54 protein-coding genes (2 of these 54 only partly in view) are annotated in these 55,450 nt (G+C 71.7%); 31 read left to right on the forward strand and 23 right to left on the reverse strand.

Annotated features, from left to right (window positions below; translation table 11 throughout):
• Nucleotides 1-411: the end of an NAD(P)H-binding protein gene (locus ACWEPL_RS08745; RefSeq protein WP_452435624.1), read on the forward strand. It extends 432 nt beyond the left edge of the window; only the last 411 of its 843 coding nucleotides appear in the window; its start codon lies off the left edge, out of view; the stop codon is at nt 409-411.
• 9 nt (nt 412-420) lie between these two features.
• Here ACWEPL_RS08745 and ACWEPL_RS08750 read toward each other — a convergent pair whose 3' ends face one another.
• Complete coding sequence (locus tag ACWEPL_RS08750; protein WP_452435625.1) at nt 421-1,761, reverse strand: serine hydrolase; 1,341 nt, start codon at nt 1,759-1,761, stop codon at nt 421-423.
• Nucleotides 1,762-1,895: 134 nt separating this feature from the next.
• On the opposite strand from ACWEPL_RS08750, the gene ACWEPL_RS08755 reads away from it, so the two are divergent.
• Genes ACWEPL_RS08755 through ACWEPL_RS08765 form a run of 3 tightly spaced genes read left to right on the forward strand, consistent with a single transcriptional unit; the run spans nt 1,896 to nt 5,180 of the window.
• A complete protein-coding gene (locus ACWEPL_RS08755) occupies nt 1,896-3,647 on the forward strand; it encodes a sensor histidine kinase (protein ID WP_452435626.1) in 1,752 nt (583 codons plus the stop codon).
• Nucleotides 3,640-4,314, forward strand: coding sequence for a response regulator transcription factor (locus ACWEPL_RS08760; protein WP_363968002.1), 675 nt, complete (start codon nt 3,640-3,642; stop codon nt 4,312-4,314). The genes ACWEPL_RS08755 and ACWEPL_RS08760 overlap by 8 nt, the downstream gene beginning before the upstream one ends.
• Nucleotides 4,315-4,352: 38 nt before the next feature.
• The gene (locus tag ACWEPL_RS08765; protein ID WP_452435627.1) at nt 4,353-5,180 is read left to right on the forward strand and encodes an alpha/beta fold hydrolase; all 828 of its coding nucleotides are present in this window, start codon (nt 4,353-4,355) and stop codon (nt 5,178-5,180) included.
• 60 nt (nt 5,181-5,240) lie between these two features.
• On the opposite strand, the gene ACWEPL_RS08770 is transcribed toward ACWEPL_RS08765, so the two are convergent.
• Both ACWEPL_RS08770 and ACWEPL_RS08775 read right to left on the reverse strand, forming a co-directional pair.
• Nucleotides 5,241-6,425, reverse strand: a complete 1,185-nt coding sequence (locus ACWEPL_RS08770; RefSeq protein ID WP_452435628.1) for an NAD(P)/FAD-dependent oxidoreductase — start codon at nt 6,423-6,425, stop codon at nt 5,241-5,243.
• Nucleotides 6,422-6,622: a ferredoxin gene (locus ACWEPL_RS08775; protein WP_363967996.1), complete on the reverse strand. Its 201-nt coding sequence runs from the start codon at nt 6,620-6,622 to the stop codon at nt 6,422-6,424. The genes ACWEPL_RS08770 and ACWEPL_RS08775 overlap by 4 nt, the downstream gene beginning before the upstream one ends.
• Before the next feature lie 193 nt (nt 6,623-6,815).
• Between ACWEPL_RS08775 and ACWEPL_RS08780 the strand changes: the two genes are divergently transcribed.
• The 5 genes from ACWEPL_RS08780 (at nt 6,816) to ACWEPL_RS08800 (ending at nt 13,176) form a co-directional block, all read left to right on the forward strand.
• The gene (locus tag ACWEPL_RS08780; protein WP_452435629.1) at nt 6,816-7,466 is read left to right on the forward strand and encodes a TetR/AcrR family transcriptional regulator; all 651 of its coding nucleotides are present in this window, start codon (nt 6,816-6,818) and stop codon (nt 7,464-7,466) included.
• Nucleotides 7,467-7,576: 110 nt separating this feature from the next.
• Complete coding sequence (locus tag ACWEPL_RS08785; RefSeq protein WP_452435630.1) at nt 7,577-7,822, forward strand: hypothetical protein; 246 nt, start codon at nt 7,577-7,579, stop codon at nt 7,820-7,822.
• Between the two features lie 557 nt (nt 7,823-8,379).
• Nucleotides 8,380-9,525 (forward strand): epoxide hydrolase family protein, encoded by a 1,146-nt coding sequence (locus ACWEPL_RS08790; RefSeq protein WP_452435631.1) that lies wholly within the window; start codon nt 8,380-8,382, stop codon nt 9,523-9,525.
• A gap of 376 nt (nt 9,526-9,901) precedes the next feature.
• A complete protein-coding gene (locus tag ACWEPL_RS08795; RefSeq protein ID WP_452435632.1) occupies nt 9,902-11,557 on the forward strand; it encodes a sulfatase-like hydrolase/transferase in 1,656 nt (551 codons plus the stop codon).
• A 47-nt stretch (nt 11,558-11,604) separates the two neighbouring features.
• Complete coding sequence (locus tag ACWEPL_RS08800; RefSeq protein ID WP_452435633.1) at nt 11,605-13,176, forward strand: arylsulfatase; 1,572 nt, start codon at nt 11,605-11,607, stop codon at nt 13,174-13,176.
• A gap of 12 nt (nt 13,177-13,188) precedes the next feature.
• Here the strand turns inward: ACWEPL_RS08800 and ACWEPL_RS08805 are convergent, their stop codons facing one another.
• Nucleotides 13,189-14,142: an AraC family transcriptional regulator gene (locus tag ACWEPL_RS08805; protein ID WP_363967982.1), complete on the reverse strand. Its 954-nt coding sequence runs from the start codon at nt 14,140-14,142 to the stop codon at nt 13,189-13,191.
• 245 nt (nt 14,143-14,387) lie between these two features.
• Between ACWEPL_RS08805 and ACWEPL_RS08810 the strand changes: the two genes are divergently transcribed.
• Nucleotides 14,388-15,032 (forward strand): TetR/AcrR family transcriptional regulator, encoded by a 645-nt coding sequence (locus ACWEPL_RS08810; protein WP_452435634.1) that lies wholly within the window; start codon nt 14,388-14,390, stop codon nt 15,030-15,032.
• Here the strand turns inward: ACWEPL_RS08810 and ACWEPL_RS08815 are convergent.
• The 8 genes from ACWEPL_RS08815 to paaA are packed head-to-tail and all read right to left on the reverse strand — an operon-like array spanning nt 15,020 to nt 21,394.
• A complete protein-coding gene (locus tag ACWEPL_RS08815) occupies nt 15,020-15,841 on the reverse strand; it encodes a 3-hydroxyacyl-CoA dehydrogenase family protein (RefSeq protein WP_452435635.1) in 822 nt (273 codons plus the stop codon). The genes ACWEPL_RS08810 and ACWEPL_RS08815 overlap by 13 nt on opposite strands.
• Nucleotides 15,838-16,569, reverse strand: a complete 732-nt coding sequence (locus ACWEPL_RS08820; RefSeq protein WP_452435636.1) for an enoyl-CoA hydratase/isomerase family protein — start codon at nt 16,567-16,569, stop codon at nt 15,838-15,840. Before ACWEPL_RS08820 ends, ACWEPL_RS08815 begins: the two co-directional genes overlap by 4 nt.
• Complete coding sequence (locus ACWEPL_RS08825) at nt 16,566-17,744, reverse strand: thiolase family protein (RefSeq protein ID WP_452435637.1); 1,179 nt, start codon at nt 17,742-17,744, stop codon at nt 16,566-16,568. Before ACWEPL_RS08825 ends, ACWEPL_RS08820 begins: the two co-directional genes overlap by 4 nt.
• Before the next feature lie 11 nt (nt 17,745-17,755).
• Nucleotides 17,756-18,811, reverse strand: coding sequence for a 1,2-phenylacetyl-CoA epoxidase subunit PaaE (gene paaE, locus ACWEPL_RS08830; RefSeq protein ID WP_452435638.1), 1,056 nt, complete (start codon nt 18,809-18,811; stop codon nt 17,756-17,758).
• 1 nt (nt 18,812) lies between these two features.
• Entirely contained in the window at nt 18,813-19,313 is a 501-nt protein-coding gene (paaD, locus tag ACWEPL_RS08835) for a 1,2-phenylacetyl-CoA epoxidase subunit PaaD (protein WP_452435639.1), read from the reverse strand.
• Nucleotides 19,310-20,146: a 1,2-phenylacetyl-CoA epoxidase subunit PaaC gene (gene paaC / locus ACWEPL_RS08840; RefSeq protein WP_452435640.1), complete on the reverse strand. Its 837-nt coding sequence runs from the start codon at nt 20,144-20,146 to the stop codon at nt 19,310-19,312. Before paaC ends, paaD begins: the two co-directional genes overlap by 4 nt.
• Nucleotides 20,147-20,159: 13 nt before the next feature.
• Nucleotides 20,160-20,453, reverse strand: a complete 294-nt coding sequence (paaB, locus tag ACWEPL_RS08845) for a 1,2-phenylacetyl-CoA epoxidase subunit PaaB (RefSeq protein WP_192783751.1) — start codon at nt 20,451-20,453, stop codon at nt 20,160-20,162.
• A complete protein-coding gene (gene paaA / locus ACWEPL_RS08850; protein ID WP_363967967.1) occupies nt 20,450-21,394 on the reverse strand; it encodes a 1,2-phenylacetyl-CoA epoxidase subunit PaaA in 945 nt (314 codons plus the stop codon). The genes paaB and paaA overlap by 4 nt, the downstream gene beginning before the upstream one ends.
• 108 nt (nt 21,395-21,502) lie before the next feature.
• On the opposite strand from paaA, the gene paaZ reads away from it, so the two are divergent.
• Complete coding sequence (gene paaZ, locus ACWEPL_RS08855; protein ID WP_452435641.1) at nt 21,503-23,554, forward strand: phenylacetic acid degradation bifunctional protein PaaZ; 2,052 nt, start codon at nt 21,503-21,505, stop codon at nt 23,552-23,554.
• 1 nt (nt 23,555) lies between these two features.
• Nucleotides 23,556-24,359 (forward strand): enoyl-CoA hydratase/isomerase family protein, encoded by an 804-nt coding sequence (locus tag ACWEPL_RS08860; RefSeq protein WP_350741979.1) that lies wholly within the window; start codon nt 23,556-23,558, stop codon nt 24,357-24,359.
• Between the two features lie 15 nt (nt 24,360-24,374).
• On the opposite strand, the gene ACWEPL_RS08865 is transcribed toward ACWEPL_RS08860, so the two are convergent.
• Both ACWEPL_RS08865 and ACWEPL_RS08870 read right to left on the reverse strand, forming a co-directional pair.
• Nucleotides 24,375-25,793: an aldehyde dehydrogenase family protein gene (locus tag ACWEPL_RS08865; RefSeq protein ID WP_452435642.1), complete on the reverse strand. Its 1,419-nt coding sequence runs from the start codon at nt 25,791-25,793 to the stop codon at nt 24,375-24,377.
• A gap of 8 nt (nt 25,794-25,801) precedes the next feature.
• The gene (locus tag ACWEPL_RS08870) at nt 25,802-27,367 is read right to left on the reverse strand and encodes a GMC family oxidoreductase (RefSeq protein ID WP_452435643.1); all 1,566 of its coding nucleotides are present in this window, start codon (nt 27,365-27,367) and stop codon (nt 25,802-25,804) included.
• A gap of 122 nt (nt 27,368-27,489) precedes the next feature.
• Between ACWEPL_RS08870 and ACWEPL_RS08875 the strand changes: the two genes are divergently transcribed.
• Nucleotides 27,490-27,951, forward strand: coding sequence for a GbsR/MarR family transcriptional regulator (locus tag ACWEPL_RS08875; RefSeq protein WP_452435644.1), 462 nt, complete (start codon nt 27,490-27,492; stop codon nt 27,949-27,951).
• A gap of 4 nt (nt 27,952-27,955) precedes the next feature.
• On the opposite strand, the gene ACWEPL_RS08880 is transcribed toward ACWEPL_RS08875, so the two are convergent.
• Nucleotides 27,956-28,447 carry an Lrp/AsnC family transcriptional regulator gene (locus tag ACWEPL_RS08880; RefSeq protein ID WP_452435645.1) on the reverse strand — a complete coding sequence of 164 codons (492 nt, stop codon included), beginning with the start codon at nt 28,445-28,447 and terminating at the stop codon, nt 27,956-27,958.
• A gap of 119 nt (nt 28,448-28,566) precedes the next feature.
• Between ACWEPL_RS08880 and pdhA the strand changes: the two genes are divergently transcribed.
• The 7 genes from pdhA to ACWEPL_RS08915 are packed head-to-tail and all read left to right on the forward strand — an operon-like array spanning nt 28,567 to nt 35,411.
• Complete coding sequence (gene pdhA, locus ACWEPL_RS08885) at nt 28,567-29,643, forward strand: pyruvate dehydrogenase (acetyl-transferring) E1 component subunit alpha (RefSeq protein ID WP_452435646.1); 1,077 nt, start codon at nt 28,567-28,569, stop codon at nt 29,641-29,643.
• On the forward strand, nt 29,643-30,656 hold the full coding sequence (locus ACWEPL_RS08890; protein ID WP_452435647.1) for an alpha-ketoacid dehydrogenase subunit beta: 1,014 nt from the start codon (nt 29,643-29,645) through the stop codon (nt 30,654-30,656). The genes pdhA and ACWEPL_RS08890 overlap by 1 nt, the downstream gene beginning before the upstream one ends.
• Nucleotides 30,656-32,083, forward strand: a complete 1,428-nt coding sequence (locus tag ACWEPL_RS08895; RefSeq protein ID WP_452435648.1) for a dihydrolipoamide acetyltransferase family protein — start codon at nt 30,656-30,658, stop codon at nt 32,081-32,083. The genes ACWEPL_RS08890 and ACWEPL_RS08895 overlap by 1 nt, the downstream gene beginning before the upstream one ends.
• Nucleotides 32,084-32,102: 19 nt before the next feature.
• Nucleotides 32,103-33,158: a histidinol-phosphate transaminase gene (gene hisC / locus ACWEPL_RS08900; RefSeq protein WP_452435649.1), complete on the forward strand. Its 1,056-nt coding sequence runs from the start codon at nt 32,103-32,105 to the stop codon at nt 33,156-33,158.
• A 59-nt stretch (nt 33,159-33,217) separates the two neighbouring features.
• Entirely contained in the window at nt 33,218-33,610 is a 393-nt protein-coding gene (locus ACWEPL_RS08905) for a GntR family transcriptional regulator (protein ID WP_363967948.1), read from the forward strand.
• Nucleotides 33,607-34,452: an ABC transporter ATP-binding protein gene (locus ACWEPL_RS08910; protein WP_452435650.1), complete on the forward strand. Its 846-nt coding sequence runs from the start codon at nt 33,607-33,609 to the stop codon at nt 34,450-34,452. The genes ACWEPL_RS08905 and ACWEPL_RS08910 overlap by 4 nt, the downstream gene beginning before the upstream one ends.
• Entirely contained in the window at nt 34,449-35,411 is a 963-nt protein-coding gene (locus tag ACWEPL_RS08915; RefSeq protein ID WP_355196916.1) for an ABC transporter permease, read from the forward strand. Before ACWEPL_RS08910 ends, ACWEPL_RS08915 begins: the two co-directional genes overlap by 4 nt.
• Nucleotides 35,412-35,428: 17 nt before the next feature.
• Here the strand turns inward: ACWEPL_RS08915 and ACWEPL_RS08920 are convergent, their stop codons facing one another.
• The 3 genes from ACWEPL_RS08920 to ACWEPL_RS08930 are packed head-to-tail and all read right to left on the reverse strand — an operon-like array spanning nt 35,429 to nt 39,019.
• Entirely contained in the window at nt 35,429-36,739 is a 1,311-nt protein-coding gene (locus ACWEPL_RS08920) for an MFS transporter (RefSeq protein ID WP_452435651.1), read from the reverse strand.
• Nucleotides 36,740-36,749: 10 nt separating this feature from the next.
• A complete protein-coding gene (locus ACWEPL_RS08925; protein WP_452435652.1) occupies nt 36,750-38,267 on the reverse strand; it encodes an acyl-CoA synthetase in 1,518 nt (505 codons plus the stop codon).
• On the reverse strand, nt 38,264-39,019 hold the full coding sequence (locus ACWEPL_RS08930) for an enoyl-CoA hydratase/isomerase family protein (RefSeq protein WP_452435653.1): 756 nt from the start codon (nt 39,017-39,019) through the stop codon (nt 38,264-38,266). The genes ACWEPL_RS08925 and ACWEPL_RS08930 overlap by 4 nt, the downstream gene beginning before the upstream one ends.
• A 118-nt stretch (nt 39,020-39,137) precedes the next feature.
• Here ACWEPL_RS08930 and ACWEPL_RS08935 point away from each other — a divergent pair, with 118 nt between their 5' ends.
• Complete coding sequence (locus tag ACWEPL_RS08935; protein ID WP_350742003.1) at nt 39,138-40,031, forward strand: LysR substrate-binding domain-containing protein; 894 nt, start codon at nt 39,138-39,140, stop codon at nt 40,029-40,031.
• 24 nt (nt 40,032-40,055) lie between these two features.
• Here ACWEPL_RS08935 and ACWEPL_RS08940 read toward each other — a convergent pair whose 3' ends face one another.
• Nucleotides 40,056-40,991 carry a cupin domain-containing protein gene (locus ACWEPL_RS08940; RefSeq protein WP_452435654.1) on the reverse strand — a complete coding sequence of 312 codons (936 nt, stop codon included), beginning with the start codon at nt 40,989-40,991 and terminating at the stop codon, nt 40,056-40,058.
• An 82-nt stretch (nt 40,992-41,073) separates the two neighbouring features.
• On the opposite strand from ACWEPL_RS08940, the gene ACWEPL_RS08945 reads away from it, so the two are divergent.
• On the forward strand, nt 41,074-41,910 hold the full coding sequence (locus ACWEPL_RS08945; RefSeq protein WP_452435655.1) for an NAD(P)H-binding protein: 837 nt from the start codon (nt 41,074-41,076) through the stop codon (nt 41,908-41,910).
• Nucleotides 41,911-42,387: 477 nt separating this feature from the next.
• Nucleotides 42,388-42,543, forward strand: a complete 156-nt coding sequence (locus ACWEPL_RS08950; protein WP_363967933.1) for a hypothetical protein — start codon at nt 42,388-42,390, stop codon at nt 42,541-42,543.
• Nucleotides 42,544-42,645: 102 nt separating this feature from the next.
• Here the strand turns inward: ACWEPL_RS08950 and ACWEPL_RS08955 are convergent, their stop codons facing one another.
• Nucleotides 42,646-42,954: a hypothetical protein gene (locus tag ACWEPL_RS08955; protein ID WP_452435656.1), complete on the reverse strand. Its 309-nt coding sequence runs from the start codon at nt 42,952-42,954 to the stop codon at nt 42,646-42,648.
• Between the two features lie 435 nt (nt 42,955-43,389).
• Here ACWEPL_RS08955 and ACWEPL_RS08960 point away from each other — a divergent pair, with 435 nt between their 5' ends.
• The gene (locus ACWEPL_RS08960) at nt 43,390-44,130 is read left to right on the forward strand and encodes an SDR family NAD(P)-dependent oxidoreductase (protein ID WP_363967929.1); all 741 of its coding nucleotides are present in this window, start codon (nt 43,390-43,392) and stop codon (nt 44,128-44,130) included.
• Nucleotides 44,131-44,227: 97 nt separating this feature from the next.
• On the opposite strand, the gene ACWEPL_RS08965 is transcribed toward ACWEPL_RS08960, so the two are convergent.
• Entirely contained in the window at nt 44,228-45,184 is a 957-nt protein-coding gene (locus ACWEPL_RS08965) for an aldo/keto reductase (RefSeq protein ID WP_452435657.1), read from the reverse strand.
• Nucleotides 45,185-45,260: 76 nt separating this feature from the next.
• On the opposite strand from ACWEPL_RS08965, the gene ACWEPL_RS08970 reads away from it, so the two are divergent.
• Nucleotides 45,261-45,881 carry a TetR/AcrR family transcriptional regulator gene (locus ACWEPL_RS08970; protein ID WP_363967925.1) on the forward strand — a complete coding sequence of 207 codons (621 nt, stop codon included), beginning with the start codon at nt 45,261-45,263 and terminating at the stop codon, nt 45,879-45,881.
• Between the two features lie 228 nt (nt 45,882-46,109).
• Here ACWEPL_RS08970 and ACWEPL_RS08975 read toward each other — a convergent pair whose 3' ends face one another.
• Nucleotides 46,110-47,039, reverse strand: a complete 930-nt coding sequence (locus ACWEPL_RS08975) for a hypothetical protein (RefSeq protein ID WP_452435738.1) — start codon at nt 47,037-47,039, stop codon at nt 46,110-46,112.
• Nucleotides 47,040-47,355: 316 nt separating this feature from the next.
• Here ACWEPL_RS08975 and ACWEPL_RS08980 point away from each other — a divergent pair, with 316 nt between their 5' ends.
• The 6 genes from ACWEPL_RS08980 to ACWEPL_RS09005 are packed head-to-tail and all read left to right on the forward strand — an operon-like array spanning nt 47,356 to nt 54,877.
• A complete protein-coding gene (locus tag ACWEPL_RS08980; RefSeq protein ID WP_350742018.1) occupies nt 47,356-48,369 on the forward strand; it encodes a LacI family DNA-binding transcriptional regulator in 1,014 nt (337 codons plus the stop codon).
• A gap of 8 nt (nt 48,370-48,377) precedes the next feature.
• Complete coding sequence (locus ACWEPL_RS08985) at nt 48,378-49,982, forward strand: FAD-dependent oxidoreductase (protein ID WP_452435658.1); 1,605 nt, start codon at nt 48,378-48,380, stop codon at nt 49,980-49,982.
• Between the two features lie 19 nt (nt 49,983-50,001).
• Nucleotides 50,002-51,255, forward strand: a complete 1,254-nt coding sequence (locus ACWEPL_RS08990) for an ABC transporter substrate-binding protein (RefSeq protein ID WP_452435659.1) — start codon at nt 50,002-50,004, stop codon at nt 51,253-51,255.
• A gap of 1 nt (nt 51,256) precedes the next feature.
• Nucleotides 51,257-52,198, forward strand: a complete 942-nt coding sequence (locus tag ACWEPL_RS08995; protein WP_452435660.1) for a carbohydrate ABC transporter permease — start codon at nt 51,257-51,259, stop codon at nt 52,196-52,198.
• Nucleotides 52,188-53,018 carry a carbohydrate ABC transporter permease gene (locus ACWEPL_RS09000; protein WP_350742026.1) on the forward strand — a complete coding sequence of 277 codons (831 nt, stop codon included), beginning with the start codon at nt 52,188-52,190 and terminating at the stop codon, nt 53,016-53,018. Before ACWEPL_RS08995 ends, ACWEPL_RS09000 begins: the two co-directional genes overlap by 11 nt.
• A gap of 2 nt (nt 53,019-53,020) precedes the next feature.
• On the forward strand, nt 53,021-54,877 hold the full coding sequence (locus ACWEPL_RS09005) for a hypothetical protein (protein WP_452435661.1): 1,857 nt from the start codon (nt 53,021-53,023) through the stop codon (nt 54,875-54,877).
• A 22-nt stretch (nt 54,878-54,899) separates the two neighbouring features.
• Here the strand turns inward: ACWEPL_RS09005 and ACWEPL_RS09010 are convergent, their stop codons facing one another.
• A protein-coding gene (locus ACWEPL_RS09010) for a winged helix DNA-binding domain-containing protein (RefSeq protein WP_452435662.1) crosses the window boundary here: on the reverse strand, nt 54,900-55,450 show its 3' portion. It continues 544 nt past the right edge of the window; the window shows 551 of its 1,095 coding nt (coding positions 545-1,095); its start codon lies off the right edge, out of view; it ends in the stop codon at nt 54,900-54,902.

Here is a 55,450-nt window from a genome sequence, read left to right on the forward strand (position 1 = left end):
GCCGAGGGGGTGGTGCGGGACCCGTTCCCGGACTCGCGCTCGGCCCCCGTGCACGAGGCGGACATCGCGGCGGTCGCCGCCCTCGCCCTGACCGAGCCGGGACACGAAGGTGCGACCTACCCGCTGACCGGGCCGGAGCTGGTCAGCCGCAGCCGTCAGGCCGAGCTGATCGGGGAGGCCATCGGCCGTCCGGTCCGCTTCGTCGTCCAGGATCTGGAGGAGTACCGCGCGGAGCTGAGCGCCTGGACGACGCCCCAGGTCGCCGACGTGGTGATCAAGGAGTCGGCCGCCGCCGTCGACCGGCCCCTGCCCCCCACGGACACGGTCGAGAAGGTCACCGGCCGGCCCGCCCGCACGTACGGCGAGTGGGCCCGCGACCACGCCGAGGACTTCCGCGACGAGCCCTCGTGATCGTGGCTTTCAGGAGCCCTTGACCAGCGCGAACGCGCCACGGGTCAGCCCCAGCTGCTCCGAGAACGCCCGCGCCTGGTCGAACGGGGTCTTCGGATCGATCGCCAGGGTCGTCACCACGAACGACCTCCCGTCCGCCGTCCTGGCGAGATATCCCAGGTCGCTCACCCCGGGCTCCGACCCGCCCTTGAACCAGACCGACGGCCACTGGGCCCTGTCCAGCGCGAGCCCCGCGTCGTCGATCGACAGGGCCTCGCCGACGTGCTTGTCGGGCAGCTTCGACAGCCGGGCGAAGGCCTGGCACACCTGGGCGGGGGAGGCGTACCACTCGATCGTGTCCAGCCCGCGCGGCGCGGTCCACCCGGTGACGCGGGACAGCGGGACCTTGGCGACCACCTTGTCCAGGTAGGCCCGCTTCCCGGCCGTTCCCAGCGAGAGGTACTTCTTGGCGTGCCGCGGGTAGCCGGCGCCCTTGAGCACGAACATCTCCCGCGTGGTGAGCCAGGGCGTGTCGCGCCGGTCGCGGGCGCCCCAGGCCCGCGCGGTACGCTCGACGTTCTTGCGGCCGGCCCGGTGGATGAGCAGGTCGGCGGCGGTGTTGTCGCTGATGGAGATCATCAGCTTGGCGGCCTCCAGCACCGACACCTCGCTGTTGTCCGGGCGGTTCTGCAGCTCGCCCGACCCCAGGCTCTTCAGCTCCGGCGTGATCGTGAGCCGGGTGTCCCACCCGAACGCCCCGCTCGCGATGCGTTCGGCCACGGCCCCCAGCACGTAGAGCTTGAACATGGAGCCGAGCGGGCGCGCCGTGCCGGGGGCGACGGAGTGCACGGGGCGGCAGGCCCCGTCCTTGGCCACCTCGGCGGCGATGAAGCCGGCCTGCGGCGCGAGCCTGCTCAGCCGCTGGTCCAGCTCCGCCCAGTCCTTGGGCGCGGGGGAGACCTGCGGGCGGAACAGCAGCCCGCTGATGAGGCCGGCGCCGTCCGTCGTGAGCGACAGGTCGAACAGGACGCCGGCCGCCTCGACCGTGGCGACGAGCAGGGCGCTCTCCGACCTGGTGAGCTCCTGGAACCGCATGCCCTTGAAGCCGGTCAGGGTCTGGTTCAGCCGGTCGGCGGGGACGCTCTGGAGGAACTCGGCGGCGAAGTGCTGCCTCAGCTCGCTCTCCGGGATCGGCGGGCGCGTGGCGGCGTCGAGCAGCCAGCGCAACTGCCGGCCCGCGGGCGTGTCGGGGATCTCGGGCGCGGCGACGGCGGCGGCCTGCACGGGCGCGGTCTGGCCCACGCAGACCGCCGTCATCGTGGCCGCGACGGCTGCCGCCGTCAGAATGCGGACGGGCTTGTTGTTTCTCATGGTGCTCAGGCAATCGCGGCGGGGTCATGGCGGGCCACCATGGGAGCCACCGTTCTGGCCGGTGGGGATGGCCGTACGAAATATGCGGATAACCTCATAGCCCTCTCGCCGATCACTCACGACGATGGAGGCTTATGGGTTCGAGGCTGGTGGCCGGGGTACTGGCGACGGGCGCGGCCGCCGGCATCGTGGCCAACGTGATCATCACGAGCCGCATCACGGCGAGCCGCGGCGTCCCCCTCCCGGTGACCGAATGGGTGTACATGGTGGTGGCGCTGCTCATGCCCGCGCTGGGCTGGTTGCTGGCCATCCGGCGTCCCGAGCTGCGGTATGGCTGGCTGCTCCTGCTCTGCGCACTCTTCCTGGGGGTCGGTCTGACCGGCACGGGGTTGGCGATCATGGGCACGGTGCCGCTCTGGCTGACCGCCCCGCTCTCCTCCGTCCTCGCTGTCTTCTACGGCCTGAACTGGATCTTCGTCCCGCTGCTCTTCCCCGAAGGACGGCTGCCGTCGCGCCGCTGGCGCGCGTTCGCGTGGATCTCCGGCATCGCGATCGCCCTGCACGCCGTGGGGAACACGCTGAGCGGCGGCGCCGCGCGCGAGCCGACGCGGGTCCTGGAGTCGACGCTCACCCTGGTCGGGCTCTTGATGTCGGCCGCCGGCCAGCTCATCACGTGGATCATGGCGGCGATCGCGTTCTGCGGGCTCGTGCTCCGCCGGCGGCGCAGCGCGCGGGTCGAGCGCCGGCAGTACACCTGGATGGTCGGGGGCGTGGCCGTGAGCCTGCTGGGCGGCGTCGTCCAGATGGTGTTCCTCGCGAGGCTGCCGATGCTCGCGCTGTTCGGGACGATGGCCATGACGGGGGCGCTGCCCGTCGCGATCGGGGTCACCGTGGTCCGCCACCGGCTGCTCGACATCGGGATCGGCATCCGGGGCTCCCGCCTGCACCTGATCTTCGACGTCCGGCCGACGGTGGACGAGGTGCTGTCCGACCTCGGCACCGCGCTGGAGGACGCGCCCGAGCCCGCGGAGCAGCTCGGCCGGGTGGCCGCGGCCGTGCGCACCGCGTTGGAGGCCACCTGGGCGGCCGTGACGCTGGCGGACGGCACCCGCGTGGTCGCCGGCCGGCAGGAGGGCCCGGCGACGCTGACGGTGCCGGTGCACGGAGGGCTCGGCCGGATCGAGTGCGGCCCCCGAGGCGTGGGCGGGCTGACGCGCGTGGACCGGCGGCTCCTGGAGGCGCTGGCCGTGCCGGCCGGGCTGGCCATCCAGAGCGCCGGCCTGGCCACCCGCCTGGTCAACGCCCAGGAGGCGGAACGCCGGCGCATCGAACGCAACATCCACGACGGCGTACAGCAGCAGCTCGTTGCCCTGATCGCCGGTCTGGAGCTGGCCCGCTCCACCGGCGCGAGCCCCGAGATGCTCACCCACCTGCGCGAACAGGCCCGCCAGACGCTCGCCGACCTGCGCGAGCTGGCGGCCGGCATCCACCCGTCGGCCCTCAGCCAGGGCGGCCTGGTGGAGGCGGTGGAGGAACGCTGCTCCCGCCTGCCCGTGCACACGACGGTGACCTCGGACCCCGGGCTGCGAACCAGGCGGTTCAAGGACGAGGTCGAGGGCGCGATGTACTTCACCGTCAACGAGGCCCTCGCCAACGCGCTCAAACACGCGGGTGCCGCCACCATAGAGGTGGGCCTGTCGCACGCGGGCGGCCGCCTGCGCGCCACGGTCGCCGACGACGGCAAGGGCTTCGACCCGGGGGCCACCGCCCGCAGGGGGCTGGCCACGCTGTCCGACCGGCTGGACGCGCTCGGCGGCGGGCTCGACCTCGACAGCTCGCCGGGAAAGGGGACACGGGTGAAGGCGTGGGTGCCGGTCGATGGGTGAGCGGATCCGTACGGTGGTCGCCGACGACCACTACCTCGTACGCGAAGGAACCCGCCAATTGCTCGACATGTCGGGCGAGATCACGGTCGTCGGCGCGGTCGGCAACGCCGACGAACTCCTCGACGCCGTCCGCCGCCTCGGCCCCGACGTCGTGGTCACCGACATCCGGATGCCGGGCGGCGACTGGCGGCCCGGCTTCGAGGGCATCGACGCCGCCCACCGCATCAGGACCGCGCATCCAGGGGTGGGGGTCGTGGTGCTGTCGCAGTTCGCGGACGCGTTGTTCGCGTTCGAGCTGTTCAAGCACGGCACCGAAGGCTACGCCTACCTGCTCAAGGACCGGGTCGGGGACCTGGACGAGCTGCTGGGGGCCATCAGGGCGGTGGCCTGCGGCGGCTCCGTCATCGACCCGAAGGTCGTGGAGGGCCTGCTGGCCAGGCGCGACGTCCGCGGACAGCAGGAGGCGCTGACCGGCCGCGAACGCGACGTGCTCCGGGAGATGGCACGCGGCCGCTCCAACTCGGCCATCGCCAGGGCGCTTCATCTGTCGATCTCGTCGGTGGAGAAGAACGTCAACGCCATTTTCACGAAACTGGGGCTGGAGAACAGCGGGGACGTGCACCGGAGGGTCGCGGCGGTCCTCGCCTACCTCGGCCCCGATCGATAGGACGCCACACGCCCGACCGCTGACTACCATGGGTAGCCATGGAGTTGACGGAGCGATTCGAGTGGCGTGGGAGGCAGATCGCCTGGGGGCGCGCGGGCGCCGGTCCGGCGGTGGTGTTCTGTCATGGCACGCCGTTCTCGTCGGCGTTGTGGCAGCCGTTCGCGGAGGCCCTGAGCCGCGACTTCACCGTCTACCTGTGGGACATGCCCGGATACGGCCGTTCGTCCAAGCATGCCGAGCATCCCGTGGACTTCGGCGCGCAGGCCGATGCGTTCGCGGCGCTGCTCGCGCACTGGGGGCTGGAGCGGCCGCACGTGGTCGCCCACGACTTCGGCGGTGCGGTGTCGCTGCGCACGCACCTGACCCTGGGCGTCGGCTACGCCTCGCTCATGCTCGTCGACGTCGTGGCCATCCCGCCCAGCGGCTCACCCTTCTTCAGGTTCGTGCAGGACCATCCTGACGTCCTGGGACAGCTACCGGCGTACATCCACACCGCCATCGTGCGCGCCTACATTCAGGGCGCGAGCCACCGCGGCCTGCGCGACGACGATCTCGACGCCCTCGTGCGGCCGTGGACGGGGGAGGACGGCCAGCCGGCCTTCTACCGGCAGATCGCCCACTATGACGAGCGCTTCCTCGAAGAGAACGAGGAACAGCTGGGCCGCATCAGCATCCCCGTACGGATCCTGTGGGGCTCCTGCGACGCGTGGATCCCCACCGAGATCGGCCGGCGGCTGCAGGGCCTGATTCCCGCCGCGGAGCTCTCGCTGATCCCCGCCGCCGGTCACCTGGTCCACCACGACGCGCCCGTCCCGCTCATGGACGAGATCCGCGCCTGGCTCACCCGGCATGAATCTACAACGTAAAGGCGCCGGGGTCGGAAGCCACGGCCACGCCGGTCTCTCAAGGTGACCGCGGCCTGCCGGTCAGGCCGATCCAGCGAGCAGGGAAGTCGCGGCGAGCTCCTGCCGGTGCTGACGCGCCTGTTTGGGCATGTTCCAGCCGAGTACGGCGGTGGCCCGGCCGTCGTGGCGGTAGACGGCGACGAAGCGGCGTTCGGCCACCGAGCCTTCCGCGATGGACACCTCGGCGTCGGGTGACGGCATCCCGTGTACGTGGATCTTGGCGTCGAACTGGTCGGTCCAGAAGTAGGGGATCGGGGTGTAGGGGCGGTCGTCGCCGAGGAGATTGCCGGCGACGGCGATCGCCTGTTCGGTGGCGTTGGTCCGGTTCTCCAGCCGGAGCGACCTGCCCAGGGTCTCGTGGTGCCAGCGGGCCACGTCGCCGACCGCGTAGACGCCTTCCGCGGCGCGGCAGCGGGAGTCGCACACCAGCCCGTTGTCCAGGTCGAGCCCGCTGCCGGCGAGCCATTCCGTGGCCGGGGCGGCGCCGAAGGCGACCACGACGACGTCGGCCGGCAGCACGTCGCCGGTCTCCAGGCGTACCCCGGTGACGTGGCCGTGCCGTTCGGTCAGGCCGCTGACGGCGGCGCCGAGCCGCAGCTCGACCCCGTGCTCGGTGTGCAGGTCGGCGAGCAGCCCGGCGGCCGGTTGGCCGAGCTGGCAGGCCAGCGGCGCCGGTTGAGGGCCTGCCAGGGTGACGTTCACGCCCATGCCGCACGCGGTGGCGGCGATCTCGGCGCCGAGCACGCCGTCCCCGACGACCACCACGCGCGTGCAGGACAGCAGGTCGGCCCGCAGGGCCAGCGCGTCGTCGAGGGTGCGCAGCACGTGGACGCCGGCCGGCCCGGCCTGGCCCGGCAGTGTGCGGGGGCGCAGTCCGGTGGCGACCACCACCGCGTCCGCGCTCAGAACGCGTCCCGATGCCGTGCGCACGGTACGGGAGGAGACGTCCAGCCCGGTCGCCGGGTCGCCGAGCACGAACTCCGCGTTCAGCGCGGACAGCGCGGCCGGGGGCCGCAGCCGGGCTCGCTCGGGTTTCCAGCTGCCGGACAGGATCTGCTTGGACAGCGGCGGCCGGTCGTAGGGCAGGTGGGGTTCGGCTCCCAGCACGGTCACCCGGCCTTCGTATCCCTTGCGGCGCAGGGCTTCCACGGTGGCCAGGCCGGCGGCGGAGGCGCCGGCCACGAGCACGTGGTCGGGGGTGCTCATGCGTCCTCGCTCACGAAGATCGCAGCTCCGGGGCAGACGTCGGCGGCCTCGCGGACGACGGCGTGGAGCTCCGCGGGCGGCCGCTCGTTGAGCAGGATCACGATCCCGTCGTCGTCTCGCTGGTCGAACACGTCCGGCGCGACGAGCACGCACGTGCCGGCGCCGCAGCACTTGTCCTGGTCAATGGTGACTTTCATGGTTTCGTCTTCCTTTAGGGGGATGGGTCAGGCGGCCTTTGAGTTGGGTCATCGGTGGCGCCAGGACGGCGCTGGAGGAGCCTTCGCCGCGAAATGGGTAAGTCAGTCGCTTGATTTAATTAAATCATATGATTGAGTTGGGTGGATGCGAGGTTTCCTACGATGCGGTGAAGGCCACAGGGAGGAGAGGGTGATGGCGGGCGGGACTGCGCGGCCCGAGCGGGGGAGCGCGACGCGGGAGGTGATCCTGGCCACCGCGGAGCGGCTGTTCGCCGAGCACGGGGTGCACGCGGTGTCCAACCGCCAGATCAGCGAGGCCGCGGGTCAGGGCAACAGCGCCGCGGTGGGCTACCACTTCGGCACGAAGGCCGACCTGGTACGCGCCATCGCGCGCAGGCACGCCGACGAGATGGAGCAACTGCGGGTGTGGATGGTCGCCGACGTCGCCGGCTCGACGGACGTGCGCGACTGGGTGGCCTGTCTGGTGCGCCCGTTCACCCGGCATCTGGAAGCGCAGGGCAGTCCCACCTGGTACGCCCGGTTCCGCGCGCAGGTGATGGCCGATCCGGCGCTCTACCAGATCACGGTCGAGGAATCGCTGCCGTCGCCCTCGCTGCGGCTGCTCGTGGACGGCCTGAACCGGTGTCTGAGCGACCTGCCGGCCACCGTGCAGAAGGAGCGCTGGGCCATGGCGCGTCACGTGATCGTGCACATGTGCGTCGAACGGGAACGCGCCCTCGCCGAGGGCGCCACCACCCTCCAGCCCAGCTGGGACGACCTCGCCTCCGGTCTGATCGACGCGATAGTCGGCCTGTGGCAGGCCCCGGTGACGCCTCGCCCGTAAGCCCGGGGCCTCCCATCGGCCTGTGTGAATCACGTGATTGGCTAGATTAAATCATTTGATTCACTATGTGGCACGGACAGGCCGCCGAGCAATGGAAAGGACCGACTCCTATGACGGCCGAAGGCCTGGCCGAGGTGCCGGAGTTCCCGATGGCGCGGGAGGCCCGCTGCCCGTTCGACCCGGCCCCGGGCCTGTACGCCCAGCGCGAGCAGGGCCCGCTGACCAGGGTCCGGCTGGTCTGCGGCACCCTCTACCGGCGCATCCCGACCTTGAAACCGGCCACCGAGCTGGACCGGGTGCCGTTCAAGCACAACGGGCTGGTCTACGGCGTCTTCGAACTCCCCATCACCTGGTGACCCGGCAACGGTAGGAGCTTCAAGCCGCCGGTGCCGGTCACGGAGACCCGTGCCCGCGCCTATCCGGTGAACGAATCGGCATGAGCGCTATGTGGATAGTGGGACCTCGTGCAACGCTCATAGGCTCGCATGGCCAGAAGGCATCGGCATCTCCGGCCCTGCGAAAGGAAACTGAACGTGAATCGTGTCCTGCTTGTCTTGGCCGCGACACTTGCCATGGGGGTGGGAGGCGTCATGGTCGCCGCATCGCCGGCCGTGGCCGCGGGTAACGGCGCTGTCCCGAGTACGGTCATGGGTGACGGGAGCGACAGCGTCCGCATCACGGGAGAAACCCCCACTCCATGAATTCAGGCGGCATCGCGCGCATTTCTCCGGGGTAAGCGCGGGAGTCGCGTACTTTCTTGATGAAATCAGCGCGCCGGTGCGCACGGCGGCTGCTCGACCCCAGGCAGAGGGGCCGGCGGCATGAGCCCGTTCCCCGGGAATGGCGGTGAACCGCAAACAACGGTCCACCGCCTTTTTCATATAAGTATTCCGTTGCTGGAAGGAACAGTTCGATGATCAACCCGTTCCGCATCGACATCCCGCAGGACGAGCTGGATGACTTACGAGACCGGCTCGCCCGTACCCGCTGGAGCGGCGAGATCGGCGGCCAAGGCTGGAGCCGCGGCGTCCCGACCGGGTACCTGCAGCAGCTCGCCGCCTACTGGGCCGACGGCTACGACTGGCGCAAGCACGAGGCCAGGCTGAACGACCTGCCCCAGTTCACCACCGACATCGACGGGCAGACCATCCATTTCGCGCACATTCGCTCTCCCGAGGCCGACGCCACCCCGCTGATGCTCGTCCACGGCTGGCCCGGCTCGATCGCCGAGCTCCTGGACGTCGTCGGCCCCCTGACCGACCCGCGCTCCTACGGCGGCGACCCTGCCGACGCCTTCCACCTGGTGATCCCCTCTCTGCCCGGGTTCGGCTTCTCCGTTCCGCTGCGCGAGGCGGGCTGGACGCACGGCCGCATCGCCGGCGCTTTCACCGAGCTGATGAACCGGCTCGGCTACTCCCGCTACGGCGTGCAGGGCGGCGACGTCGGCGCCTTCGTCGCCCCGGAAATGGGCCGCCAAGATGCCGAGCGCGTCCTCGGCGTGCACGTCAACGCCCTGGTCACCTTCCCGATCGGGGCCGACGGTGAGATGGACGGCCTGACCACGTCCGAACTGGAGCGGCTGGCGCGCCTGGAGCACTGGCAGCAGGAGCAGAGCGGCTACGACAAGATCCAAGGCACCCGTCCGCAGACCCTGGGGCACGGCCTGAACGACTCCCCGGCCGGCCAGCTCGCCTGGATCGCCGAGAAGTTCAAGGAATGGACCGACAGCGCCGCGGACCTGCCCGAAGACGCCGTCGGCCGCGACGCCCTCCTCACCGACGTCAGCATCTACTGGTTCACGCAGACCGGCGCCTCTTCGGCCCACCTCTACTACGAGGCCCACCACGACCCCTCGGCCTGGGCGCCGCGCGACCCCGGGACCGTGCCCACCGGCGTGGCGGTCTCCCTCACCCAGGACGTGGCCATCCGTCGTTTCGCAGAACGCGATCACACCATCGTGCATTGGACCGAATTCGAGCGCGGCGGACACTTCCTGGCCCTGGAGCAGCCCGGCCCGTTCGTCGCCGACGTGCGCGAGTTCTTCCGCTCCCTGCGCTGACCGTTCACACCGCCGCCACACTCCGATGGCGGCGGTCCGAGGCCGACCTTGACCGGTGCCGGCCGGCACGCTGTTGCCGACCGGCCCGCAGTGCATCCACCGCCATTCGGCCTCCGGCCGTCCACGCGCCTCGCTCGGCGGTCCACCGGACCCTGCGACTCGCGTGCCACCGCGGTCTCTAGCGCGTCGAGACGCAGCTCATCGGCCATGAGCCTGAGCAGGTTGACGGTGCCGCGGCACGATCCGGAAGCATGGTCCCTAATTTTTTTGTCGCGCTAACCTACCGAGTACTCGGTAAGTTAGGTATGGTCCCGTTACATTCCGCGAGGTGCTCGTCGCGCCTGGGGAACGGACGAGAACGCGAGGAACGATCGCCATGCCTGCTGGACGTTCTGGGCCGCGACGCGGTGTCGGAATACCTGCTCGACCGCCGCAGACGCATACCTATTTCCGGACGCTCCGGGACGAGGCCGGGTACCACGTGGCGGGCGTCGGGAAGTTCGACCTGCACAAGGCGACGTTCGACTGGAATCTCGACGGCTCGCGGTGCCTGCGCGAGTGGGGTCTGGACGGTGGCATCGACAACGAGGGTAAGTTCGACTCGCTCTGGTCGGGGCGTACCGGACCCAAAGGGCCGTACATGAACCATCTGTACGGACGCGGGGTCGCGGACCTGCACCTGCGGGACTTCGAACGCAGACGGCACGAGCCCTACTTCGACGTCGAGCCCAGCCCGCTGCCGGAGGACGCCTACCTGGACAACTGGATCGCGCGCAACGCCCGCGACGTCCTGTCGAGCTGCCCTCAGGGGCGGCCCTGGCACGTGGTGGTGAACTTCGCCGGCCCGCACGATCCGATGGACGTGCCGCCAGGGCTGATCGACAGGTGGCGGGACGTCGAGTTCCCGGTTCCGGCCGGTGAGGATCCGGCCGACCCCCGCCACCAGGAGGTGCGGCGCCGCTACGCGGCCATGATCGAGAACATCGACGGCCACGTCGGCGGGCTGCTCGACCTGATCGCGGAACGGGGCGAACTGGAGAACACGGTGGTCGTCTACACCAGCGACCATGGCGAGATGCTCGGTGACCAGGGTATCTGGGGCAAGCAGGTCGCCCTGGACCCGAGCATCCGCATCCCGATGATCATCGCCGGACCGGTCGTGAGGCACCCTGGCCTCACCAGCGACGCCCTGGTCTCGCTGGAGGACCTGGCCGCGACCTTCCTCGACGTCGCGGGGCCGGCACCCGCGCGGTGGATGACCGCGCGGTCGCTGCTGCCCGTCGTGCGAGGGGAGACGCCCGAGCACCGCGACCATGTCGTGTCCGGGCTCGACCGGTCCGCCCGCGAGATCGAGCTCGCCCAGCGTCACTACGGGGACAACCGGTGGGTGGCCCTGCGCCGCTGGCGTGCCGTCTCCACCAGGACGCGCAAGCTCGTGGTGAGCGCCGACCTGCCCGCGCCGGCCCTGTTCGACCTGGAGTCCGATCCGTACGAGACCACGGACCTGGCCGGTTCGGAACCGGCGACGGTGCGCGAGCTGCTGGCCTGCCTCGACGATGACCTCGTGGCCACGCTGCTCGGAACGCGCACACCATCGCATCGAAGACCCTGCCGGCAGGGGAGTTCGAGGCGCCGGCTGGCCGAGGGGGAGGACCGGATGGAGGTGTTCCTCCGCACCCTCGAGGACAACGAGCGCAACCCTGTGCTCGTCCAGCTGTTCGCCCTGCTGTCGGCGGAGGGGCTGAGCCTTGAGCACCCGTCCCACGAATGGTGGGTCGAGCGGTACCGGGCCATCGTGATCTCCGTGCAGGGGTGGCTCACCGAGGTGATCGACGAGCGCAACCTGCCTCCGGGGCTGACCACGGAGACGGTCGCGCGATGGCTCGTCGCGCTCGCCGACGGGCTGCGCGTCCAATGGCTGCTGGACCCCGACGCGGTGAGCCGGGCGGAGGCGGTCCGCCAGTTCGCCGACCTGCTGCGCTCACTGACCCGGCCGAACACGAACCCGGCCGGCGAGACATCGGATACGTGAGCACAACCGGCACATCACACTCCTCCGACAGAAACAGAAAGGCCCGCATGCCAGCCCCCAACGTGATCGTGATCCTCGCCGACGACCTCGGCTATTCCGACCTCGGCAGCTTCGGTGGGGAGATCGACACTCCGAACCTCGACCGCCTCGCCCGCAGCGGCGTCCGGATGACGTCGTTCTACGTCACGCCGCGCTGCAGCCCTTCCCGCGCGGCCCTGCTCACCGGCCGGCACCCTCACTCGGTCGGAATCGGCGTCCTGACGCGCGACAGCAGGCCGGCCGGCTACCGGGGCTCCCTGGACCAGAGTGTCCCGACCCTCGCGCAGAGGCTGAAAGACCAGGGTTACCGGACCGCGCTGGTCGGCAAATGGCACCTGTCGTCCGACACCACGACACCCAACGACACGTGGCCCACACGCCGCGGATTCGACGAGTTCTACGGCATCCTGCCCGGGTGCAGCAGCTACTACCAGCCGCCGCTCATGTCGGGCGAATCGAGGGTGCCCGAGGCGCACGCGGATCCGGACTACTACATCACCGACGACCTCAGCGAGCACGCCCGCGACTTCGTCGCCCGCGCCTCGGCCGGTGACCCGCCGTTCTTCCTCTACCTGGCGTACACGGCTCCCCATTGGCCGTTGCACGCCCGCGAGCCCGACATCGCGAAATACCGCGAGCGGTACCGGGCCGGCTGGGACACGCTCCGCGCGGAACGCTTCCGGCGCCAGGCCGACCTCGGTGTCGCCGGCGTCGCGGAACTTCCCCCGCGGGACGAGGCGGTTCCACCGTGGGCCGACGTCGACGACCACGCCTGGCAGGTGGAGCGGATGGCCACGTACGCCGCCCAGGTCGAGGTGATGGACCGCGGCATCGGTCAGGTCCTCGACCAGCTCGAACGGTCAGGGACCCGCGAGAACACGATCGTGATGTTCCTCTCCGACAACGGCGGGTGCGCCGAGGACCTGCCGCACCGTCCCGGACAGCCGCTCTTCGGAGAGGAGATCTGCCCCCGGCACACCCGGCTCGGCGAACCGGTCGAGGTGGGCAACACCCCCCGGATCATGCCCGGTCCCGAGCAGAGCTACCTCAGCTACGGCCGAGGCTGGGCGAACCTGTCCAACACGCCGTTCCGCCTCTACAAGCGCTGGGTTCACGAGGGCGGTGTCGCCTCCCCCTTCATCGTGTCGTGGCCGAGCGCGCTGCCCGCCGACCGGGTCGAACGGCGCCCCGGTCACCTGGTCGACCTGACCTCCACCATCGTGGAGGCGGCGTACGGCCACCCGGACACGGCGGGCCACAGCCTGCTGCCCGTGTGGCGGGGCGACGACCTTCCCACCGCCGGCGAACCCCGGACGTTGTGCTGGGAACACATCGGCAATGCCGCCGTACGACGGGGGCGCTGGAAGCTCGTACGCGAGTGGGGCGGCCCCTGGGAGCTGTACGACATCGAGGCCGACCGCGGCGAGAGCGAGGATCTCGCCCCGCGGGAGCCGTCGCTCGTCGCGGAGCTCGCAGCGGTCTGGGAACAATGGGCCAAGGACAACGCGGTCATCCCCTGGTCGGACGTGCTGGCCGACCTCCGCCGCCGGGGCCGGCCCGAGACCGAGGCGCTGAGGTAGGCGCCGACGGCCTCATCGGTGTCCTTGCCGGGTGCTGGACGGAAGCCGGCCGTAGGTCTGCCTGTACAGGGCCGCGAAGCGGCCGAGATGGGTGAATCCCCATCGCAGGGCCACCTCCGTGACGGTCGTCTGGCTGCCCGTATCCGCGATGCGGACGAGATCGGCGTGCGTGTGAGCCAACCGTACGGAACGGAGATAGGCCATCGGGGTGGTCTGCAGATGTTCACGGAAGCCGAGCTGGAGGGTACGGACGCTGACTCTGGCCGCGGCGGCGATGTCGCCGAGGCAGATCGCCTCGCCGGCGTGGTCTTCGCAGTAGCGGATGGCACGCCGGAGAGCGGTGGGGGTCCAGGGGGCAGCGGACTCGCTGAGTGCGTCCGAGTAGTTGTGCGGCTGGGAGGCGAGCAAGGTGTGCAGCAGAAACTGCTCGAAGTGGTGCTCGGCCAGTTTCGAAGCCGCGAAGAGCAGCGTGCCGCCCGATGACACCATTCTGAGCGCGTGGCCGAGCGCGCCGGTGGCGTCCACCCCAGGCTCGAACCGCAGCCGCTCCTTGGGAGGATCGCCAAGGTAGGCCTCGAGCGCCTCTTCCATGGTCGCCAACGGAACCTGCATCATCAAAACCTCGTGGTCGAGGCTCCAACGCATGTCGATCTTCTGCTTGGGGCCGATGAGGGAGATCGGCGCGGTGACGTCCTGCCCGTTGAGGGTCACCCCGCCGGTTCCCCGCAACGGCATCATGACCGCATAGAAGTTGAACGACTCCGACGTTCCGACGCGAATCTCCGCACCGTATGTCGCGGTGTGCAGAGCGATCTTTCCCTTGTGGAGAAGCTGGTACCGAGCGCCGCGCGGGTGCGGCTTTCCGATTTCGAGATAGTAGGGCGGGAAATGCTGCACCAGCAAATCGCGCATCTGGTCGACATCTGCTGTGACAACCGGGTGGTTCATCGCGTTCAAGTCTTTCATAGCGCTGATTCTCTTTCGCGTTCAGCAGATTAACGACTGCATCGCGACGTTGTAAACGTAAATCCGAATGCTTTGAAGAATTTTCAAATCAATCGCTTTTTGGCGGGTCGCGGCTAAAATGCCCACGACGTGAGTTCTCCTCGCACAGGGCATCTCGGCTGCGTGACGGCACGCTGAGCGCGATGACCTGGACCCCACCCGCTGCGCGTGGAGGGGCGTCTGATCCGTCGTGAGATGCTGCATTCGTGACGACTCAGCCTGCCGAACCGTCCCCGCGCCGCGGGCGTGGCCGTCCCGGCCATGACCAGGCCGCGGTCCTGCGCGCCGCGGTGGAGCTGTTCAACCGCAAGGGGTACGACGCCACCAGCATGGGCGACCTGGCCAAGGAGCTGGGCCTGACCAAGCCGGCCATCTACCACCACGTCACCAGCAAGGAGCAACTGCTCGGCCAGGCCCTGGACGACGCGCTCGACGAGCTGACCGCCGTCGTGACCGAGGCCTCCAGGGACCAGGCCGGGACGAGCGCGTACGGACGGCTGCGCGAGGTGCTACGCCGCAGCGTCGAGGTGCTGGTGGCGCACCAGCCCTCGGTCACGCTCCTGCTGCGGGTGCGCGGCAACAGCGAGGTCGAGCTGGCGGCGCTGGAGCGGCGCCGCTGGCTCGACGACCGCCTGGCCGCGCTCGTCACCGACGCCGTCGCGGAGGGCGCGCTCCGCGACGACGTGCCGGCGACGCTGGTCAGCCGGCTGCTGTTCGGCATGGTGAACTCGCTGGTCGAGTGGTACCGGCCCGACGGCGCGTACGACCGGGCGATGGTCGCCGACGCCATCACCGCCATCGCCTTCGACGGCCTGGCCCGGCACGAGGCCGGGGGATCTCACCAGGTGTAGAAGCCCTGGCCCGTCTTGCGGCCGAGATGCCCGTCCGCGACCAGGTCGCGCAGGATCCGCGGCGGCTCGAACCGCGGCCCCAGCTCGCGCGCCAGGTGCTCGGCGATCGCGAGCCGCACGTCCAGCCCCACCACGTCGGTGGTCCGCAGCGGCCCCATCGGGTGCCGGTAGCCGAGGGTCATCGCCGTGTCGATGTCGGCCGCGCTCGCGACGCCCTCCTCCAGCATCCGCATCGCCTCCAGCGCCAGGCAGACGCCCAGCCGGCTGCTGGCGAACCCCGGCGAGTCCGCGACCGTGATCGGCGTCTTGCCCAGCCCGGCCGCCCACTCCTGGGCCAGCGCCACGAGCGCCGGATCGGTACGCGGCCCGGTGACGATCTCGATGAGCGCGCTCACCGGGACGGGGTTGAAGAAGTGCAGCCCGAGGAAGCGCTCCGGCGCGGCCAGGCCGGCGGCCAGCGCGCCGATCGACAGGCTGCTGGTGTTCGAGGCCAGCACCGCGCCCGGCGCCACCTTCTCGACCAGGGCGAACACCTGGGCCTTGAGCGCCGCGTCCTCCGGGACCGCCTCGACGACGAGCTCGCACGGGCTCAGCTCGCCGGGGTCCGAAGTCGTCCGCAGCCGCGCGAGGGCGTCCGGGTCCGCGTGTCCCTTGGCCAGGCCGTCGCGTACCCGGACCCTGGCCCGCTCGGCCGCCTCCGGACCGTCCTCGACGACGATCACGTGGCTGCCCGAGGTCAGGAACGCCTGCGCGATCCCGGACCCCATCCGCCCGCCGCCGAAGACGCCGACCGTCCGTGGCAGGCTCATGAGCGCCGCTCCAGGAATGCCGTCATGCGCATGTGCTTCTCCTCCGTCTCGAACAGGACCGCCTGAGCCACGTCGTCCACGAACGGGTGCGCGCCCCGAGGGGCGTGGAAGACCGCCTTGGTCAGCCGGGTCGCCAGCGGCGCCCGCGCGGTGATCCGGTCGGCCAGCCGGTGCCCGGCCGCCAGCAGTTCCTCCGGCTCCACGACCTCGTTGAGCAGCCGTACGGCGTGCGCCTCCTCGGCCGTGAGCACCCGGCCGGCGAGCAGGATCTCCTTGGCCAGCGGCTCCCCGATCAGCTCGGCCAGCCGCCAGGCCGCCCCGGCCGCCGCCAGGATGCCGAGGCCCGTCTCCGGGTTGCCGATCCGCGTGCCCGGCGTGCCGATCCGGAAGTCGCAGGCGTAGGCCAGCTCGGCCCCGCCGCCCAGGGCGTACCCGTCGAGCAGGGCCACGGTCGGCATCGGCAGCCGGTGGATCCGGTCGAAGAGCTTGGAGTTGATGCCGCGCAGCGCGTCGTACAGGTCGCGTTCGCGCAGCTGGGCGATGTCGGCCCCGGCCGCGAACGTCGTGCCCTCGCCGGTGAGCAGGACGACGCGCGGCTCCTCCTCGACGGCGGCGCACGCCTCGTGGAGCCTGGCGACCAGCTCGCGGTCGATCGCGTTGCGGACCTCGGGGCGGTTGAGCCGCCACACCACCCGGTCCTCGCCTTCCTCGACGATCAGGCTGGTCATGGGCGCTCCACCAGGAGAGCGCTGCCCTGGCCGACGCCGACGCACATGGTCGCCAGGCCGCGCCGGCCTCCGGTGCGTTCGAGCCGGCCGAGCAGGGTGACGAGGATCCGGGCGCCGGACGCGCCCAGCGGGTGCCCGAGGGCGATCGCGCCGCCGTCGGCGTTGACGCGGCCGAGCTCGAGCCCGAGATCCCGGACGCAGGCGAGCGACTGGGACGCGAACGCCTCGTTCAGCTCCACGGCGTCCAGGTCGCCGACGGCCCAGCCCGCGCGTTCGAGCGCCTTGCGGGTCGCCGGGACCGGGCCGACGCCCATGATCTCCGGCGCCACCCCGGCGCTGGCCGCCGCCACCAGGCGCGCCCGGGGTGTCAGGCCGTGCCGTTCGAGGAAGCGGTCGCTGGCCACAACGACGGCCGCGGCGCCGTCGTTCAGCGAGCTGGAGTTGCCCGCGGTGACGACCCCGTCGGGGCCGTTGACCGGGCGCAGCCGCGCCAGCCGTTCCAGGCTCGTGTCCGGCCGCGGCCCCTCGTCGGTGTCGACGACGCCCGCACCCGTGGGAACCGGGACGATCTCGCCGGTGAACCGGCCCTCCTTGATGGCCGTGACCGCCCGTTCGTGGGAGCGCAGCGCGTACGCGTCCAGCTCCTCACGGGTCAGCCCCCACCGCCGCGCGACCGTCTCGGCCGTCTGCGGCATGGAGGCGGTCGTCGCGGCGTCGAAGCGCGGGTTGGTGAACCGCCAGCCGATCGAGGTGTCGAACGACGGCCCCGGCTTCGCGAACGCCTTGGCCGGCTTCTCGGTCACCCACGGAGCCCGGGTCATCGACTCCACCCCGCCCGCGACCACCACATCCGCGTCCCCGGCGGCGATCAGGGCACGAGCCGTCGCGACCGCGGTGAGCCCCGAGGCGCAGAGCCGGTTGACGGTGAACCCGGGCACCGAGTCGGGCAGGCCCGCCAGCAGGAGGGCCATCCGGGCGACATTCCGGTTGTCCTCGCCGGCCTGGTTGGCCGCGCCGAGCACCACCTCGTCCACGAGGTCCGGGGCGATCCCGGCGCGGGCGACGGCCTCGCCCACGACGAGGGCGGCCAGATCGTCGGGCCGGACGTGGGCGAGCGCGCCGCCGTAGCGGCCTATCGGCGTCCGCGCGCCGGAGACGACGAAGGATTCGGGCATCAGTGGGCTCCTCATGCGTCGTAGTCGACGGTGACGCGCTCGCCGACCGGAAATGTCTGGCAGGTCAGGACGAACCCGGCGTCAATCTCGGCCTGTTCGAGGGCGTAGTTGCGGCGCATGTCCACCTCGCCCGACCGTACGACCGCGCGGCACGTCCCGCAGACGCCGCCCTTGCAGGCGAACGGCAGGTCAGCGCGCGCCGCCTGGGCGCCGTCGAGCAGCGTCGCGTCGCGGGAGACCGTCGAGGTCGTCCGCAGGCCGTCCAGCACCGTCGTCAGCTCGCTCGTCGCGCCGGGCGCGACCCCCTCCGCGGCCCGTCGCGGCTGCGGCGGCGGCTCGTCGACGTAGAACAGCTCGACGTGCACGCGGGAGGCGGGTACGCCCAGGTCGGCGAGCACCGTACGCGCTTCCTGGATCATCGCCAGCGGCCCGCAGAGCCAGACGTGGTCGAACACCTCGACCGGCACCACCTCGGTCAGCAGGCGGCGCAGCCGGTCGCCGTCGAGCCGACCGGAGAACAGCTCGACGTCGCGCGGCTCCCGCGAGAGCGCGTGGACCACCTGGAGCCGGGGGCCGTAGCGGTTCTTCAGGTCGCCCAGCTCCTCGGCGAACATCACGGTCCGGCTGGTCCGGTTGCCGTACAGCAGCGACACCTGGGCCTGCGGGTGGGTGAGCACGGTCGAGGCGAGCGACAGCATCGGGGTGATGCCCGACCCGGCGGCGACGCACAGGTGCCGCTCGCCCGTGGCGGGGTCGGCCCGCCAGGAGCCGGTCGGCGTCTGGACCTCGATCCGCGTCCCCGGCGCGACCTCGCGTACCAGCCAGGACGAGAACAACCCGCCCGGGATCTCACGGACCCCGATCCGGGGCCGCGCGCCGGCCGGCGCGCAGATCGAGTACGACCGGCGCTCCTCCCGCCCGTCCACGACGCGGCGCAGGGTGAGCGACTGCCCGGCGCGGAAGGCGTACGCCTCGCGCAGCTCGTCCGGGACGGCGAACGTGATCGCCGCGGCGTCCTCGCACAGGCGGTCCACCGCCGACACGGTGAGCGGGTGGAAAGAGGCCATGTCAGATCTCCTTGACGTGCTCGAACGGCTCAAGGCAGCCGGTGCAGCGGTAGAGGGCCTTGCAGGCGGTCGCGCCGAACTCGGACGTCAGCCGGGTCGCCGCCGACCCGCAGCGCGGGCAGGGCGGGGCGCTCCTGGCCGGCCCCAGCGTGAGCGGGATCGGGCCGCCGCGCCGAGGGGCGGGGCCGGGGGCCGACAGCCCGGCCTCCCGCAGGGCGGCCCGGCCGCGTTCGGTGATCCAGTCGCTCGACCAGGGCGGATCCAGGACGATCCGCACCTCGACCCGGTCGAACCCGGCCTCCCGCAGCCGGTGGACGAGGTCGTCGCGCATGGTCGCCATGGCCGGGCAGCCGGTGTACGTCGGGGTGATCGACACGACCACGTCCTCGCCACCGGATACCTCGACGCCGCGCAGCACGCCGAGGTCCGCGAGGGTGAGCATGGGCATCTCGGGGTCGCGTACCTGCGCCGCGACCTCGGCGGCCCGGTCGCGGGCGCTCACCAGCGCCCGCTCGGGTGGGCGCGGGCGACGACCTGCATCTCGGCGAGCAGCGGGCCGAGGGCGTCGGTGTGCGCGCCGTCGCGGCCGGTGCCGGCCAGCGGCGCGCGCTCGGGCCGCTCGACGCCGCTCACGGCGAAGACCTGGTCGAGGACGACGTCCACCTCGTCGCGCAGGTCCTCGCCGAAATCGGTGAGCTCGGCCTGGTACGGCCACAGGGCGTCCAGCGCCGCCACCAGCCTGCGCCGCGACTCCCCGGTCCCCTGCGCCAGGGTGAGGAACCAGCGTCCCGCCCAGTCGCGGTGGTAGGTGATCTCCTTCACGCCCTTGGCCGCCACCGCCGCCAGGACCTGGTCACGGCTGGTCCGCAGCCGCTCCAGCAGCGCGAGCCGGGCCACCGAGAACAGCAGCAGCCGCACGACGACGTGCGCGAAGTCCCCGTTCTCCACCTCGGCGAGCCGGACGTTGCGGAACTTCTCGGCGTCGCGGAAGTACGCCAGCGCGTCCTCGGCGGGCACCGGCGAGCCCTCGGGCAGGGCGGGCACGACGCCGGGATCCGCGGCGGCCGCCCGCGACAGCAGCAGGCGGGCCTGTCCGAGCAGGTCGAGCGCCATGTTCGCCAGCGCGATGTCCTCTTCCAGGTCGGGCGCGCGGCTGCACCACTCGGACAGGCGCTGTGACATGATCAGCGCGTCGTCGCCGAGCATGAGGCAGTACGCGGCCAGCTCGGCTGCGTCCACGCCCGGCGGCACCGTGGTGTCGACCCCGGCCAGAGGGTCCTCGAAGCCGGTGCCGAAGGCCCACTGCGAGGAGTCGCCGGCGAATTCGTCGTTCATGAGTGCCAACCGATCACATGTGCGGGACGTTGTCGGGAATGTCGTAGAACGTCGGGTGTCGGTAGACCTTGTCGCCGCTCGGCGCGAACAGCGGGTCCTTCTCGTCCGGGCTGGAGGCGGTGATGGCGTCGGCCCGCACGACCCAGATGCTCACGCCCTCGTTGCGCCGGGTGTAGACGTCACGCGCGTGCCGTACGGCCATCGCGTCGTCGGCGGCGTGCAGCGATCCGACGTGCACGTGGTTGAGGCCCCGCTTGCCGCGGACGAACACCTCGTACAGCGGCCACTCCCGCCGGTCGGCGCTCATCGCGTGCCCGCCCGCTCCGCGAACGCCGACGCGGCCTCGCGAACCCAGGCGCCGTCCTCGTGCGCGGCCCGGCGGTGCGCCATCCGCTGCGCGTTGCACGGCCCGTCCCCGCGGATCACGGCGGCGAGCTCCTGCCAGTCGGGCTCGCCGAAGTCGTGGTGACCGCGTTCGGCGTTCCAGCGCAGGTCGGGGTCGGGCAGCGTCACGCCCAGCGCCTCGGCCTGCGGGACCGTCATGTCCACGAACTTCTGGCGCAGCTCGTCGTTGGAGTTGCGCTTGACGCCCCAGGCCATCGACCGCGCGCTGTTGGGCGAGTCGGCGTCCGGCGGGCCGAACATCATCAGCGACGGCCACCAGAACCGGTCCACCGACTCCTGGACCATCGCCCGCTGGGCGTCGGTTCCGCTCATCATCGTCATCAGCAGCTCGTAGCCCTGCCGCTGGTGGAACGACTCCTCCTTGCAGATGCGGATCATGGCGCGCCCGTACGGGCCGTACGAGGTGCGGCAGAGCGGCACCTGGTTGCAGATCGCGGCCCCGTCCACCAGCCAGCCGATCGTCCCGACGTCGGCGTACGACAGCGTCGGGTAGTTGAAGATCGAGGAGTACTTCTGCCGGCCCGTGAGCAGCAGCTCGGTCAGCTCGGCGCGGGAGACGCCCAGGGTCTCGCACGCCGAGTACAGGTACAGCCCGTGCCCGGCCTCGTCCTGCACCTTGGCCAGCAGGATCGCCTTGCGGCGCAGGGACGGAGCGCGGCCGATCCACGCGCCTTCGGGCTGCATGCCGATGATCTCGGAGTGCGCGTGCTGGGCGATCTGGCGTACGAGCGTCCGGCGGTAGGCGTCCGGCATCCAGTCCCGGGGCTCGATCCGGTCGTGGCGCGCGATCGTCGCCTCGAACGCGGCTTCGAGCGCTTCCGGCTCCGCCGGTGTCGTCGTCATCGATTTCCCTCCTCGGGCGTCGAGTCGTATTTACTTATCGCTCGGTCAGTAATACCGTGGCACGTGTTGGGGTACCTGCGCAAGGGGCCCGTGGAGAGGAGAGGACGCGTGAGCGCGCTGCTGGAGAGCTACGCCGCCGGACGATGGTTCCGGGCGGCCGATGAAGGGGAGCCCCTGCTCGACGCCGCCACGGGCGAGGAGGTCGCGCGGATCTCCAGCCGGGGGCTGGACGTCGCCGCGATGGTCCGCCACGCCCGCGACACCGGCGGGCCCGCACTGCGGTCCCTGACCTTCCACGAGCGGGCGGCCCTGCTGAAGGCGCTGGCCAAGCACCTGACCGAGCGCAAGGAGGAGCTGTACGCGCTGTCCGTGCGGACCGGCGCCACCTCGCGCGACACCATGATCGACGTGGACGGCGGCATCGGCACCCTGTTCAGCTACGCCGGCAAGGGCGTGCGCGAGCTGCCGAACGACACCGTCGTCCTGGACGGCGGCCTGGAGCGCCTGGGCAAGGGCGGCACGTTCGTCGGCCAGCACCTCTACACCTCGCGGCCGGGCGTCGCGGTGCAGATCAACGCCTTCAACTTCCCGGTCTGGGGGATGCTCGAGAAGCTGGCCCCGGCCTTCCTCGCCGGGCTGCCCTCGATCGTCAAGCCCGCGAGCCAGACCGCGTACCTGACCGAGCTGGCCGTACGGCTGATCGTCGAGTCGGGCATCCTGCCCGAAGGCACGCTCCAGCTCGTCTCCGGCGGCGCCGGAGGGCTGCTCGACGAGCTGACCGTCCAGGACTCCGTCGCCTTCACCGGCTCCGCGCACACCGCGGGCATCCTGCGCCGCCACCCGAACGTGCTGGACGGCGGCGTCCTGCTGGGCGTCGAGGCCGACTCGCTGAACTGCTCGATCCTGGGGCCGGACGTGCGGCCGGAGGACCCGGAGTTCGACCTGTTCGTCAAGGGCGTCGTCACCGAGATGACGGTCAAGGCGGGCCAGAAGTGCACCGCCATCCGCCGGATCCTCGTGCCCTCGGCCATGGCCGGCCAGGTCGTCGAGGCGCTGGCCGCGCGCCTGGCCAAGGTGACCGTCGGCGATCCCCGCAATCCGGACGTACGGATGGGCGCGCTGGCCAGCCTCGGCCAGCGCGACGAGGTGCGCAAGGCCGTCGAGGCGCTGCGGGCCGGCGCCGAGATCGCCTTCGGCGACCCCTCCGGCGCCGCCCTGCTCGACGGCGACGCCGAGCGCGGCGCGTTCATGACCCCGCTCCTGCTGCGCGCCCGTCCCGGCGCCACCGAGCCGCACGACGTGGAGCCGTTCGGGCCGGTCGGCACCGTGCTCGCCTACGACGGCCTGGACTCGGCGATCGCGCTCGCGGCGCGCGGCAGGGGCAGCCTCGTCGCCTCCGTCGCCACCCATGACCCGGAGGTCGCGCGGACCGTCGTGCTGGGGCTGGCGCCGTGGCACGGCCGGGTCCTCGTCCTGGACAGGGACGACGCCAAGGAGTCCACCGGGCACGGCTCGCCGCTGCCCGTCCTCGTCCACGGCGGCCCGGGCCGGGCCGGCGGCGGCGAGGAGCTGGGCGGCGTCCGCGGGGTCCTGCACCACATGCAGCGCACCGCCGTCCAGGCCTCCCCGGACCTGCTCACCGCGGTCACCGGCCGCTGGACCACGGGCGCCGCGCGCGCCGAGTCGGACGTTCACCCGTTCCGCAAGTCCCTGGCGGAGCTGCGCGTCGGTGACACGATCGCCTCCGCGCCGCGCACGGTCTCGCTCGCCGACATCGAGCACTTCGCCGAGTTCACCGGGGACACCTTCTACGCGCACACCGACGCCGCGGCCGCCGCGCGCAACCCGCTGTTCGGCGGCATCGTCGCCCACGGGTACCTCGTCGTGTCCCTGGCCGCCGGGCTCTTCGTGGACCCGGCGCCCGGACCGGTCCTGGCGAACTTCGGCGTCGACTCCCTGCGCTTCCTCACCCCCGTGAAGGCGGGCGACACGATCGACGTGACGCTGACCGTCAAGCAGATCACCCCGCGCAGCTCCGCCGACTACGGCGAGGTCCGCTGGGACGCCGTCGTCGCCAACCAGGACGGCCAGCCGGTCGCCACGTACGACGTGCTGACCCTCGTGGCCAAGACCTGGCCGCTGCCCGGACAGGAGGCCTGAGGTGGAGCCTGAGCTGGACGGGGCCTCGATCCTGCTGGAACGCGACGGCGCCGTGGCCGTCCTGACCCTCAACCGCCCGGACCGCCGCAACGCGCTGGACACCGGGCTGAAGACGGCGCTGCGCCGGGCGCTGGAGGAGGTCGCGGCCGACGACGCCGTACGCGCGGTGGTGCTGACCGGGGCGGGGACCGCCTTCTGCGTCGGCCAGGACCTAGCCGAGCACGCGGCGGCGCTCCGCTCGGACGCCGGGCACGCCTTCGACACCGTCGAGGAGGACTACGCGCCGATCGTCCGGCTCCTGGCCACCATGGGCAAACCGGTCGTCGCCGCCGTCAACGGCACGTGCGTCGGCGCCGGTCTGGCCCTCGCCCTGGCCTGTGACCTGCGGGTGCTCGCGGAGGAGGCCGTCTTCGCGACGGCGTTCACGGCGATCGGGCTGACGTGCGACTCGGGGCTGTCCCTGACGCTCGTACGGGCGGTCGGCGAGGCCCGGGCCAAGGAGCTGGTCCTGCTCGGTGAGTCGTTCGGCGCCCGGCAGGCGGTGGAGTGGGGGATCACGGGGCGCGTGGTCCCTCGGGAGGAGGCCGGTGCGGTGGCGCGCGAGCTGGCGGCCCGGCTCGCCGCCGGGCCGACCGCCGCGTACGCCGAGTCCAAGCGGCTGATCGCCGGGGCCTGGGACCAGGACCTCGGCGCGGCACTCACCGCCGAGGCCCGCGCCCAGGCCCGCCTGGGGCTGACCGCCGACCACGCGGGAGCGGTGGAGGCGTTCCTCGAGAAACGCAAACCCACCTTCGAGGGCCGCTGACCCCTGGGGTCCCCGTCACGCGGCGGGGGCGGTGTGGATCGAGGTGGGGCGGGTGGCCGCGTCGTAGGCGGCGCGGGAGCCGGTCGCGCCCATGCCGCTGTCCCCGGCCGGTTCGTACAGCCGCTCGGGGCCGCCGCCCTGCCACTGGTTCACCCACACGACACCGGCGGGGATGCGGCGGGCGGCCGCCATGTGCGCGGGGTCGGCGGTGTACACGGTGGCGGCCAGGCCGAAGCGTGACGCGCTCGCCCGCTCCAGCCCCTCCTCGAAGGAGGAGACCACGACGACCGGGGCGATCGGGCCGAAGGTCTCCTCGGTCATGACCAGCATGGACTCGTCCACGCCGGTGAGCACGGTCGCGGGGTAGAAGAAGCCCCTGCCCTCGGGCACCACCCCGCCGGCCCGTACGGTCGCGCCGCGCGAGACCGCGTCGGCGACGTGCCGTGCCACGATGTCGCGCTGCCGCTGATCGACCAGCGGGCCGAGGACGGTGCCCGCGTCGTGCCCGTCGCCGAGCGCGTACGTCCCCGCGGCCTCGACCAGGGCCTCGATGAACGGCTCGGCGACGTCGCGGTGCACGTAGACGCGTTCCATGGAGGTGCAGATCTGGCCGGAGTTCGCGAAGGCGCCGAACGCGACCGCGGCGGCGGTGGCGACCGGGTCCACCCCCGCGTCGACCACCACGGGGTCCTTGCCGCCCAGCTCCAGGATCGAGCGGCGCAGCAGCGCCCCGGTCCGCTCGCCGACCTTGCGCCCGGACTCGACGGAGCCGGTGAAGTGCACGAGCCCGACGCGTTCGTCGGCCACCAGCGGCGCGCCCGCGCGGGAGTCGCCGAGGACCAGGTTGACCACGCCGGGCGGCAGGTCCATCAGCTCCAGCAGCCGCACCGCCGACATCGGCGAGCGCTCGGACGGCTTGAGCACGACGGTGTTCCCGGCGGCCAGCAGCGGGCCGAGCGCGCCCAGGGTCATGGGCACGGGGAAGTTCCACGGCACGATCACGGCCGTCGCGCCGAGCGGGGCGCGCACGATCGTGGTGCTGCCCCCGTCAGGCGCCGGGACGGTCTCCTCGAACGCGTACTCCAGGGCCTCGGCCGCCGCCGCCTTGAACCCCGTCGCCGCGCCGCCGATGAAGGCCCGGCCGAGGGCGACGGGCTTGCCCATCTCCCGGCATTCGATCTCCGCCAGCTCGCCGGCGTGGGCGGCGACCGTGTCCGCCCATCGGGACAGCCGCTCCACCCGTTCGGCGACGGTCAGCGCGGCCCAGGCCGGTTGCGCGCGCACGGCCGCGTCCACGGCCAGGCGTACGTCCTGCGGTGAGCCGCTGGGGCAGCGGGCGACGACCTCCTCGGTCGCGGGGTTGACCACCTCGTGGAACGCGTCGCCCCGGGAGTCTTCCCAGATGCCGCCGATCAGGTTCTGCAGGGTTTTCACAGGGCTCCTTAGAGGCGGTCGGCCATGAGCTCGCCGACCATGATCGATGCCAGGTTGGTGTTGGCCCGGGGTACGGACGGGAAGATCGACGCGTCCACCACGCGCAGCCCCTCGACCCCGAGGACGCGGCACGACGGGTCCACCACCGTGGCGGCGTCCCCGGGCGCGCCCATCCGGCAGGTGCTGGTGCCGTGCTGGGCGTCGACCGCGGTGGCGAGGATGTGCTCGTCGAGCGCGGCGTCGTCGTCCAGCACCGCGAACAGCCGTTTGTTGCCGGCCTCCACGGAGCCGGAGCCCGCGACGATCGTGGCCGCCTCGGGGCCGCGCGCCAGCCCGACCAGGGCGCGCACGCCATCGCGCAGGCGTTCCAGGTCGCGGGAGTCCGACAGCATGCGTTCGCGCACCTCGGGCTGGGCCTGCGGGTCGGCGGAGGTCAGCGTCAGCACGCCGCGCGAGTGGTTCTGGTTGAGCCACACGCCGAAGCCGCCCGCCGGGAAGCGGGTGTCGGCGGCCTCCATGGACAGCACGTTCTGGTTCAGCGAGACGAACATCATGTCGTGCGGCAGCCCACCGGGGCCGCTCGTGTAGCGGACGCAGACGTTGGTGTGGCGGTCGTCGGCCGTCTTGATGGCGGCCTCCTGGGTCAGCGGCAGCTCGACGACGATCATCGGATGGTCCTGCATGCCGAGCCCGACCGGGAGGTCCCGCCGTACCGTGATCCCCAGGCGGCGCAGGTCGGCGGCCGGGCCGACGCCCGAGCGCATGAGGATCGCGGGGGAGTGGATCACGCCCGCGCTGAGGACGATCTCGTCCGCGTACTCGGTCACCGCCGTCCCGCCCACGACGGCCCGCACGCCGACGGCGCGGTCACCGGCGAAGAGGACCCGGTCGACCAGGGCGTCACCGCGGACGGTGAGGCCGGCCAGGGACCGGGCGGGCTCGAGGTAGCCGTCGTTGACCGTGACCCGGCGCCCGGCGCGCGAGTTGATCGGGTAGGGGGAGACCCCGGCGGCGCCGGGCGCGTTCACGTCCGGCGCCCAGGCGTGCCCGGCCGCCAGCGCGGCGGCGGCCAGCGCGGCGTCCACCCCGCCCCACCGCTCGCGCGGCATCCGGAAGATCGGAGTCGGCCCGCCCCGCCCGTGGTACGGCTCGTCGCCGAACTCCTCGTCGTCCTCCAGCTTCGCGAAGTACGGCAGCACGTCCCGCCACGACCAGCCGGCGCATCCCGCCGCGGCCCAGTCGTCGAAGTCCTCCATCGGCGGGCGGATCGCGATCTGCCCGTTGATCGACGAGCTGCCGCCGACGCCCCTGCCCCGCCAGTACGGAGCCGGCGCCTGCCTGTCGGTGCGGGAGGAGGTGACGCCCATCCACACCATGCCCTCGACGGCGGTGGGGTCCAGCAGCGCGCGGACCGGGTTCGGCGAGCGCCAGGCCTCGTGCATCCGCGCCGAACGGTAGTCGGGGCCGGCCTCCAGCAGCAGGACGCGCTTGCCCCGCTCGGCGGAGCGGGCGGCGAGTGCCGCGCCGGCGGAACCCGCTCCCACGACGATGATGTCCCAGCCCGTGTCTGTCACGGCGAACCTCCTGCGCTCGGCCCGGAACCGCCCGGGCCACCGTTAGCCGGTAGACTGCCCCCAGCAGAAAGTTCAGTCAATAGTGAAAGTTCATTTTTTTCTGAACGGATGGTGTTCCGCTGGTGTCCGTCGGTGACGTGAACCCCCTGATCGACGACTTCGGCCTGCGCATCGGCCGCGCGATGGGCTGGCCGCCGATGGCTGGGCGCGCCGCGGGGGTGCTCATGCTGAGCGAGACGCCCATGACGATGGACGAGCTGCAGGCCGCCCTGGACGCCAGCAAGGGCTCGGTCTCGGAGACGACCCGCCTGCTCGTGGTCAACGGGACCGTACGGCGGTTCAAGGAGTCCGGGTCCCGGCAGTACGTCTACGAGTGGCGCGAGGACGCCTGGATCGGCTGCCTGCAGCACCAGCTGGAGCAGACGACGGAGCTGCTCTCTCTGGCCGAGAACGCCCGGGCCCGCTCGGCCGATCTCCCCGACCGGCAGCGCGCCCGCATGTCCGAGATGTACGAGTACTACACGTTCATGGTGCGGAGCCTGGAGGCACTGCTCGGCGAGTACAAGGCGCTGCGGGCACGCTGACCGCTCACCCGGCTCCGGCGCCGCGGGCCTCCTCGAACACCAGCCACGTACGGGTGGCGCGGATGCCCGGGATGTCCTGGATGAGCTCCAGCACCACGTGCCGGAGCGTCGCGTTGTCCGGGGTCCTGACCAGCGCCAGGACGTCGTAGTCGCCGCCGACCAGGGCGAAGTTCTCGACGTACGGAGTCTCCCGGAGCCGGGCCGACACCGCGCGCCAGGAGTTCTGCTCGATGGTGAGCGAGACGTACGCGCTGGTGCCCAGGCCGGCCTTGTGCGGCGCGATCCGCGCCGTGAAGCCGGTGATCACCCCGGCGTCCATCAGCCGGGTGATCCTGGCGTAGACGTTGGCCCGGGAGACGTGCACGTGCTCGGCGAGGGTGCGCATCGAGATCCGGCCGTCCCGCCGCAGCTCGGCGATGATCGCCCGATCCACCCCGTCCAGCGGCGCGGCCGAATGTCCCGCCGACCCCTCTCCGACACCGTCGTTGAACGACAATCGGTCCTCCTGAAGACTGGTTTCAGACCTTTTGTCGCTCATCATGCCTGATGTCTTGAACGCCTGGCCCCACGCGCGGACGCTTTCCCTGTCAAACGTCCAGAGAAAGGGAGCGTCGCATGTCCGTCGACGTCCTTCTGCCCTCACCCGTGCCGGGGCGCTTCGTCGCCGAGGACGGCACGGCGGTCCAGCCGCCCACCGGCTACCAGGTGCCGGAGGAGGAGCGGTTGCTGGAGGCCTACCGCCGGATGGTCGTCGGCCGCCGCTTCGACCGCCAGGCGACCGCGCTGACCAAGCAGGGGCGCCTGGCCGTCTACCCCTCCAGTCGCGGGCAGGAGGCCTGCCAGATCGCCGGGGTGCTCGCGCTGCGCGAGGACGATTGGCTGTTCCCGACCTACCGGGACTCGGTGGCGCTGGTCTCCCGGGGCCTCGACCCCGTCGAGGTGCTGACCCTGCTGCGGGGCGGCTGGCACTGCGGGTACGACCCCGCCGCCACCCGGGTCGCGCCCCAGTGCACCCCGCTGGCCACCCAGACCATCCACGCCGTGGGCATGGCCGACGCCCTGCGCCGCAAGAACGAGAACGGCGTCGTCATGGCCTTCATCGGCGACGGCGGCACCAGCGAGGGCGACTTCCACGAGGCGCTGAACTACGCCGCGGTCCTGCACGCGCCCGTCGTGTTCTTCGTGCAGAACAACAAGTACGCGATCTCCGTGCCGCTGGCCAAGCAGAGCGCCGCGCCCGCGCTCGCGTACAAGGGCATCGGGTACGGCATCCGCTCCGAGCAGGTGGACGGCAACGACCTCGTCGCGGTGCTGTCCGTCCTGACCGCGGCCGTGGAGCACGCGCGTACGGGCGGCGGCCCCTTCCTGGTGGAGGCGCACACGTACCGGATGGACCCCCACACCAACGCCGACGACGCCGCCCGGTACCGGGACAAGCGGGAGGTCGAGCAGTGGGAGGCGGCCGACCCGCTCGCCCGCCTGGAGACCTACCTGCGTGGGCGCGGCGTACTCGACGCCGAGGCCGTCGACGCGGCGCACGAGGCCGCCGAGGAGTTCGCCGCCCGGGTGCGCGCGGAGATGAACGCCGACCCGAAGGTGGATCCGTTCGAGCTGTTCGAGCACGTCTTCGCCGAGGCCACGCCCCAGTTGCGCGAGCAGCGGGCCCTGCTGGCGTCCGAGCTGGAGGACTGATGACCACCTTGAGCATGGCGCAGGCGCTGAACGCCGCGCTTCGGGACGCCCTGCGCGAGGACGAACGCGTTCTTGTCTTCGGTGAGGACGTGGGCCCGCTGGGCGGCGTCTTCCGCATCACCGACGGGCTGACCAAGGAGTTCGGCGAGGAGCGGTGCTTCGACACCCCGCTGGCCGAAGCCGGGATCGTGGGGCTGGCCGTGGGACTGGCCATGGGCGGCTTCCGGCCGGTGATCGAGATGCAGTTCGACGCGTTCGCCTACCCGGCCTTCGAACAGATCGCCTCGCACGTGGCCAAGCTGCGCAACCGCACGCGCGGGCGGCTGTCGCTGCCGATGGTGATCAGGATCCCGTACGCGGGCGGCATCGGCGGGGTCGAGCACCACTGCGACTCCAGCGAGGCGTACTACGCGCACACGCCCGGCCTGAAGGTCGTGACCCCCGCGACGGCCGACGACGCGTACTGGCTGCTGCGCGACGCCATCGCCGACCCCGACCCGGTGATCTTCATGGAACCCAAGCGCCTGTACTGGTCCAAGGGCGAGACGTCCGTCGGGGACCGGCGGGCGGCGGGGTTCGGGCGGGCGGCGGTGCTGCGCGAGGGCCGCGACGCGACGCTGGTCGCCTACGGGCCGAGCGTTTCGGTGGCGCTCCAGGCCGCCGACGCCGCGGCCAGGGACGGGCTCGCCCTGGAGGTGGTGGATCTGCGGACGATCGTCCCGTTCGACGACTCGACCGTCGTGTCCTCCGTACGCAAGACCGGACGCTGCGTGGTGATCCAGGAGGCCCAGGGCTTCGCCGGGGTGGGCGCGGAGATCGCGGCCCGCGTGCAGGAGCGGTGCTTCCACTCGCTGGCGGCGCCGGTGCTGCGGGTCACGGGGTTCGACATCCCGTACCCGCCTCCGATCCTCGAGCACTCGCATCTGCCGGACGCCGACCGGGTGCTGGACGCGGTGGATCGGCTCCAGTTCGGTGACGAGCCCGATCTGGCGCACCTGGGCGGGGAGGCGTGATGACGCGGCACGTGTTCCGCCTGCCCGACCTGGGCGAGGGGCTGACGGAGGCCGAGATCGTCGACTGGAAGGTCGCCGTCGGGGACACCGTCGAGATCGACCAGATCGTGGTGGAGGTCGAGACCGCCAAGGCGGCGGTGGAGGTGCCTGTGCCGTACGCGGGGACGGTGCTGAGCCTGCACGCTTCGGCGGGGGCCGTCCTGTCGGTGGGGGAGCCGCTCATCGAGGTCGGGCCGGCGGGCGGCGTGGGCGGTTCGGCCGCCGCGGAGCGCTACCGGGAGGAGGAACGCGCCGGATCCGGAAATGTCCTCATCGGCTACGGCACCGGCCACACCCCCACCACCCGCCGACGCTCCCGAAAGGCCCCCGCAACCCCCGGCCAGCCACCTACGGCTCCGGCCTCCCGGCCCGCGTCCACCTCGCCGGCCGCGCCTGCTTCCCCGGCCGCGGCTGGTGAGCGGCAGGCGCCTCGGGTGATCTCCCCGCTCGTGCGCAGGCTCGCTCACGAGCACGGGGTGGATCTCTCCGCCGTCACCCCCACCGGACCCCGCGGCGTGATCCTCCGCCGCGACGTCGAACGCGCCATGGCCACCCCCGCCGCCTCCACCGTCCCCGCCGCCTCCACCGTCGCCCCGGCGACACCGGGAGCGACCGAGACGACGCCGGCCGCGACCGGGACAGCGTCCGCCGCGACCCGGACGGCATCGGAGGCGACCGGAACCGGAACCCCGCTCCGGACCGAGCGCATCCCCCTGCGCGGGCTGCGGCGGGCGGTGGCCGACAAGCTGAGCCGCAGCCGTACCGAGATCCCCGACGCCACCACCTGGGTGGACGTCGACGCCACCGGCCTGCTCGAGGTCAAGGACGCGCTCCGGCGGGATCGCCCGGACCTCGGCATAGGGCTGCTCGCGCTCCTGGCCCGCAGCTGCGTGGCCGCCCTGCGCCGCTTCCCCGAGCTGAACTCCTCGGTCGACACCGCCCGCGCCGAGATCGTCCGGCACGGCCACGTCAACCTCGGCTTCGCCGCCCAGACCGATCGCGGCCTGGTCGTGCCGGTGGTCCGCGACGCGCACCTGATGACGACCGCGCAGCTCGCCGCCGAACTGACCAGGCTCACCGCCCTCGCCCGCGAAGGCACGCTGCCGCCCGCGGCGCTGACCGGGGGCACGTTCACGCTCAACAACTACGGCGTCTTCGGCGTGGACGGATCCACCCCGATCATCAATCACCCCGAGGCGGCGCTCCTCGGCGTCGGCCGCATCATCGACCGCCCCTGGGTGAAGGACGGCGCGGTCGTGCCCCGCAAGGTCACCCAGCTGTCGTTCACGTTCGACCACCGGGTCTGCGACGGCGGCGCGGCAGGCGGCTTCCTGCGCTTCGTGGCCGACTGCGTGGAGCACCCCGCCGTCCTGCTCGCCCACGTCTGACGGAAGGAAGTGACATCAGGTGGTCAACGTACGCTCGTCTCTGCTCGACCTCCAGTCCTACGTGCCGGGCCGCAAGTCGCCCGGGGCCGTCGTGCTGGCCGGCAACGAGTGCCCGTACGGCCTGCTGCCCGGCGTCGCCGCCCGCCTGGCCGAGCTGACCGGCGGCCTGTCCCGGTACCCGGACATGGGGGCCGCCCGCCTGCTCGAAGCGCTGGCCGCCCGCCACGAGGTGAGCACCGATCGCATCGCCGTGGGGGCGGGCTCGTCCGAGGTCTGCGGGCAGGTCCTGCACACGGTGTGCGGGCCGGGCAGCGAGGTGGTCTTCGGGTGGCGGTCGTTCGAGGCGTACCCGATCCTGACCACGGTGGCGGGCGGAGTCCCCGTACGGGTCCCGCTGCGCGACCACGTCCAGGACCTCCAGGCCATGGCGGCGGCCATCACCCCGCGGACCAGGCTGGTGTTCGTCTGCAACCCGAACAACCCGACCTCCACCCCCGTCGGCGAGGCCGCCCTGCGCGCCTTCGTGGACCAGGTGCCCGAGCACGTGCTGGTCGCCGTGGACGAGGCCTACCACGAGTACGCCGACCCGTCCGCCGTGCCGGACGCGCTCGCGCTCTTCGGCGACCGGCCGAACGTCGTCGTGCTCCGAACCTTTTCCAAGGCGTACGCGCTGGCCGGGCTGCGGGTCGGCTACTGCGTCGGGCCACCGGAGATCATCGCCCAGGTTCGCAAGACGCAGACGCCCTTCAGCGTCAGCGCCCTCGCCCAGGAGGCGGCGATCGCGGCGCTCCGCGAGCGCGAGGAGGTGGACAGGCGGGTCGCCCTCACCCTCAAAGAGCGCGACCGCGTCACCGGCGAGCTCCGGGCCCTCGGCTATGACCTGCCGCCGTCCCAGGCGAACTTCCTGTGGCTCCCGCTCGGTCACGACAGCGCGCCTTTCGCCGACCACTGCCACGCCAGCGGGGTGATCGTGCGGGCGTTCCCGGGGGAGGGCGTGCGCGTCACGGTGGGCCTGCCGGAGGAGAACGCGGCCTTTCTCGCGCCGGCCGCAACCTGGCAACGACAGCAGGGTTGACAACGGACGCCCGGATACAACACCCTTTCACTACTCAAATAGTGAAAGGGTGTTTTCGGTTGATCGAGTTCAACCTGGACCGCGGCTCGGGGGTCTCGACGTACCTGCAGCTCGTTCACCAGGTCAAACAGGCGCTCAGGCTCGGTACGCTGCGGCCCGGTGACCAGTTGCCGACTGCCCGCGAGGTGGTCGAGAGCCTGGCCATCAACCCCAACACCGTGCTCAAGGCGTACCGGGAGCTGGAGCGCGAAGGGCTGGTCGAGGGACGGCAGGGGATGGGGACGTTCGTTCAGCGGGGCGTCGCGGGTGCGACGCTCGCCGAGCACACGCGGCTGCGGCGCGGGCTGGAGGCGTGGGTGCGCGAGGCCCGCGCGGCCGGGCTCGACCAGGAGGACCTGAGGGTGTTGGTCACCGTGGTCCTGGCCGACGCCGCGAAGGCGGGTGCGGCATGAGTCCCGCGCTGGAGGCGACTGGCCTGGGGGTCCGCTATCGCCGTACGTGGGTGTTACGCGACTGCTCGCTGTCCGTGCCCGCGGGACGCGTGGCGGCGCTCGTCGGGCCCAACGGCGCGGGTAAGACCACTCTCATGCACGCGGCCGTCGGCCTGCTGCGGCCCGCGCTGGGAAGCGTCCGCGTGGCCGGCGAGGTGGCGTTCGTGGCCCAGGACAAGCCGCTGTACGAGAGCTTCACCGTCGCCGAGATGCTCACCTTCGGCCGCCGCATGAACACCCGCTGGGACGACGCCGCCGCTGCGGACCGGCTCGCCCGGCTGGGCATCCCGCTGGAGCGGAAGGTGAGCGGGCTGTCGGGCGGGCAGCAGGCGCAGGTGGCGGTCACGATGGCGCTGGCCTGCCGGCCCGACCTGCTCGTGCTGGACGAACCGCTGGCCAACCTCGACCCCCTCGCCCGCCACGGCGTGATGCGCTCGATCATGGCGGAGATGGCCGGGCGGGAGCTGACCGTGCTGCTGTCCTCGCACGTCGTCTCGGACCTGGAGGAGACGTGCGACTGGCTGATCGTGCTGAACGGGGGCCGGCTGCAGGTCAGTGGTGACATCGAGGACCTCCTCGACGGGCATCTCGTGCTCACCGGGCCGGACGGGGCATCGGTGGCGGGGATGCAGGTGGTGAGCGCGAGCCGGGCCGGCAGGCAGGTCAGCATGCTGGTCAGGGGAGCGCCCCCGCTCGATCCTCGCTGGCAGGCGCGGCGCCCCCGGCTGGAGGAGCTCGTCATGGGCTATCTGCGCAGCCCCGAGTCGGCGGCACTTCCGGAGCTGACGGGGGTGAGCGCGTGATCTGGGTGACGTGGCGCCAGCACCGGGCGCAGCTCCTGGTGACGGCGGGCTTCCTGGCGCTGCTGGGGGTGCTGCTGCTGGGTTCGGCGGTGGAGGCGAGCCGGTACGTGACCGAGCACGCCCCGCCCGGCTGCCCGGGGCCCGCTGTGGAGTGCGGAGACCTGGCGGTGGCGCTCGGGCGGCGCTACGACGCGGTCTACTCGGTGTTCGGCTGGATGCCGCTGGTGGCGCCGGCGCTGATCGGGGCGTTCTGGGGCGCGCCCCTGCTCGGCCGCGAGTACGAGCGCGGCACCCACCGCCTGGCCTGGACTCAGGCGGTGCCCGTGTGGCGGTGGCTGGCGGTCAAGCTGTCGATCCTGGGCGGGGCGGTCGTGGCGGGCGGGCTGCTGCTGTCGCTCATGGTGAGCCTGTGGCGGCCGGTGTTCAGGGAAGGGGTCGACTCCACGTTCGGCAATATCGGCGTGTTCAACATGGTCGGCGTGGAACCCGCGGCGTGGTGGCTGTACGCGTTCGCGCTGGGCACGCTGGCCGGCACCCTGTTCCGGCGTACGCTGCCCGCGATGGCGCTGGTCGTGGCCGGGGTGGCGGTGACGATGTTCACCCTGTTCCAGCTGAGCGACTACTACGCCGAGCCGGCGCGCACCGAGCTGTCCGGCACCGTGCTGCTGGACGATCCCGACGCCCGGATGGTGAGCGCCGCCTGGGTGGAGCCGTCCGGGAGGGAGGTAGCCGAGCCGTCGGGGAGCGGCTGCCCGCGTCGGGTGGACGCGGGGCAGAGCAACAGGAACGCCGAGGCGTGGCAGGCGTGCCTGTTCGGCAAGGGCTACCGGTACGCGGTGTACCACCATCCGGCGTCCCGATTCTGGCGCTTCCAGTGGACCGAGGCGGGAATCCTGGCGCTCGCGTCGGCGGTCCTCGGCGGCCTGGCCGTACGCCGTACCCTCCGCCGCCCCGGCTGACGGGCCGGCTCCGCCGGTCAGGCCCCGCTGGTGACCTCGTCCACGCCCCGGTCCAGCCGCAGGCCGCGGGTCTCCCTGAACGAGGTCAGCACCACCACCAGCGACACGGCCGCGAGCCCCACCATGTAGTAGGCGGGCGCGACGGCGCTGCCCGTCGCGGAGACCAGCCCGGTCGCCGCGAACGGGGCGGTGCCGCCGAACAGCACGTACGCCGCCGTGTACCCGATGGCCGAGCCGCTCGCCCGCACCTTCGCGGGGAACATCTCCACCAGCGCGGGCACGTTGGAGGTGCCGATCACCGCCACGAGCATCGCCAGCACCGACGTGCCGACCATCGCCCCGGCCAGGCTCGACCCCATCAGCCAGAACGCCGGCAGCGGCAGCAGCACGAAGCCCGCGCACGCGACGACGAGCATGGGCCGGCGGCCGAACCGGTCGCTGGCCGCCGCCGCGAACAGGCAGGCCACGCTGTAGGCGAGCATCGAGACCACGTTCGTGAGCTGGGCCTGGCTCTTGGTGTAGCCGAGCTCCTCCGACATGTACGCGATCATGTAGCTGCTCATCAGGTAGTACCCGACGGCGTTCGTGATGCTGTAGCCGAAGAGCGTCGCGATCTGGCGACCGCAGCGGCGTACGGCCTCGCGCAGCGGCGCCGGCTCGACCGCGTCGTGCTGCTGCAGCGACCGGAACACGGGCGTGTCCTCGACCTTGGACCGCAGGTACAGGCCGATGAGCCCGAGCGGCGCCGCCAGCAGGAACGGGATGCGCCAGCCCCAGCTCTGCAGCGCCTCGGTCGTGACCGTCGAGGTGATCAGGAAGCCGACGCCGGAGCCCGCCACGCTGGCCAGGCCCACGGTCACCGGCACGGCGGCGGCGAAGCGGGCCCGCCGCCCCTCCGGCGCGTACTCCACGATGAACGCCGACGCCCCCGTGTACTCGCCGCCGGTCGAGAACCCCTGGGCGCAGCGCAGCAGGAACAGCAGGATCGGCGCGGCCATGCCCCAGGAGGCGTAGGTGGGCAGGATGCCGATGAGGAACGTGGCGCCGCTCATCGTCAGGATAGTCAGCGCCAGCATCCTGTTGCGGCCGAGGCGGTCGCCGTACCTGCCGAAGAAGGCGGCCCCGAGGGGGCGGGCGACGAACCCGCCCGCGAAGATCGCCCAGGTGGCGAGCAGCCCGGCCGTCGTGTCGTAGTCGGGGAAGAACAGCTTGGCGATCGTCGCGGACATCACCGCGTACGCCGCCGAGTCGAACCATTCGACGAAGTTGCCGATGGCGGAGGCCAGGGTGACCTTGCGCCGGACGTCAGTGGAGGCGTGGGGGGTCATTGCTTGCTCCCTATTTCTGGTGACGGAGTCGGAGCTGGGCGCGCTGGATCTTCCCGGTCGCCGACCGGGGCAGCTCGTCCACGAACTCGATCTCCCTGGGGTAGGCGAAGCGCGAGTGCGTGGTCTTGGCGAACTCGCGGATCTGCCGTGCCAGCTCCTCGCCCGGCAGGTGGCCGGGCGCCGGCCGGATCCACGCCTTGACGGCCTGGCCGCGTACGGGGTCGGGTACCCCGGCCACGCCCACGTCCGCGACGGCGGGATGGGCGCGCAGCGCCTCCTCGATCTCGTCGGGGCCGACGCGGTAGCCGGAGGTCTTGATCACGTCGTCGACGCGGCCGAGGAACCAGTAGTAGCCGTCCTCGTCCACCCGCGCGTGATCCTTGGTGTGGAACCACTCGCCGCCGAACACCTCCCGGGAGGGCTCGGGGCGGTTCCAGTAGCCGAGCGGGAACTGCGGGTTGCTCCGCGCCCGCAGGCAGATCTCGCCGACCTCGCCCGCCGGGACCGGCCGCTCGTGCTCGTCGAGGAGCGCCACGTCCCAGCCGGGCAGCGGCCGCCCCATGGACCCCTCCTTGACCGGGACGCCGGGGAAGTTCCCGATCAGCGGGTACGACTCCGTGGAGCCGTAGTAGTCGAGCAGCGTGACCCCGAACTGGTCGCGGAACCAGCCGATCAGGTCGGCGGTGAGCGGCTCGTTGGCGCAGCAGATCGTACGGAACCGCTGCGGATGACGGCGGCCCGCGTCGGGCAGTTGCTCGCGCATCTTGCGCAGGAACGTGGGGTTGACCAGGCCGGTCGTGACGCCGTTGCGCGCCATGCTGGCCAGCAGCCCCTCCGGGTCGAACCCGGCCGCCGGACGGTAGACCAGGTGCGTCGCGCCCGCCCTGAGCGGACCCATGAGCTTGGCCATCGACCAGGCCCACTCTCCCGCGCCGTAGAAGACGTCGCCGGGACGCAGGTCGTGGCAGTGCCGGAACTCGTTGTGGCCGAGCAGCGTGCGGTGCGCGTGCACGATGCCCTTGGCGGGGCCGGTCGTGCCGGAGGTGTAGAAGATCAGCGCGGGGTCGTCGGCGGCGGTGTCGGCGTCCTCGAACTCCGGCGTCAGCAGGCCGATCGCCGGGTCGTCCACGTCGACCACGGTCCCGCCGTACCCGCTCGCCCGCCGGATCGCGCCCGCCTCGGTGACCAGCACGGACGCGCCCGAGTCGGCGAGCCGGTAGGCGATCTGGTCGTCGGCCCAGAGCAGGGACATGGTCACGAGCACGGCGCCGGTACGCAGCACGCCCAGGTACGTCGCCGGGGTGTCGGTGCGCTGGGGGAGCATGACCGCGACCCGGTCGCCGGGGCGGACGCCGAGGCCGTGCAGGCAGGCGGCCACCTGGCGGGAGCGGTCCTGCACGGCGCCCCAGCGGACCTCCTCGCGCGCTCCCGTGTGATCCTCGAAGATCAGCGCCAGGTTCTCGCGGGGGTGGCGGTCGGCCACGTCCACGGCCATGTTGTAGCGTCCGGGAACGCTCCACTCGGTCACTTGGCGCGTTCCTTCAGAAAACGGGCCATCTCCCGCTGGGGTTCGCCCGTGGCGTACGCGGCGGCGTGCACCTTCTTCGCCGCCGCGACCGAGTCGGCCAGGGCGTCCCGCTCCAGCTCCCTGAGCCGGCCCTTCGTCAGCGCCACCGCACCGGAGGGCAGCGCGGCCAGTTCCTTGGCCTGCGCCACGGCTGCGGCCAGCACGTCGTTCTCCGCCACGAGCCTGGTCAGCAGGCCGAGCCGCTCCGCCTCCGCCCCGTACACCAGGCGTCCGGTCAGCGCGAACTCGATGGTCTTCGCGCGGCCGAGCACGCCCCACATGGCCCAGATGCCGGTGATGCTCGGGATGCCCGACAGCACCTCCGGCTGGCCCATCCGGGTGCCCGCGTGGCCGATGCGCAGGTCGGCCAGCAGCGCGAACTGGAACCCCGACCCGGCCGCCACCCCGTTCACCGCGGCCACGACCGGCTTGTCCAGGTCGAGCACCGCGCGGTAGAGCCGGTCGAAGCCGTCGATCCAGGCGTCGGAGGCGGCGTGGTCGTCGGGGTCGATCCCGGCCGTCTCACCCAGGTCCTGACCGGCGCAGAAGGCGCGCCCCGCCCCCGTGAGGACGACGGCGCCCACCTCCGGGTCGGCGCCCGCCGCGCGCAGCAGCTCGATCAGCCGCTCCCGCATCCCGGCGGTCCAGGCGTTCAGCTTCTCCGGGCGGTTCAAGGTGATCACCGCGACGGGTCCGTCACGGTCCAGCAGCACACTCACTAGCGTCCCTCCGCAGGTCAACGGGCTTGTCGGGGATATAACCAGGTCCTGCGGGGTGCTGGCCAACATCAATGTGGACTCTTGGCGATATCAGAGCGATATGGTCAGGCTGATGGAGCTACGCCACCTGCGGTATTTCGTCATGGTCGCCGAGGAGCTGCACTTCGGCCGGGCCGCCGAGCGGCTGCACATGGCGCAGCCGCCGCTGTCCCAGCGCATCCGCGACCTGGAGCGGGAGCTGGGCGTCCGGCTGTTCGACCGCAACCCGCACCGTGTCTCGCTCACCGAGGCCGGCGCGCTGCTGCTCGAGCACGCGCGCGGGGTGCTGGAGCGGGCGGACGCGGCCCGCGAGGCCATGCGCCGCATCCGCCCGGGCGACTCGGGCGTGCTCCGGGCCGGGGTGCCGCCGGACACGACGCCGATGGCGCTCAGGACGCTGGTGGCCACGTTCGCCGAGCGCGTTCCCGACGTGCTGCTGGAGCTGCACGAGCTGACCACCGCCAGCCAGCTCGCCAAGCTGCGCGCGGAGGAGCTCGACGTGGGCCTCGTCCGGCATCCCTGCGACACGGTGGGGCTGGAGTCGAGCGAGGTCGTCCACCGGCGGCTCGGCGTGGTGCTGCCCGCCGGCCACCGCGCGGCCGGTCAGGAGGTGGTACGCCTGCGCTCGCTCGACGGGTCACCGCTGGTGATCTTCCCCCGGGAGATGGCGCCTCAGCTGTACGACCACGTGCTGGAGGCGTGCCGGGACAACGGGTTCCTGCCCGGCGCGATCAGGCACGCCAGAAACCCTCACTTCGTGCACGGCCTCGTCATGTCGGGGCTGGGGGCGCACCTCAACGAGGAGCCGTACGACGAGCTGCCCGCCGGGCTGGTGTGGCGGCCGATCGACGAACCCCGGCTGACCTGGTCGACCTCGGCGGTGTGGCTGCCGGTGCAGGGCGGCGAGGTCGCCACCGCCTTCGCCGCCGCGGCCCTCGCGGGGCTGCGCGAGGTCGGCCATGCCTAGCGCCGCGGTCCGCGACGGCGGAGGTCAGCGGGCCTGGCGGCGCCAGACCGAGGGGCTGAGAGCGCGGGCGCGCTTGAACGCCACGCTGAAGGCGAAGGCGTCCTCGTACCCGACCTGCCGCGCCACGGTGGCGACGGTCGCCTCGGTGTCACGGAGCAGGTCCGCCGCCAGGGCCATGCGCCAGCCGGTGAGGTAGGTGAGCGGGGGCTCGCCGACCAGGCCGGTGAAGCGCGCGGCGAAGGCGGCGCGGGACATGCCGACCTTGGCGGCCAGCTCGGCGACCGTCCATCGGTGGGCGGGGGCCTCGTGCAGCAGGCGCAGTACGTCCCCGATCGCGGGGTCGGCCAGCGCCCGATGCCAGGCGGGCAGGGCCGGATCCGGCCTGGCGCACCATGCGCGCAACGCCAGCACGAGCACCAGATCCAGCAGGCGGTCGAGGATGGCGTCCTGGCCGGGTTCGTCGCAGGCGATCTCGGTGGCCAGCAGATCCAGCGCCGCTCGGGTCCGCGGCCCGGCGGGCACGACCGCCAGCGGCGGGAGCATGTCCAGCAGGCGGTCGCCCACGTCGCCGCGGAGTTCGTACGCGCCCCGGATCATGACCGTGGCCCCGGGCAGGCCGTCACCGTAGGTGCGGGGCGCCAGGCTCCGGTTCGCCGCCACCTGGTCGCCGCCGACGGCGTACTTCTTCTGTCCCTGAATCACCACCTGGGGTGGGGTGGAGGGGCTGTCGGCGATCGTGTAGCGGCTCGTGGCGCTGATGAGGGCGATGTCACCGGCGGCGAGATGGACGGGGGCGGCGTCCTCGCCGAGCCGGACCGACGCGTGGCCGCCGAGCGTGGCCACGACCGTGAGCGGGGGAGCGTCGGCGAAGCCCAGCGACCACGGCGGCCGCTGGACCAGCTTCCTGACCAGCGCGTTCCTGGCGCGGGCCCGGTGCAGCAGATCGCTCAGGACATCCATGCCCATCACGGTAGACGATCACAAAGGTATCCCGGATGTTCTCCCATGGATCGTCTTCGCGTTGTGGAGTTCCCTTGGGGGAATGACGAACATCCTCATCCTGGGCGGCAACGGCAAGACCGGCCGCCGCATCGTCCGGCGTCTGCGGAGCGCCGGCCATCCGGTACGGGCGGTGGCCCGTACCAGCGGAGACCTCCCCTTCGACCTGGGCGATCCGACGACGTGGGCGCCCGCGCTCGACGGCGTCACCGCCGCCTACCTCATGGAGCCGGACCTGCGGGGGAGCGTCGACCACCGCGCGCGCATCCCCGGGTTCGTGGCCGAGGCGGTCGCGTCGGGGGTGCGGCGGCTGGTGCTGCTGTCGGCCTACGGCGTCGGCGAGGCCGGCGACAGCCATCCCCTCAAGCCCGCCGAGCAGGCCGTGCGCGACTCCGGCGTCGGCTGGACCATCCTGCGGCCGGACTGGTTCGCGCAGAACTTCAGTGAGAGCTTCTGGCGGCAGGGGGTTCTCTCCGGGGAGCTGGTCCTGCCCGCCGGTGACGGGGGTACGCCGTTCATCGACGCCGAGGACATCGCCGAGGTCGCCGCGGCCGCGCTCACCGAGGACCGCCATGGCGGCCGGACCTACCAGCTGACCGGACCGCGGGTGATCGGCTTCGGCGAGGCGGCCGACCTCATCGGCAAGGCCACCGGGCGTACGATCCGTCACGTCGACGTCGAGCCCGAGGTCTTCGTCGAGCGTCAGGTCGCCAATGGCGTCCCCGCCGACGTCGCCCGGCTGCTCACCGGCCTCTTCGTGGCCGTCCGCGACGGCCGGGGCTCGCCGGTCTCGGACGGCGTGGAACGGGCCCTCGGCCGGCCGCCGAGGTCGTTCGAGGACTACGTCGTCGAGACCGCCGCCGCCGGCCACTGGGACTGACCACCGAGGGCTGCCGGATGTGCCGCGTCCGCCGGGCAGGAAGCGATGGGCGCAGAGCGGGACCAGCTTCGGCGCCCATCGCCGGCCCGTGCCCCGCGATCCGGCGCGCCTCCTCCTCGCCGTCGCGCCAGTCCGGCCAAGGGCATTCCCAACCTCGCTGCCCGCGATGCTAGGGTCCGGCCATGGATCACGAGCGATCAACGGGGCCGACCGGCTTCAGGTAGTCCGCCAGGAGATCCCTGGCGGTGCTACCAGGGGAGCCCCATGTCCCGCACCGCCCATCACCTTGACCGCCCGATTCCCGCTGGAGGTGATCGGCGGGGAGACCCGTGGCGATCGGTGACGATAGCCGATCTCCGTTACAGCGCCGCGTGCCTGCGCGAGGCAGAACGAGCCGGTCATCGACCATGCCCGGCCTGCGTCCGCCGCAGGGTCGACGTCTACTCCTGGGCCAGGGCCGATCGTCGGGACCGGTCGGTGGCGGAATGGGCCAAGATCGAAGAGCGCCGAGCGCGCCAGCGCCTGCGTCTCCAGCTCGAAGCGATCCGCCAGAGCGCCAACGCCACCGAGGCCGTCGACGATCTCGAGGTCCACCCTGCCCGACACCGTCGCAACGCCATCTGGCTGTACTGATCAGGAGATACCCCCTCTATCGGTACGGCCTGCCGCGTACCCGTACCGGCGGCACCCCGAGCGTCTCGACGACCGCTGTGCCGCCGGGCCTCTGGGATCGGCTCAGTTGAGCGCCTGGAAGCTGCCGATGTTGCCGTACCTGTCCTCGCCGGGCTCGACCGGGTCGAAGATCCTGGTCCGGCAGTCGAAGTCCGGGAAGATCAGGATCGTGCCCCGGGTCCGGTTCACCACGGCGGTGTCGTCGCCGAAGCCCTGATGGCAGACGAAGGGCTCCGGATCGACGACCGTCGCCACCTGGCCGTCAGATGAGTAGAGGCGTACGAACCCTGGCGCGGCGGAGGCGGGACCGGCGCAGGCGAGCACGAGCGCGCCGGCGGCGGCCATGGCTGAGAGGGCGGAAAAACGTCGCATCGGGTTTCCTTTCGGGGAGCTGATCAGGGAATATAACATTCTGTAGTCGATCTGCTACCGAAAATAACGACCGCTGCGGGTACATCGTTGTTTCCTCGGAAGGCGCTGACGACCAGGTTCGGTGTCGAAAGCGGAGCCATGACCTCGGTGTCCCGGTGGCCTCGGCGGTGCGGACTGATGAGCACGACCAGTCCTTCTGCGCCGAACGAATCTACATCGTAAAGGCGTCGGGCGGGAATGGTGCAACAACCTGACCAACATCCGACCTTCGCCCCGAGTGGATCGTCGGACGTCGCGTGTATTGTGGCTGTTCAGGGGCATATTCGGTCACGGGAGTCGGGCTGAACGTTGATGGCCGGCAGAGGGTGTGATCGCGGTCCTGGTCCTCGCTGGAGCGGTCTCAGGCTCGGCATTTCTCTGATCAAAGGCTCGATCATGGAACTTCAGAACCAGACCGCGCTGGTGACCGGAGGCGGCTCGGGCATCGGCCGGGCGGCCGCGCTGGCGCTCGCCCGCGAGGGGGCCTTCGTCATCGTCGCCGGTCGCAGCGCCGATCGCCTCACCGAGACGGTCGCGGAGATCGAGGCCGCGGGTGGCAGGGCTCGTGCCGTTCCCACGGATCTCAACGACCTGGACGCGCTGCAGCGGCTTGCCGACGAGGCCGGCGACGTCGACATCCTGGTCAACAACGCGGGCGTCTACCCCTTCATGCCGACCCCGAAGCAGGATCTGGAGTCGTTCATGCAGGTGTTCGACACCAACGTGCGGGGGCCGTTCTTCCTGACCGCCGCCCTCGCGCCGAGGATGGGGGCCAAGGGGTCCGGCAGCATCGTCAATGTCAGCTCGATCGCCGCTCTTCAGGGCATCCCGGACGCCGCCGCGTACGGGGCGACGAAGGCCGCTCTCGACGCCCTCACTCGCTCTTGGGCCGCCGAGTTCGGCGATCGCGGGGTGCGGGTCAACTCCGTCGCCCCTGGCAACACCAGGACCGACAACGTGGTGAAGGCCCTCGGTGAAGAGATGTTCGAGGAGTGGGGGCGTACGGGCAACCCGCTCGGCCGCCTCGGCCGTCCGGAGGAGGTCGCCGAAGCGATCCTCTTCCTCGCCTCCCCGCGGTCGAGCTATATCACCGGGGTCACCCTGCCGGTCGACGGCGGCTACGTCGCGCGCGGCTGAGCCGGCTTCGGCGGGGTCGGGTCCGTCGCGGTGTCCGACCAGCTCGCGAACAAACGCCGTATCCCGGCCCCAGCGGACCTCAGCGTCGAGCGGGGGATCAGCCGAGCGGGACCTCTGCCGAGCGGGAGGGGACGGCGTCGAGCGTGTTGAGCGTGGCGCGGTCGAAGGTGATCGTGGCGGCGGCGATGTTCTCTTCGAGGTGCTTGATGCTGGAGGTGCCGGGGATGAGCAGGACGTGGGGGGCGTGGTGCAGCAGCCAGGCGAGGCCGACCTGTGAGGGTGTGCGGTCGAGGGACGCCGCCGCGGTGAGGACGGCCGCCTCGTCGGTCACCTTCGGCATCTGGGGGAAGGCGCCACCGAGGGGGAAGAACGGGACCCAGGAGATCCCCTCGGCCTGGCACAGCTGGAGCAGGGCTTCGTCGTCGCGGGTGACGAGGCTGTAGGCGTTCTGTACGCAGGCGATGCCGGCCGGTATCGCCCGGCGCAGCCCGTCGAGGGTGACGCTGCCCAGCCCGATCGCGCCGATCTTGCCCTCGTCGCGCATCGCCGTCATCACGGCGAGCTGGTCGTCGAGGTCGACCGCCTGTTCGCCCGTGGCCCGTAGTCCGGGGCCGGCGTCCAGGCGGCGCAGGTTCACGACCGGGATCTGCTCCAGGCCGAGGCTGATGAGATTGTCCTCGACGCTGGCGCGGAGTTCTTCGGGTCGCTGTGCGGGGCGCAGTGGGATCGGGCCGCCGGGGTTGGGGTCGGCGCCGACCTTGCTGACGACCATGACGTCGTCCTGCGGCCGGATCGCTTCGCGCAGGAGCTCGTTGGCGAAGCCGTTGCCGTAGAACTGGGCGGTGTCGATGTGGTCGACGCCGAGGTCGATCGCGCGGCGCAGGAGCGCCAGGGCCGTATCGCGGTCGTGGTGCAGGCGTTCGAGCTGTGCGGTGCCGTAGCCGACGCGGGAGACGGCACGTCCGGCGAACGGCGCGGTCCCGCCGGGCCGAAGGGCGTTGACCGGCTGTTCGTCGGAAAGGGGGTTGCTGGAGGCCATGAGGATCCCGTCCACGTAGGATGTCAGAGATAACGGAGGATCCTCCGCTATCTCTGACTGACTATAGAGCAATACCGGAGGTTCCTCCGCTTTGAGTTCGCCCGAATCGGCGTCCGCCGGCACCTCCGCCGAGCGGCCGGCCGCGACACAGCGCCCGCTGCGTGCCCACGCCCAGCGCAACCGGGACACGCTCATCGCCGTCGCCCGGACCGCCTTCGCGGCGGCCGACGACACCGTCCCGCTCGAAAGCATCGCCCGTGAGGCGGGTGTCGGCATCGGCACCCTCTATCGCCATTTCCCCACCCGCGAAGCGCTGGTGGAGGCCGTCTACGCCGCCGAGCTCGACGACATCGCCACGAGCGCCCCCGCCCTGCTCGAACGGTTCCCGCCGCAGATCGCGCTGCGCGCCTGGATGGAGCGGTACGCGGCGTTCAGTGCGGTGAAACGCGGGATGGCCGACGCGCTGCGCGCCGGCCAGGCCTCGGGCCGTATCCCGACCTCCACCACCAGGGAACGCATCACCGCCGCGATCGCGATGATCCTCGCCAAGGGGGCCGAAACGGGCTCACTCCGTGCGGACGTCGACCCGGACGAGGTCACCACGATGCTCCTGGGCATCTTTCTCGCCACGGCGGCCCGCGATACCCCCGAGCAGACCGGCCGGCTCCTGGACCTGCTCGTCGATGCCCTCCTCCCCGGGGCGGGCCGGTAGCGGCGGGCCCGGGGCAGCCCGCGCCCAGCGACAGGACCGAGCGTGCGGAGGTGGCACGCCCACGGATCGCGCCGCACTCCTGACGTGATGGCACTCAGCCCACCGGGCGATCGCGAGGTGTTCGGTGAGGAAGAGGCGGGCGTCGCTGTCAGGACGGGTCGCTCCGGGGGTCCGGCCTGACAGCGAGGTCGTCGACGGGCGAGAGGGTGGCCCAGACGTGCGGGCAGGTCAGGCGGGAACGGCGCGGGCGATGCAGATGCGAGCCTGCAGCCGGGGCCCGGCCTCGTAGAACATGAACTCGACCCCGCCCTGGGTGCCGAACGAGGGCGCGGCCACGCGGCCGTTGTCCGAGGCGATCGGCGAGTGGAAGACGCCGAGGTGGACCTCTTTGTCGAAGGCGTTGCCGACCTCGGTGATGCGCATGTTGCCGTCGTTGCCGTGGTACGCGACGTACGTGGTGCCGTTGCGCTTGACCAGGGACGGGCCCGAGATGTCGGTCACGCCGTCGGGTTCGGGGTTGACCAGCGGTTGCTGGCTGAACTGCCAGCCGTCCCAGCCGTTGGGGGACCAGCCGTAGAAGAGGCGGCGGCCGTTCTTCACGCCCATGAAGACCATGACGTACTTGTTGCCGCGGCCCGGAAGGGAATGCTCGAAGACCCGGGCGTAGGAGGTCTCGGAGGTGCCGGACACCAGGCGGGTGCTCAGGATGGGGGTCTCGTCGGTGAAGGTGATGCCGTCGGTGGAGCGGGCCACGCGGGTGGTGAAGTTCTCGCCGTGGAAGTAGCAGAAGAACTGCTTCGTGGCGGCGTCCCAGGTGACGTGCGGCGAGGACACGTGGCTGACCGTCGTGGTGGGCAGGTACCTGTCGATGATCGGGTTGCCGCTGTAGTCGTGGAACGGGCCCTCCAAGGTGTCGCTGAAGGCCACGCAGATGCCGCCGGGGTTCTCATGAGGGGCGTAGTAGAGGTAGTAGCGCGAGCGCGGGTTGTCGAGCTTGTCATACACCCCTCTGATGCAGGGGAAGATGAACTCCCCGGTGCGGTTGTAGTGCAGGGGGAGGGCCAGAGCGTCCCGCACGTATCGGAACACCGGCATGCCCGCCGGCTGGGCGGCGGTCCCGGCGCCGGCCGGCCGGGCGACGAGGCCGGCGGTGGCCACGGCGCCCAAAGACCCGGCACCCAGAGAAGCGGCGCCGCGTAACACGCCGCGTCGGGTGGGCGGACGTAAGTCCCGGCCTGATTGATGGATGGTCAACATGCCCTCCGATCCTGGTCGCGACAGGCGATGGGCGCCGTGCGGCCGGCAATGCCTTCGGCCCGCCGTCGTCGGCGTCACTGTATGTTGCCATGGCTGGAGGAAGCCGTACCACCTGATAATACGAATTACTCAGCGATTATCTCTTGACGCCCAGCTCTGCCCGGTCCCAGAATGACCGAACTAATACGCATTATCGAAACGACAGGTGATACGCACTGTGACTGCTTCAGGGCGGCGGCTGACGCAGCAGGACATCGCGCGCATGGCTGGAGTGAGCCAGACGACGGTGTCCCTGGTGCTCAACGGAAGGGCCGAGGGCGAGGTACGGATCTCGCCCGAAACCCGCGATCGGGTCCTTCAGGTGATCAGGGAGACCGGGTACGTGGCCGACCCCGCCGCGCGTCGGCTCGTCGAGCGGCGCAACCGCATCTACGGCGTGTTCACCTACGAGGCCGTCTTCCCCGCGGAGAGCGCCGACTTCTATCACCCGTTCCTGGTCGGGATCGAGGAGTGCGTCGAGGAGGCGGGCTGCGACCTGCTGCTGTTCACCAGCGCCAAGGTGCAGCAGGGGGAGCGGCGGCGGATCTTCAGCGCGGAGAGCCGGATCCGGCTGGCCGACGGATGCGTCCTGCTCGGCCGGACGATCGACCGGGAGGATCTGTCCAGGCTGCTGTCCGAGGGCATTCCGTTCGTCTCGGTCGGCCGCCGCGACGACGCGGGCGGTCCGGTGCCGTACGTCGGAGCGGACTACCCGCCGGCGGTGCGCGCGCTGGTCGAGCGGGCGGCGGCGCTCGGGCACCGGCGGATGGCCTACGTCGGAGCGGGGGAGGGCCCGGAGTCCTACGCCGACCGGTTTCGCGGTTTCACCGAAGGGGTGGCCGCGACCGGCGTCGAGGGGCTGCACCTGACCACCGCGGACGGGCTGTTCGACTGCGGCGCGACCGTGGTGTTCGCCGAGGAACTGGCCGACGGCGTGGCCATCGCCGAGGCCGCCGAGGCCCGCGGGCTGGACGTGCCGCGCGACCTGTCCATGGTCGCGATGGGCGCGCCCACGAGGCCGGTGTCGACCGACATCGACTTCTCCGGGCTCCGCATCCCCCGGCGGGAGATGGGCCGCAGGGCCGTCGAGCTGCTCACCCAGGTGCTGGAACGCGGCGGCATCCCGCAGGAACTGCTGGTGTGCGAGCTGGTCGAGGGATCGACGCTGGCACCCGTACATGAGGAGAGGTAATCCCCCACGTGGTTGAGATATCGGCAGACGCGCTCGTCGTCGGCGGTGGGCTGGGCGGCGTGGCCGCCGCGCTGGCCCTGCTGCGGGCCGGGCGATCGGTGGTGCTCACCGAGGAGTACGACTGGCTGGGCGGCCAGCTCACCAGCCAGGCGGTGCCGCCGGACGAGCACACCTGGGTGGAGCGGTTCGGCGTCACGGCGAGCTACCGCGCGCTGCGTGACGGCATCCGGCGCTACTACCGCGACCATTACCCGCTGACCGAGCGGGCGCGGGCGTGGCCGGAGCTGAACCCGGGCGCCGGGCACGTCAGCAAGTTGTGCCACGAGCCCAGGGTCGCGTTCGCGGTCATCGAGGCCATGCTGGCCCCGTACCGGGGATCGGGCAGGCTGCGCGTGCTCCAGCCGTACCGGCCGGTCGGGGCCGAGGTGGACGGCGACCGCGTCACGGCCGTGCGGCTCGTGCACCGCGACGGGGGCGACGAGATCACCGCGGTGGCGCCGTACGTGCTGGACGCCACCGAGACCGGCGAGCTGCTGCCGCTGACCGGCACCGAGTACGTGACCGGCTTCGAGTCGCAGGCCGACACCGGCGAGCCGAGCGCCCCGGCGGCGGCGCAGCCGATGAACATGCAGGCCGTGTCCGTGTGCTTCGCGATCGACCACGTGGACGGTGACCACACCGTCGACAAGCCCGCGTCGTACGACTTCTGGCGCGCCTACCAGCCGCCCTTCTGGGGCGACCGGCTGCTGTCGTGGCGCTGCCCGAGCCCGCGGACGCTGGAGATCGTGGAGCGTTCCTTCACCCCGAACCCGGGTGACGACCCCCGCCTGGTGGCGGCCGACCAGCGGGTCAACCCGGGGGACGGCAACCTGTGGACGTTCCGCAGGATCGCCGCCCGCGACAACTTCCTGCCGGGCGCGTACGACAGCGACATCGCGCTGGTCAACTGGCCGATGATCGACTACCTGGAGGGGCCGGTCATCGACGTGCCGGACGCCGACCGGCACCTGGCGGCGGCCCGCGAGCTGTCGATGTCGGTGCTGTACTGGCTGCAGACCGAGGCCCCCCGCCACGACGGCGGCACCGGTTATCCGGGCCTGCGGCTGCGCGGCGACGTCACCGGCGGCGCCGACGGGCTCGCCCAGGCCCCCTACATCCGCGAGTCCCGGCGCGTCCGGGCCCTGACCACCGTCACCGAACAGGACCTGTCCGTGGCGGTACGCGGCGACAAGGGCGCCGTCTCCTATCACGACTCGGTGGGCGTGGGCATGTACCGCATCGACCTGCACCCGTCGACCGGCGGCGACAACTACATCGACGTCGCCTGCTCCCCGTTCGAGATCCCTCTCGGGGCGCTGATCCCGCAGCGGATGAGCAACCTGCTGCCCGCCTGCAAGAACATCGGCACCACCCACATCACCAACGGCGCCTACCGCCTGCACCCGGTGGAGTGGAACGTCGGGGAGGCGGCCGGCGCGCTCGCCGCCTTCTGCCTGGACCGCGCCACCACGCCGCACGCCGTGCGCGCGGACGGCCGGCTCCTGGCCGACTACCAGGACCGGCTCGTCCGCGACGGCGTGGAGCTGCGCTGGCCCGACGTCACCGGCTACTGACGCCAGAAGGAGATCCCCCATGAAAGCACCCCTGGCTGCCCTTGCGCTGGCCGCCCTCCTTACGGTCACCGCCTGTGGCGGCGGTGAAGCGCCGGCCGCGCAGGGCCCGCAGCCGCTGCGCATGTCGATCTGGACCTCCAACGAGGCCCACCTGAAGCTGTTCAAGGAGATCGCCGCCGAATACCGCACGTCCCACCCGCAGGTCGGCGAGATCACCTTCGACCCGATCCCGTTCGAGAACTACACCACCACGCTGACCACGCAGATCGCCGGCGGCAACGCCCCCGACCTGGCCTGGATCCTCGAGAACTCCGCCCCCGACTTCGTCGGCTCCGGCGCCCTCGTCCCGCTCAAGAGCAAGGTCGAGAACGCGGCCGAGCTGGTCCCCGCCGCCACCCGGCTGTGGGAGCGCGACGGCGAGCTGTACGCCTACCCGTTCTCCACCTCGCCTTTCGGCGTCTTCGTCAACACCGACCTGGTCAAGGCCGCGGGCCAGAAGGCGCCGCGCGAGCTGATCAAGGCCGGCCAGTGGGACTGGGAGCACGCCAACGAGATCAACAAGGCCGTGGCGGCGAAGGGCAAGAACGGCCTGACCATCCTCAACTTCGACTACAAGGCCTGGGACAACCTCGCCACCGTCTGGCAGGGCTGGGGCGCCAAGGCGTGGAGCGACGACGGCGGCACGTGCCAGTTCAACGCGCCCGAGATGGTCGAAGCCATGACGTTCATGCACAAGGCGATCTTCACCGACAAGTCCATACCGGGGCCGGGCACCTCCGTGGACTTCTTCTCCGGCGACACGGCGATGGCCGTCGCCCAGATCTCCCGCGCCGCCATGCTGAAGGACGCGACGTTCAAGTGGGACCTGGTGCCGCTGCCCGCCGGGCCGAAGGGCGAGTACGCGGTCATCGGCCAGGCCGGGATCGGCGTGCTGAAGAAGTCGCCCAGGGCCGCGCAGGCCGCCGACTTCCTGGCCTACTTCACCAACTCCGCGAACTCCGCCAAGCTCGCCGCGTACTTCCCGCCCGCGCGTACCTCCCTGCTGACGGCCGACACCATGGCCAAGACCAGCCCCCTGCTGAACGGCGATCAGCTCCAGAAGGTGGTGATCGACGGCATCGAGAAGGGCGTGGTCAAGCCCAGCCACAAGGGGCAGGCCGAGCTGGCCCAGACCGCCAGGGCCGCACTCGACCCGCTGTGGAAGCCGGACGCCGACGTCAAGGCGGTGCTGGACGGCGTGTGCGCGAAGATCCAGCCGCTGCTGGGCGGATGACGTGGCGGTGACGGATCTCGGCAACCGGGTGGCTGACCGCACCGCCGCCCGGCCCCGCCACTTCTGGACCATCCCCCGGCGCGACGCCCTCGTCGGTTACCTGCTGATCTCGCCGCAGCTCGTCGGAAGCGCGCTGTTCGTCCTGCTGCCGCTCGGCCTGGTCGTCTACTACAGCCTCCAGGAGTGGAATGTGCTGGCGGGCACGTTCGAGTTCGTCGGGGGCGAGAACTACGCCAAGCTGCTCGCCGACCCGAACATGGGGCAGGTGCTGACCAGCACCGCGCTCTTCTCGGTCGGCCTGGTCGTGCTCAACCTCGCCCTCGCCCTCATCCTGGCCATCCTGCTCGACCAGCGGCTGCGCGGCACCACGTTCTTCCGCACGCTGTTCTTCTCGCCGGTGCTGGTGTCGCTGGTCGCCTGGACCATCGTCTGGCAGTTCCTGCTCCAGCAGGACGGCGGCATCAACGGCCTGCTCGGCGCGGCGGGCGTGGACGGCCCCAACTGGCTGCGCGGCGAGACCACCGCCCTGCTGTCGGTCGTCGTCGTCCAGGTCGTCAAGAACGTGGGGCTCAACATGGTCCTGTTCCTGGCCGCGCTCCAGGGCGTGCCGCGCCAGCTGTACGAGGCGGCACAGCTCGACGGCGCCGGCGCCTGGACCCGGTTCCTGCGCATCACGGTGCCTCTGATCAGCCCGACGATCCTGCTCACCTCGATCATCACCGTGGTGGGGTCGCTGCAGGTGTTCGCGCAGATCGCCGTGCTCACCCAGGGCGGGCCCGGTATGTCCACCACTGTCCTCGTCTACTACCTGTACCAGCAGGCCTTCCAGTTCCGGCACCTCGGCTACGGCGCCACCCTGTCGGTCCTGTTGTTCCTGATCGTCGCGGCGCTGACGTTGCTGCAGTGGCGGCTGCGCCGGAGGTGGGTCTTCCATGAGTCGTAGGGTCAAGCTCGCGTTGTACGCGCTGCTGTGCGTGTTGTGCGTGCCGTTCGTCTTCCCGACCTGGTGGATGGTCACCTCGTCGGTGAAGCCGATCAGCGACATCTTCGCCTTCCCGCCCGCGCTGGTGCCCTCCAGGTTCGACTTCTCCACCTACAGCCGGGTCTTCGAGCTGCAGCCGTTCGGGCAGCAGTACCTCAACAGCCTCTACATCGCCGCGGTGGTGACCGTCGGGACGATGGCGGTGGCCGCGATGGCCGGCTACGCCTTCGCCCGCATCCGCTTCCCCGGCCAGAACGTGCTCTTCCTGGTCGTGCTCGTCGGCCTGCTGATCCCCAGCGAGGTGACGATCGTCCCGCTGTTCCAGATGTTCCACGCGGCGGGGATGACCGACACGCACTGGCCGCTGATCCTGGTGCCGATCCTGGGCGCGCCCAGCGTGCTGGCGACGTTCATCATGCGGCAGTTCTTCATCACGCTGCCGGACGAGCTGGAGGAGGCCGCCAGGGTCGACGGGCTCGGCCGCTTCGGCACCTTCTGCCGGGTGGTGCTGCCGCTGGCCAGGCCGGCGCTCGGCGCCGTCGCCATCTTCACCTTCCTGCACTCGTGGAACCTCTATCTCGAACCCATCGTGTTCCTGTCGACCCCGTCGAAGTTCACCCTGCCGCAGGCGCTCACCCAGTTCGTCGACGCCTACGGCTCGCCCCTGTGGAACGTGCAGCTGTCCGCCGCCACGATGACCGCCCTGCCCATCCTGGTCGTCTTCGTGCTGGCCCAGCGGCAGTTCATCGAGGGGCTCGCGCACACCGGTCTGAAAGGCTGACCATGCTCTCCCGCCGCACCCTGCTCCGCGCCGCCGCGCTGCTCCCGGCCGTCCCCGTGCTCGCGCCCGCCGCCGCCTTCGCCGCCATCCCCTCCCTGCCGCCGGCTGTGGACCGCACGTCGTTCGCCCCCCACGAGCAGCGCTTCGCGCCGTACCTGGCCACCCTGGCGCCCATGGTCAACGACATGGACTCCAGCGGCTTCTTCGCCGGCGGCTGGTGGCGTACGCCGGCGGCGTCGTACAACGCCCGCGTGCAGGAGCACGTCTTCACGCTGGCCTGGTTCCACGCCAATGCCCGCCCGTGGAACCCGTACGCCGGGGACGCGAGCCTGCTGGCCGCGCTCGACGCGGCGCTCGGCCACTACCTGTCACTCCAGCACCCCGACGGCTCCTTCCCCGAGTACAGCCGTGACCAGCACGGCCTGGCCCCCACCGGGTTCGGCCTCGGCTACCTGGCCAAGACCCTGCGCCTCCTGCGCGCGTCCGGGGCGCTGCCCGCGCGGCAGGCGCAGCTCACCGCCGCGTTGCGCAAGGCCATGACGTGGTTCCTGGACGCCGGCAACCGGGTCGTCTGGCAAGATCGCCTCACCTGGGCGAACCAGACCACCTCGGGCCTGGCAGGGGCCACGCACGCGCTCCGGCTCGACCCCGACCCCGCGCTCGCCACCCGCCTGACCGAGGCGTTCGCCCGGCTCCCCGCGGTCGGCCAGAGCCCCGCCGGCTTCTTCTACGAGGAGGGCGGCCACGACATGAACTACAACTTCGAGGTCATGCTCCCCGAGCTGGCCGACGCCTACCTCCACAGCCAGGACGCGCACCTGGTGGACATGGCCCGCGCGTTCACCGGCTTCCTGTCCTACAACCTGCTGCGCGAGCCCGACGGCGCCGGATACCTGGTCAACGTCGCCCCCTCCACCCGCACCAGCGCCCGCTGGTACGACGAGGTCCGGCCCGACCCCGACAGGACCGCGCTCAACTGGACGTTCACCCGCCAGGTGCCGCTGCTGTCGGCCTTCATGACCGCCCGCGAGGACCTGGCCGACGCCCGTACGGCCTGGGCGGCCTCCACCGACCCGGTGACGCCGCTCGCCAAGCAGGACACCTCGCCCCGCATCCTCACCCACGGCCTGTACGGTGAGCGGTTCCCCAGCAGGCGGCAGCGGGCCGAGGCCATCGCGGACCTGCCCTACCTGCGCTCGAACGACTTCGCCGAGCTGCGCAGGGACGGCAGCCAGGACTTCCTGTACGTCCGCAAGCCCGGCCTGTACCTGGGCGGCTACTTCGGCACGCGCGCCTCCCGCAGCCGTACCGGCCTGACCTTCCTGTGGCACCCCGACGCCGGCACGATCATCTGCGGGCTCAACGACAACAACTACGCCTGCTGGTCCACCGTCTTCCCCGGCCAGGCGCCCGACTCCGACGGCTCCCTGCCCGCCACCTACTTCCACGGCGCCCCAGGCGGCCGCGAATGGAGCGGCGGCCGGGCCCCCGCCGCCCTCGGCATCCGCTACGGCAACGCGAACGTCACCACGGACGTCCTGGTCACCCGCCGGACGATCCGGCGCACGGTCACGGCGAACGCCGCCGCCACCGAGCAGATCCCCCTCGTCCTGCATCCCACGGACGTCCTCACCTTCACCGACGGCACCCGGGCGGCGTTCGGCGGCACGACCACCGCCACCGCCGACGGGTTCGACCTCCGCAGGGGCCGCACCACGATCCGCCTGCGCTGGAACACCCCTTTGCAGGCGACCCTGGCGGCCGGCAGCGTGCGCTACTTCCGCGACGGCGCCCGCCGCTTCCACGCCCTTCGCATCCCGCACCAGGGCACGTTCGACCTCACGGTCATCATGGGGTGACGCGACCGCCGGGCTGGTGACCTCAGCCGTCGCCGATCCGCACGCGGTGGCTGTCGCCGTCGGACAGGAACGCCGCCAGCGCCCGCCCCTGCTCGCCGACGGCGTCGCGGTCGGCTCCGGACAGGCGGCCCAGTGGCGTGACGGCCACCGTGCCGTCCTCGACGGTCCAGGTCGCGCGGACCCGGCCGTCGACCAGGACCACGCGGGCCCCGGCGACCGACAGGCCGCGGTGGGCGTCGTCGATGATCCGTCCGCGGTCGTGGTAGCCGAGGATCGCGTTGTCGAAGGCGGGCAGGAACCGCACCGGCGCGGGCGTGCCGGGGTCGGGACGCGGCGCGTCGGGCAGGTCCAGTAGCTCCCGGCCGCGCTCGTCGCGGAAGGAGACGAGCTCGGGGCGTACCGCGGCGACCGCGCCCGGCAGCCCGGCCAGGCCGCACCAGGCGCGCAGGTCGGCCGAGGCCGCCGGGCCGTAGGCGGCCAGGTAGCGCCGCACCAGCGCCTCGCCGACGGGGTCCGAGCCGTTCGGGGCGGGCGGGTCGATCTCCCGGCCGAGCCAGGAGGACAGCAGCGCGT

This window comes from Nonomuraea sp. NPDC004186, assembly GCF_053603495.1.

Coding starts and splice junctions, on each gene's coding strand:
- ACWEPL_RS08750 (WP_452435625.1), bottom strand. CDS start 1,761: ATGAGAAACAACAAGCCCGTCCGCATTCTGACGGCGGCAGCCGTCGCG.
- ACWEPL_RS08755 (WP_452435626.1), top strand. CDS start 1,896: ATGGGTTCGAGGCTGGTGGCCGGGGTACTGGCGACGGGCGCGGCCGCC.
- ACWEPL_RS08760 (WP_363968002.1), top strand. CDS start 3,640: ATGGGTGAGCGGATCCGTACGGTGGTCGCCGACGACCACTACCTCGTA.
- ACWEPL_RS08765 (WP_452435627.1), top strand. CDS start 4,353: ATGGAGTTGACGGAGCGATTCGAGTGGCGTGGGAGGCAGATCGCCTGG.
- ACWEPL_RS08770 (WP_452435628.1), bottom strand. CDS start 6,425: ATGAGCACCCCCGACCACGTGCTCGTGGCCGGCGCCTCCGCCGCCGGC.
- ACWEPL_RS08775 (WP_363967996.1), bottom strand. CDS start 6,622: ATGAAAGTCACCATTGACCAGGACAAGTGCTGCGGCGCCGGCACGTGC.
- ACWEPL_RS08780 (WP_452435629.1), top strand. CDS start 6,816: ATGGCGGGCGGGACTGCGCGGCCCGAGCGGGGGAGCGCGACGCGGGAG.
- ACWEPL_RS08785 (WP_452435630.1), top strand. CDS start 7,577: ATGACGGCCGAAGGCCTGGCCGAGGTGCCGGAGTTCCCGATGGCGCGG.
- ACWEPL_RS08790 (WP_452435631.1), top strand. CDS start 8,380: ATGATCAACCCGTTCCGCATCGACATCCCGCAGGACGAGCTGGATGAC.
- ACWEPL_RS08795 (WP_452435632.1), top strand. CDS start 9,902: ATGCCTGCTGGACGTTCTGGGCCGCGACGCGGTGTCGGAATACCTGCT.
- ACWEPL_RS08800 (WP_452435633.1), top strand. CDS start 11,605: ATGCCAGCCCCCAACGTGATCGTGATCCTCGCCGACGACCTCGGCTAT.
- ACWEPL_RS08805 (WP_363967982.1), bottom strand. CDS start 14,142: ATGAAAGACTTGAACGCGATGAACCACCCGGTTGTCACAGCAGATGTC.
- ACWEPL_RS08815 (WP_452435635.1), bottom strand. CDS start 15,841: ATGAGCCTGCCACGGACGGTCGGCGTCTTCGGCGGCGGGCGGATGGGG.
- ACWEPL_RS08820 (WP_452435636.1), bottom strand. CDS start 16,569: ATGACCAGCCTGATCGTCGAGGAAGGCGAGGACCGGGTGGTGTGGCGG.
- ACWEPL_RS08825 (WP_452435637.1), bottom strand. CDS start 17,744: ATGCCCGAATCCTTCGTCGTCTCCGGCGCGCGGACGCCGATAGGCCGC.
- paaE (WP_452435638.1), bottom strand. CDS start 18,811: ATGGCCTCTTTCCACCCGCTCACCGTGTCGGCGGTGGACCGCCTGTGC.
- paaC (WP_452435640.1), bottom strand. CDS start 20,146: ATGAACGACGAATTCGCCGGCGACTCCTCGCAGTGGGCCTTCGGCACC.
- paaB (WP_192783751.1), bottom strand. CDS start 20,453: ATGAGCGCCGACCGGCGGGAGTGGCCGCTGTACGAGGTGTTCGTCCGC.
- paaA (WP_363967967.1), bottom strand. CDS start 21,394: ATGACGACGACACCGGCGGAGCCGGAAGCGCTCGAAGCCGCGTTCGAG.
- pdhA (WP_452435646.1), top strand. CDS start 28,567: ATGTCCGTCGACGTCCTTCTGCCCTCACCCGTGCCGGGGCGCTTCGTC.
- ACWEPL_RS08890 (WP_452435647.1), top strand. CDS start 29,643: ATGACCACCTTGAGCATGGCGCAGGCGCTGAACGCCGCGCTTCGGGAC.
- ACWEPL_RS08895 (WP_452435648.1), top strand. CDS start 30,656: ATGACGCGGCACGTGTTCCGCCTGCCCGACCTGGGCGAGGGGCTGACG.
- ACWEPL_RS08910 (WP_452435650.1), top strand. CDS start 33,607: ATGAGTCCCGCGCTGGAGGCGACTGGCCTGGGGGTCCGCTATCGCCGT.
- ACWEPL_RS08920 (WP_452435651.1), bottom strand. CDS start 36,739: ATGACCCCCCACGCCTCCACTGACGTCCGGCGCAAGGTCACCCTGGCC.
- ACWEPL_RS08935 (WP_350742003.1), top strand. CDS start 39,138: ATGGAGCTACGCCACCTGCGGTATTTCGTCATGGTCGCCGAGGAGCTG.
- ACWEPL_RS08940 (WP_452435654.1), bottom strand. CDS start 40,991: ATGGATGTCCTGAGCGATCTGCTGCACCGGGCCCGCGCCAGGAACGCG.
- ACWEPL_RS08945 (WP_452435655.1), top strand. CDS start 41,074: ATGACGAACATCCTCATCCTGGGCGGCAACGGCAAGACCGGCCGCCGC.
- ACWEPL_RS08955 (WP_452435656.1), bottom strand. CDS start 42,954: ATGCGACGTTTTTCCGCCCTCTCAGCCATGGCCGCCGCCGGCGCGCTC.
- ACWEPL_RS08960 (WP_363967929.1), top strand. CDS start 43,390: ATGGAACTTCAGAACCAGACCGCGCTGGTGACCGGAGGCGGCTCGGGC.
- ACWEPL_RS08990 (WP_452435659.1), top strand. CDS start 50,002: ATGAAAGCACCCCTGGCTGCCCTTGCGCTGGCCGCCCTCCTTACGGTC.
- ACWEPL_RS09000 (WP_350742026.1), top strand. CDS start 52,188: ATGAGTCGTAGGGTCAAGCTCGCGTTGTACGCGCTGCTGTGCGTGTTG.
- ACWEPL_RS09005 (WP_452435661.1), top strand. CDS start 53,021: ATGCTCTCCCGCCGCACCCTGCTCCGCGCCGCCGCGCTGCTCCCGGCC.